Source organism: Nocardiopsis sp. MG754419, from assembly GCF_018207095.1.
In the GTDB taxonomy this organism is placed as follows: domain Bacteria; phylum Actinomycetota; class Actinomycetes; order Streptosporangiales; family Streptosporangiaceae; genus Nocardiopsis.
Genome location: NZ_QOCZ01000082.1, coordinates 1 through 50,737, shown reverse-complemented (window position 1 = coordinate 50,737; position 50,737 = coordinate 1). Strand labels below are relative to the sequence as shown.

Annotated in this window: 23 protein-coding genes; 3 read left to right on the top strand and 20 right to left on the bottom strand. The window is 70.5% G+C overall.

Features of this window, described 5'->3' with window-relative positions; all coding sequences use genetic code 11:
- Window positions 1–652: 652 nt before the first annotated feature.
- The 13 genes from DSY14_RS16795 to eccD form a co-directional block, all read right to left on the bottom strand.
- Window positions 653–3,994 (bottom strand): right-handed parallel beta-helix repeat-containing protein, encoded by a 3,342-nt coding sequence (locus DSY14_RS16795; protein ID WP_211717520.1) that lies wholly within the window; start codon window positions 3,992–3,994, stop codon window positions 653–655.
- Between the two features lie 93 nt (window positions 3,995–4,087).
- A complete protein-coding gene (locus tag DSY14_RS16790) occupies window positions 4,088–6,031 on the bottom strand; it encodes a hypothetical protein (RefSeq protein WP_211717519.1) in 1,944 nt (647 codons plus the stop codon).
- 160 nt (window positions 6,032–6,191) lie between these two features.
- A complete protein-coding gene (locus DSY14_RS16785; RefSeq protein WP_211717518.1) occupies window positions 6,192–23,750 on the bottom strand; it encodes a hypothetical protein in 17,559 nt (5,852 codons plus the stop codon).
- A gap of 812 nt (window positions 23,751–24,562) precedes the next feature.
- Window positions 24,563–26,680 (bottom strand): hypothetical protein, encoded by a 2,118-nt coding sequence (locus DSY14_RS16780; protein ID WP_211717517.1) that lies wholly within the window; start codon window positions 26,678–26,680, stop codon window positions 24,563–24,565.
- Between the two features lie 29 nt (window positions 26,681–26,709).
- A complete protein-coding gene (locus tag DSY14_RS16775) occupies window positions 26,710–27,060 on the bottom strand; it encodes a hypothetical protein (protein ID WP_211717516.1) in 351 nt (116 codons plus the stop codon).
- Window positions 27,061–27,172: 112 nt separating this feature from the next.
- Window positions 27,173–27,499 carry a YbaB/EbfC family nucleoid-associated protein gene (locus DSY14_RS16770; protein WP_283091641.1) on the bottom strand — a complete coding sequence of 109 codons (327 nt, stop codon included), beginning with the start codon at window positions 27,497–27,499 and terminating at the stop codon, window positions 27,173–27,175.
- Window positions 27,441–28,127, bottom strand: coding sequence for a hypothetical protein (locus tag DSY14_RS29250; RefSeq protein ID WP_283091642.1), 687 nt, complete (start codon window positions 28,125–28,127; stop codon window positions 27,441–27,443). The genes DSY14_RS16770 and DSY14_RS29250 overlap by 59 nt, the downstream gene beginning before the upstream one ends.
- Window positions 28,124–30,517 carry a hypothetical protein gene (locus tag DSY14_RS29245; protein ID WP_211717514.1) on the bottom strand — a complete coding sequence of 798 codons (2,394 nt, stop codon included), beginning with the start codon at window positions 30,515–30,517 and terminating at the stop codon, window positions 28,124–28,126. The genes DSY14_RS29250 and DSY14_RS29245 overlap by 4 nt, the downstream gene beginning before the upstream one ends.
- 130 nt (window positions 30,518–30,647) lie before the next feature.
- Complete coding sequence (locus DSY14_RS16760; protein WP_211717513.1) at window positions 30,648–31,028, bottom strand: hypothetical protein; 381 nt, start codon at window positions 31,026–31,028, stop codon at window positions 30,648–30,650.
- A gap of 86 nt (window positions 31,029–31,114) precedes the next feature.
- On the bottom strand, window positions 31,115–31,414 hold the full coding sequence (locus DSY14_RS16755; protein ID WP_211717512.1) for a WXG100 family type VII secretion target: 300 nt from the start codon (window positions 31,412–31,414) through the stop codon (window positions 31,115–31,117).
- A gap of 73 nt (window positions 31,415–31,487) precedes the next feature.
- Window positions 31,488–31,811, bottom strand: a complete 324-nt coding sequence (locus DSY14_RS16750; protein WP_211717511.1) for a hypothetical protein — start codon at window positions 31,809–31,811, stop codon at window positions 31,488–31,490.
- A 57-nt stretch (window positions 31,812–31,868) separates the two neighbouring features.
- Complete coding sequence (gene eccB, locus DSY14_RS16745; protein WP_211717510.1) at window positions 31,869–33,332, bottom strand: type VII secretion protein EccB; 1,464 nt, start codon at window positions 33,330–33,332, stop codon at window positions 31,869–31,871.
- Between the two features lie 3 nt (window positions 33,333–33,335).
- Window positions 33,336–34,736 carry a type VII secretion integral membrane protein EccD gene (gene eccD, locus DSY14_RS16740; protein WP_211717509.1) on the bottom strand — a complete coding sequence of 467 codons (1,401 nt, stop codon included), beginning with the start codon at window positions 34,734–34,736 and terminating at the stop codon, window positions 33,336–33,338.
- 344 nt (window positions 34,737–35,080) lie between these two features.
- Between eccD and eccCa the strand changes: the two genes are divergently transcribed.
- From eccCa to DSY14_RS16725, 3 genes are all read left to right on the top strand, one after another.
- On the top strand, window positions 35,081–39,067 hold the full coding sequence (gene eccCa / locus DSY14_RS16735) for a type VII secretion protein EccCa (protein WP_211717508.1): 3,987 nt from the start codon (window positions 35,081–35,083) through the stop codon (window positions 39,065–39,067).
- Window positions 39,068–39,247: 180 nt separating this feature from the next.
- Complete coding sequence (locus DSY14_RS16730) at window positions 39,248–40,534, top strand: S8 family serine peptidase (RefSeq protein WP_211717507.1); 1,287 nt, start codon at window positions 39,248–39,250, stop codon at window positions 40,532–40,534.
- Between the two features lie 446 nt (window positions 40,535–40,980).
- On the top strand, window positions 40,981–44,298 hold the full coding sequence (locus DSY14_RS16725) for a right-handed parallel beta-helix repeat-containing protein (protein WP_211717506.1): 3,318 nt from the start codon (window positions 40,981–40,983) through the stop codon (window positions 44,296–44,298).
- Window positions 44,299–44,979: 681 nt separating this feature from the next.
- On the opposite strand, the gene DSY14_RS16720 is transcribed toward DSY14_RS16725, so the two are convergent.
- From DSY14_RS16720 to DSY14_RS16690, 7 genes are all read right to left on the bottom strand, one after another.
- Window positions 44,980–45,351 carry a hypothetical protein gene (locus tag DSY14_RS16720; RefSeq protein ID WP_211717505.1) on the bottom strand — a complete coding sequence of 124 codons (372 nt, stop codon included), beginning with the start codon at window positions 45,349–45,351 and terminating at the stop codon, window positions 44,980–44,982.
- A gap of 147 nt (window positions 45,352–45,498) precedes the next feature.
- Window positions 45,499–46,932, bottom strand: coding sequence for a gluconate:H+ symporter (locus tag DSY14_RS16715; protein ID WP_211717504.1), 1,434 nt, complete (start codon window positions 46,930–46,932; stop codon window positions 45,499–45,501).
- Between the two features lie 166 nt (window positions 46,933–47,098).
- A complete protein-coding gene (locus DSY14_RS16710; RefSeq protein ID WP_211717503.1) occupies window positions 47,099–47,956 on the bottom strand; it encodes a phosphogluconate dehydrogenase C-terminal domain-containing protein in 858 nt (285 codons plus the stop codon).
- Window positions 47,953–48,747 carry a sugar phosphate isomerase/epimerase gene (locus DSY14_RS16705; RefSeq protein WP_211717502.1) on the bottom strand — a complete coding sequence of 265 codons (795 nt, stop codon included), beginning with the start codon at window positions 48,745–48,747 and terminating at the stop codon, window positions 47,953–47,955. Before DSY14_RS16705 ends, DSY14_RS16710 begins: the two co-directional genes overlap by 4 nt.
- A complete protein-coding gene (locus DSY14_RS16700) occupies window positions 48,744–49,517 on the bottom strand; it encodes a triose-phosphate isomerase family protein (RefSeq protein ID WP_211717501.1) in 774 nt (257 codons plus the stop codon). The genes DSY14_RS16705 and DSY14_RS16700 overlap by 4 nt, the downstream gene beginning before the upstream one ends.
- A complete protein-coding gene (locus tag DSY14_RS16695) occupies window positions 49,514–49,993 on the bottom strand; it encodes a ribose-5-phosphate isomerase (RefSeq protein ID WP_211717500.1) in 480 nt (159 codons plus the stop codon). The genes DSY14_RS16700 and DSY14_RS16695 overlap by 4 nt, the downstream gene beginning before the upstream one ends.
- Window positions 49,990–50,737: DAK2 domain-containing protein (locus DSY14_RS16690; protein ID WP_211717499.1), on the bottom strand; the 748-nt coding region annotated here is incomplete at its 5' end. The genes DSY14_RS16690 and DSY14_RS16695, both read right to left, overlap by 4 nt.

Here is a 50,737-nt window from a genome sequence, read left to right as displayed (position 1 = left end):
GAGCGGGGGACGACCAGGCACCGTGCCCGGGTCGCGACCTGCCGCGAGTTACGTGGTCGGGATGCCACGGAGGCGTCGCACCAAGACCGACCGAAACTACGTGGTTTTGGGTGTGTTTTTACCTGCCATCGAGTGACTCTATAGAGTGATCCGTCGCCATAACAACCCCGGGGGGCCGCTTTGTCCGTGATCACGTGAAACGCGGATCACCGGCCGCGCAGGGGAGACCGACACGGCGCCCCGGCGGCGAGTGAGAGCACGGGAACGGGCACGGTGAGCGTGAAGGAGCGGAGGAGCGGAGGAGTCGGGTGACGCCGCGAGACCTTGAGGCCCGCGTCCGCGAGGGCGCCGGGCCGGCCTGGACCGCAGCAGGTCCGGCGCAAGGATTCTACACTCCCTATTGGCCGAATATCACCTAAGAAAGAGATTTAACCACAGATTCGTACAACCTTATTATAACGCGGTAAAACGAGCGGGAATTCACACTCCCGCGCCCCCTTCACGGCCCCGCGCCGTCGCCAACGCGCCGATTCCCAGGTGAAGCCACATCCAACGCACGGAGCGGCACCCGCTCCCTCCCCCGGTCCGGCCCGACCCGGCCGGAGCAGGGCGCCCACGGGGGGCGGTCGGGAGAAGGCGCACGCGATATGCGTCACACCGCCTGCGGTGCGGGCACGTCCTCGGGAACGAGGGTGGTCAGGTCCTCGCGGGTGGCCGCGGGCAGGTGCACCAGCCGACCGGCCTGCCGGGTCATCATGCGCTCCAGGGTCTGCCGGGCGTAGCGGGCGTTGCCGAACGACGCCGTCCGCGGCACCGACGCGAAGTGCTCGTGCAGGAGCTCCACGGTGGCCGGAACGCAGGCGTAGCCGTTGGACTCGGCCATCCGCCTGATGATGGTGACCAGTTCGCCGTCCGAGTAGTCCGTGAACTCCACCTGGTGGTTGAACCGGGAGGCCAGGCCGGGGTTGGACGCCAGGAACCCGTTCATCTCGGCGCTGTATCCGGCGACGATGACCACCACCTCGTCGCGGTGGTCCTCCATCAGCTTCACCAGGGTGTCCACCGCCTCCTGGCCGAAGTCCCCGCCCGAGCCCCCTTGGGGGGTCAGGGCGTAGGCCTCGTCGATGAACAGGACACCGCCCCGCGCGCTTTCGAAGACCTCCGTCGTGAGCTGTGCGGTGTGGCCGATGTAGCGGCCGACGAGGTCGGAGCGGGCGGCCTCCACGATCCGCGGGGTGGGCAGCACTCCCAATGCGTTGAGGAGTTCCCCGTAGAGCCGGGCCACGGTGGTCTTGCCGGTTCCGGGCGGCCCCGCGAAGACCAGGTGGTGGCTCATGACCGGCACCGGCAGCCCCAACCGGCGGCGTTGGCGACCGGTCTCGATCAGGTTGGCCAGGTCGGTCACCGTGGACTTGACCTCGGCCAGCCCCACCATCGCGTCCAGCTCCGCGCGCAGACGCGTGAGCCTTTCCCCGGCCTCCGCGCCGCCGTCCGGCCCGTCCGTCCCGTCCGGCGTCTCACCGAGGTCCTCGGGCCGCAGCCGCGACATCTCCCCCGGGTCGCCGGGGACCGAGGAGCCGAGCCGGAACGCCTGCCGGTCGACCATCTCCTCGAAGGTCTTGCGGGCCGTGCGACCGTTGCCGAACGTGGCGCCCTTGGTCATGCGGTCGAAGTGCCCGCGCAGAGCCTCTTCGGTGTCCTCCGGCAGCTCGTAGTGGGAAGCCGCGCACATCAGCTGGACGATGTCGACCAGTTCGTCAGTCGTGTAGTTGGGGAACTCGACGTTGCGGCTGAACCTCGACGCCATACCGGGGTTGGCCTCCAGGAACCGCGCCATCTCCTCCGTGTAGCCTGCGGCGATGACCACCACGTCGTCGCGGTGGTCCTCCATCAGCTTCACCAGGGTGTCGATCGCCTCACGGCCGAAGTCCCGGACGCCGCCGTCCTGCTGGGCGACGAGAGTGTAGGCCTCGTCGATGAACAGCACGCCGCCGCGCGCCTGGTCGAACACCTCGGTGGTCTTGATCGCGGTACCACCCACGTACTGCGACACCAGGTCGGCGCGGGCCACCTCCACGACGTGGCCCCGGCGCAGCACGCCGAGGTCGGCGAGGATACGGCCGTACAGCCGGGCCACGGTGGTCTTGCCGGTCCCCGGCGGTCCGCCGAACACCAGGTGGCGGCTGGTGGGCGGGGTGGGCAACCCCATCTCGGCCCGCCGCTGGGCCATCTCGTTGCGGTTGACGAGGGTGGTGACCTCCTGCTTGACGTTCTCCAGGCCCACCAGCGCCCGAAGCTCGTCGAGTGGACCGTCCGGCGCCGGCGGCCGGCCGTCGTCACCGGGGGCGCGCTGATCCCCGGCATCGGCCGGATTCAGCGGCGGAGCGGGGGTACCGGCCGACTCACCGTAGGCGTCGGGACTGCCGTTGTCGACGCTGACCAGCCCCTCCGCGCGCACGCGCTCGCTGCGGACCGTCTGGCGCAGACCGGACCGCCGGTTGTCGCGCACCGAACAGGTGTCCAGGGTCACGTCCTCGGAGCTGTGCACGAGGACGCCGTCGCCGCTGTTGCCGAAGACCTCGCAGTGGCGCAGCTCGGCTCGGGCGCCGGCGGCCACCATGGCCCCGTTGCGGCCGCCGTCGTGCACCCGCGAGCGCAGGGCGGTGATCTCCCCGCCCGGCTGGACGGAGATTCCGTCGCCGCCGGATTCGGCCAGGTCACAGTCGCGCAGGTCGGCCACCGCGCCCTCGGCGACAGCGACGCCGCTGTCCCGGGCCGCGCGCACCCGCACGCCGCTCAGCACCGGTCGCGACCCGGTCCCGGCCTGCACACCGGTGCGACCGACGCCCTCGATGTCGACGTCGTCGACGCGGCCCCGGCCCCCGTCGGCGAAGTGCACGCCGTGCCCCCGGGCCCCGCTGATGGACACCCCGCGAAGGAACGGCTCGGCCGCCTCCACGGTGAAGCCCGCACCGGTGGTGTCCACGACCCGGCCGCGGTCGAACTCGGTGGTGCTGCCACCGCCGATTCGGACCCCGCCGCCGCCGTGCACCATCAGATCCACGAACACGGTGGAGGATCGGCCGTCGACGCGCACGGCGTCCTCCCCGGCCTCGTGTACCGCGCAGCCCGTCATCGTGCCGCGGGCCCCGCCCCAGGCGTAGATGCCCGCCGTGGCGGGGCGGGTGACGGTGACCCCGTTGATCTGCGGGTCGGCGCCGTCGTGCAGGGCGATGCCGCGACCCCCCGTGTCCTCGAACACGCAGTCCTCGACACGGGGCCGTCCGCTGCTGGACACGAGCAGCCCGTCCTGGTCGACGTCGTGGACGCGCACGCGGGCGATCACGGTGGCGGCGTCCGCTTCCAGGACGACCGCGGGCTTGGCGATGCCGGTGATCTCGCAGTCGACCACGGATCCCGCGGCGCGGTCGTTGGCGAGCACGCCGTTGCCACGCGCGTCACGGATGGTGCAGGAGCGCACGGTGGGACGGCCTTCGCCGCCGATGACCAAACCGGTGCTCCCGACGTTCTCGATGACGCTGTCCTCGATGACGGTGGGCTGCCCCGTCGTGATGACCATCCCGGCACCGCCGGGGTTGGTGACCCGGCAGTCCCGCATGGCCAGCGCACCCTCCCCGCGCACCACCAGCGCGACCCATGCGGAACCGTCCACCTCGCAGTCGGCCATTTCCAGCTGCCCGGCGGGGATGTCGACGGCGGGCCTGTCGCCGTCGCGACCGCGGACGACCAACCCGGTGATCTTGACGGCCTCCGCGATGGAGGCGACCGCGCAGCCGGAGTCGGCGATGACCTCGACACTGCCCCGCCCGTTCTCGGCGGCGAGGGTGACCACCTCGGTGATCATGAGGCTCTCCTCGTAGCGCCCGGGCGCGATGGAGATGAGGGAGCCGCTCCGGGCCGCGGCGAGGGCAGCGCGGATGGTCCTGTACGCGCCCCTGCCGTCGGGTGCGACCTTGAGGAGCTGTCGGGACATCGCCGGGTCCTTTCATCTGGTCGCGCCCGTGCGGGGAACGGGACCGTGGTGGTTCAGGGGGCGGGCCCGGCGCATCGGCCGGGCCCGCCGGGATCAGTTGCAGCGGGTGCGCACCGCCGACGCCACCACGTGGGCGTTGGTGTCGCGGCCGTCGACCTGGTCGGCTCCGCTGTTCTGGAGCTTCACGCTGATGGTGTCGCCGGGCGCGTCGTAGGAGCCCACGTACACCCAGCCGCCCTTGTCGGCCACCTGGTCGACGGTGAAGGACGCGAACGGCTCGCTGGTCGCCGGGTCCGCGGAGGGGTGCAGTTGGTACTGGGCGGGCTCGCCCCCGACCCAGCGGGGGCTCTCCGCGTCGGGGATGTGGACGTAGACGTCGCACGCGGCGTCGGTGAAACCGATGTTGAACGTCCAGAACGCGTACTTGCCGTTCGGTACGTCCGGATCCCCGGAGACCGGGATGGCGTGCCACCGGCCGTCGCAGTTCTCCGCGGTGAACCCGCCCTCGAACCCGAACGCCCAACTGTCGGTGCCGTCTCCGTGCCAGAACTCCCCGGCGGTGCCGTAGGCGATGCGCTCGTTCGGCGCACAGCCGACCCCGGCCACCTCGGCGTAGCGGAACTCCGGCGGTGGCGGGGGCCCCTCCGCGGGGACCTTCTCGACGGTGGGCCGGTACCCCTGTTCGAGGACTCCGGAGTCCTCGTCGGAGTCGGACCCTTCGCCGGACCTCGGGGTCAGGGGCTCCTTTTGCGTCTCCTCGCGGGGGTGGTGCGAGGGGGACTCCTGGGGAACGGCGTCGGCCAGGGGGATCCCGCCGTCCGTTCTCATGGGTTCGCTCAGCGCGTCGGTGTCCTCGGCCCGGGTCTCGGCGTCCGCGGAGCGGGTCTCCTTGTCGTCCGCCGGCTCCTCGCGCTGGGGATCGGGGTCGCCGTCCCCCTCATCGTCGGTGTCCTCCACCTCGGAGCCCTGGAACGCGGTCATGGACAACGGCCCGTCCGTGTTGCGGTCCGGCAGCGCGCCGACTCGCGAGTCGCCGTCACCTTCACCGTCCTCGCCTCCCTCGGAGTCCTCGGAGCCGCCGTCCTCGGGGTCCGAGTCCCGGTCGTCCTCGTCCTCGTCGCCACCCGCGCCGAAGTCCGGGGCCAGGTCCCCGCTCGACGATTCGGCGTCCTCGGTGTCGACCGGGTCACCCGGACCTCCCTCGCGGGGAGCGTCCGACGACGGCCCGGTGCCGTCGTCGTCCGGCTCCTCCGAAGGAGTGACGCCGGCCGGTACGGGGGGCTCCTGCGGCAGCACCTCGGGCACGTAACCGCTCTCCGAGCCGGGCTGTTCCAACGCCGCGGTCGCCGGTCCCGACGCCACGGCGGCCGACTGGGCCCGCTGATCGGTCAACGAGGCCGCGTCGGCGCCGGAGCCCGCGCCGGACAGGGCGAAGTAGCCGAACACACCCTGTTGGTCGACCAGGCCCATGGCGGTGCCGGGTAGGCGCTGGGAGGTCTCGTTGACCGCGAACGGGGTGGCCATGAGCACCACACCCGCGATCGCGGCGAAGGCGAGGGTCGGACGCCCCGGGCGCCCCAGCCGGTCCCGGAGCGCGACCTCGTCCGTGCTCGCGGCGGCCGCGGAGGCCGTCCCTTCCGCTGCCGCGTACGCGGCGGTGGCGTCGGCGGCGGCAGCGTCCGTGTTCTGGGCCGTCTCACCCTGGACCTGCGCGGTGCCTGTCGGCGCTTCGGCGACCGCCTGCTGCGGCTCCGGGCGCAGACTCATCGGGACCCCCGTCTGGGGCGGGGAGACCGGTTCCCCGGAACCCGCGGTCCGCTCGGTGAGCGGAGCGGCCGTGTCCGACCTCCCCAGGGTCACGTCCCTGGGAACGGAGAGTGCTCGGCCGTCCCCGGATCCCGGACCCGGGTCCCGGTCGGCGCCGACCGCCGGCGCGGCGGTGTGGGCGCCGGCCACCGCACCCTGTGTGGTGGAGGAGGCGGAGCCGTCACTCACGCGCGACGGCGGCTCGTCCCTTCCCGCGGCTTTCTCGCTCATGTGGCACTAGGTCCTTTCGGTCTTCCCTGGGGATGGTGGGAGGTCGGGGCGGCTGCCCCGGGTGTCCTCCGCGTCCTGGCTGGGACGTGGGGGGAGCGGTGGTGGATCGGGAGGGCATGCGGTGGAACGCTATCCCTCAGAGCGCCGGGCGGGGCCTGGATCACCTGTCGGATGGGGCTCCCTCGGGATTCGAGTCGTTCACGGCTGCTTGCTCCCCTCCGACCTCGGGCTCGGATTCCGACTCAGACTCAGACTCGGAATCCGACTCCGACTCCGACTCCGATTCCGGCTCGGGCCGAGGACGAAGCTGGGGCTCAGACCGGGGCCGTGGACGAGGCCGAGGACGAGGCTCAGCATCAGACTCCGGCTCCGGCTCGGGCCGAGGACGAAGCTGCGGATCAGACCGGGGCCGTGGACGAGGCCGAGGCTGGGGCCGGGGCTCGGATTCCGACTCAGACTCGGAATCCGACTCCGGCTCCGGACGAGTCCGGGGTTCAGGCCGGGGCCGGGGCCGCGGCTCAACATCAGACTCCGACTCAGACTCCGACTCCGGCTCAGGCCGAGGACGCGGCTGAGGCCGAGGTTCAGGCCGGGGCTGCGGCCGGGACTCGGGCTCAGACTCGGAATCCGACTCGGGTTCGGGCCGAGAACGCGGTTGGGGCCGGGGCTGAGGCCGGGGCTGGGGCCGGGGCTCAGCATCAGACTCAGACTCCGAATCGTCCTCTCGTCGTGGGCTCTCTGCTCCCCGGGACGCGCCGCCACTCGTGACAGTTGCGGGCACCGAGGGCGGCCGGACGTTCAGCGCGTCGAAGTAGACCTCCTGCATGGAGCGCCCGGAGGAATCGGACGGGATGGCCGTCCCGCCGAGGTTCTCGGTGGTGCCGCCCCGCCCGTCCGTGACCGTGGGCTCCGGTACCGGCGGCACGCCGGTCCGCTCCGTGGACCGTTCCGTGGGCGGGGGCTGGTTGCGGGTGTCGTCCCAGGCCAGGTAGGCCCGCTCGGCCTCCGTGCGCAGCTGGTCCACCTTCGCACGATGGGTGTCCAGGGCCGCCTGCGCGTTTCGGATCCGCCCCTGGTCCTTGCTACGGCGGGCGTCGTCGAGCGACCGCTCCAGCCCGGTCAGCCCCAGGGACTCGCGAGCCGCCGTGCGGGCGGAGTCCCAGACATCGAATCCCCTCATGAACAGCCCGTGGAGGCGGTCCGCGGTGGCCCGTTGGGCGGTGTGGGCGGCCCGCGCCTCGCGCAGGCGTTCGGCGTCACCGCTCCGGTGCGCTTCCTGGATCTCCCGGACCAGTTCGGGGAGTTCGCGGCGGGCTGCGAAGTAGGCCTTCTCGGCTTCGCCGAACGCCTCCTGGGCCGTGTAGAGACCGTCCCAGAGCGCCTTGTTCGCCTCCACACCACCCACGATGCCCAGGGCCAGCGCCTGGTCGTGGTCGACCCAGGCGAGGACCTCGGCCTCGACCTCGGACGCGCCGACCTGTTGGCGGGACGCACCCGCGCGGCGGGTCTGGGCCACCGGTGACTCCGCGGCGACCAGCCACGTCGTCGGAACGGCCACGAGGTAGGCCCGTTTGCTCGACACGGGGGGCCGACTCGGGTGGTCGGTTCGGGTGGTGTTGGACGTACCCTGGGCGGAAGAGACGGTGCTGGACTGGGTGTCGTTCGTGGAACCCATGTTCCGGTAGTTCTGGGGAAGGAATCCGCTGACGCCGCCGCCCACGCCTCCGGTGGTGGTGACCGAGCGCTCCACCGTCGTCTCATCCGACTTTTCGCCCTTCCGGGTACCGGCGTGCGCGGAGTCGACCGACACGTCGATCAACCGCGCGCCCTCCGCGCGCGGTACCGCGTGCAGGCTCCACTTCAGATCGGCGAAGGTGACGACCCTGTCGCGGAACAGGTCGGGCAGGGCGGAACCGGTATCGGCGGCGGGGGCGAAGTTCGCCGCGAGGGCCAGACCGGACAGGGCGGCGGGGATGCTGTCCGCGCGGGGTCCCATCTTGTCGACGAGGTACTCGCTCGCGGACTGGAAGTGAGCACGGGGGGACGCGTTCGCCGGCGGCTGCCATCCCGAGGCCCGCGCCGCGGCGATGTACCCGGCCGCGGTCACCGCCTTCCCGTCACCGGCCACCGACAGCGCCTCCAGTGGGGGGACCGTCGCCCGCGCGGCCGCGTGTCTGCGGGCGGTCCACTCCCGGACCGCCGTTTCGAGCGGCTGGGCGGGTGGGGGCAGCGTGCGCGGCCCGCTCGCACGCGGCGCCCTCGCCTCCGGCTCACCCTCGCGGACCAGGTAGGGAGCCGGGTACAGCTCGCTCATCCGTCCCGCCTTCTTCTCGGCGACGATGGTCTGGCCGGCGTCCGTCTCCAGGTACAGGCGCAGCGATGTGTCGGTGCCAAGAACCAGGTAGGGGCCGGTGATGGTGGTGTCGGCGGTCTCGGTGACCGAGTCCCCCGTACTGCGCGTGGTCGTCTCACCGCTCTGGCGCGAAGCCTCGCCCGTCAGGTTGAGCAGCGCTCCGGGCTGGCTGCCGGGGGCCAGGTCCGACTGGGAATCGACCCCCTCGCGCGGCATGAGATTGCTCGTTCCGAACCCGGCGCCGACGGTGGCGGCCTTCTGCTTGCCGTCCGACGAGCTGATATCGGCGGATCGGCTGCGCGAGTCGGTGAAGTCGGCTTTGGCCCCCAACCGGTCGACCTCGGTGTGCTGACGGATGACTTCGACGGTGATCTTGCCCGGGGACGAGGAGTGGACCGCGCTCGTGGAGCGGACGTTCACCTTGATCGGGACGGCCTCGGCGGTGGCATCGTCCAGTCCTCGGCTGATGTGCTCGCCGACCTGCTTGAACAGCTGCTCCCGGCTGGTTCCGGTCAGTTCCAGGTCCTGCTCGGCCAAACGGCGCATCAGGTCGTCCACGACCGGTCCGGCGTCGGGGCCGTGACGGCGGTGGCCCAGTCCGGTGAGTCCGTCGCGGGGTTCCCAGTCCGGCCGGGGTGCGTCGTGGTCCGCCAGTACGACGGCGACGGGGTTGCCCTCGGCGTCGGTTTCCACGGCGTCGCGGATCAGGTCGGCCGCGTAGGCCTCGGATTCGGCGATGTAGCCGAACTCGGCGCCGGGCACCTCGCTGTGCACGCCGTGGTGTGTGGCCGTCGAGGAGGTGCGGGGCACGCTCACACCGAGTTTCCAGTCGGTCTTGACCTCGGCCGCCTGGTCGAAGGACAGGTCCGCGGTGTAGGGGAAGGAACCGCCCTGCGGGGCCACCGTGGTGGCGCGGGAGACGGTGAGTGACGCGGCCGAGCTCAGCGTGGTCGAACGCGAATACGGCGTCACCGACCCCATCGGCATGGGGATGGGGGCGTAGCTCCCGGTCGGGGCGCTCCCCGACGTCTGCGCGGCGCCCTCGGGGACCTCGTCGTTGGGGTTGAGCCAGAGCCGGGAGGTGAACGCCAGCGAGCGGGAGTGGCCGCCGTGGGTGCTGGTCGTGCCGATGCTCACCTCCCCGGTGGAGGAGATCTCCACCGTGGTGTCGGGCATGATCTCGTGCAACCGGAAACCGCCGCGGCCGGCCCGGACGACGAGGGTCGGCAGCCCGCGCCAGAGCCAGGAGGTATCCACCTGCAACCGGCCGCTGCGCAGACCGTACCGCGACAGCAGTTGCTGGACACCGCCACTCAGCGTGGGTGACAGCAGGAGCTGGCGCAGGTAGTCGTGGGCTCCCCGCGAGCGACGCAGGAAATCCTGGAACCCCGGGGTGGTGTCGGTCAGCAGTCGGTTGCCCAGGCGGTACAGATCGGGCGCGGTCACCGTGTCGGTCACGGTGGGCACCGAGTCCAGCGGGTGCGCCGCCGGGGCCGGCGTCGTCCCCAGTACGACCGCACGGGCCTCGGCACTGGTCAGTCGGCGCTGAGCCGGGGCGGGTCCGGTTCCCGTGGCGGTGGAGCGGGCCGCGGGCGAGCGACCGTCAGCGGGTCCCGTGTCCCGACCCGCCGGAGCCTCGACCTCGAGCCGGGCACGCGGGCCCTGGATGGTGACGGCGTACCCGTCGTACTCGACCCCGTCCCTGGTCCTGGCGTCGGCGGCGCCGTCCTCGTCGATCACGGCCAGGTCGTCGGCCTTGCGGAACTTCCCGATCTTCGCTGTGAGGTCGAGGTCGTAGCGCCAGACGTCGGTGTCGCCCGTGGTCTTCACCGTGCCCTCGGCCGCCCCCTTGACCTTGTACTCCTGGGCGCGCCCGCGCGGCTGCGAGGCCTCGGCCGTCACGTCGAACATCCCGATGTTCTTGAGCATGCCCTGCCCGTCCACCGCCAGGTCTCGGCCGTGGACGCCGACGCTGAGCTGCTGGGTCGAGGTGTGGGTGCGCTCGTGTCCTTCGGTCTGCTCGACCGATCCCCCCACCGTGGTCTTGGTGCCCACCGTCGAGGTTCCCCCGAACGTGCGCCCGGTGGCGTCCGCGTGCAACCGCACCGTCACGAACGGCGGCCGGAAGAGTCCGCCCCGGTGGGCCAGCTTGGGGTCGACGTTCGCGGTCTCGATCAGGTGCAGGTCGATCCCCGGCCCCGTCCACTCGCCCAGGCGTCCTCCGCTCTCCAGGTTGTGCGGGGTGATCGCGTCCAGCACCAGGATGGTGTTGGCGAGGGCCTGCTGGTAGTCACGGCGGAGTCCGGGGAACTCGCGCGGCGTGCGGGACTGCTCCGGGGCCGCGCCCGGACGGCGCGCGTAGGTCTCCTTGGAGATGGAGGCCAGGTCGGTCACGACCAGCCCCGGGAACTCACTGGCGATCCCGGCCAGCACCGCGCGCGCGTAGTCCTCGTAGACGCTGGTGGGCCTGGGCTCCGGCGGCGGGTTACCGTCCTCGGGCGTCGCGGGCCGCGGAGCGGAGCGGTAACGACTGCCATCCTGGTGGAGCACCTCTCTGGGCACCGTGCCGCCCCAGTGCGCCGGACGGTCCGTGGCCAGGTGTTCGAAGCGCGGGACGCGCCGGGACCGCGCCTCCGGCGTCGGCTCGTCCAGGCCCGCCATGCGCCGGGCGTCGGTCACCGTGATCTGCTCGACCGACCTGCCCAGCGTGCTCATGAGCGTGGCGTCGCCGGAGAGGGTGGCGTAGAACACCCGCTGGACCTCGTAGGTCTCGACCTTGTCCGAGTGCGCCGTGTCCTTGCGATCGCCGCTGGTGGCGATCGCCCGGTTCGAGGCGCCCTCGGCCTTGTAGGACGCGTGGAAGAGCGGCGCGTTGAGGCGGAGGGCGCCCTGGACCAGGCTCAGGACCGCGCCGAACCCGGCGCCGATCTTGAGGTTGGTCGAACGCTTCGCCGCCAGGCCCGCCTTCTTGTCGACCTTGTTGCCGCGGCTGAGGGTGGCCTTCTCCGGCGCGTCCTCGACTCGCGTCAGTTCCCGGGGGACCGACCACATGGTGAGGACACGCGGCACGCCCCGGCTGTCGGCGACCACCGCCACCGGGGTGGGCCCGCGGTCCAGCGCCCAGAGGATGTCCCGGATGGCTCCTGGTGCGGTCGCTTCGCGCAGTTCGCCGTTGGAGGGGTGGTCCGGGCCGATGCCGAGCAGTTGGCGGAGCTGTCCGCCCAGACCGTGGATGGGGTCGACGATGAGCGGGTGGCCGTTGCCCACCCGGCTGCCCTGCCGGTCCGGCGTGCGCGACGCGGGCGACAGGGTGTCGAAGGGGTCGGGCAGGAAGAAGTGCGCGGGGGCGCCGGTGGCGGGGTCGGCGTCGACGCTCCGGTTCTTGAGACCGCCGGGAACCGACAGGAACAGCCCTCTCGGCTCGACCAGGCTCACGACCACCGGGCGCTGGGTGAGTTCCGTGTCGGTGTCGTGCTGGCCGTTCCGGTCCCGGCGGTTGCCTTCGGGTGCCGCGGAGGGCGGCGGGGAGACCGTGAGCTCCGCCCGGAGCGGGCTGGTGAACCGCTCCGGGGTTCCCTTCAGCGACACCTCGCTCGCGCTGGTGGCGCCGTCACTGACGGTGTAGGCGGTGGAGCGCTGGTTGCGGGTCCCGCCGAGCGAGAAGCTGAAGACGGGACCGGCAAGGGCCGAGTCGTCCGGTACCACCCCGTAGACGGTGGCGCTGAACGTCAGCCCGGCCGCGGCGGTGGAGGTCGCCGCACCCTTTCTCGTGCCCTTCGTCTTCTGCTCCGCCGTGTTCTTGGTCTCGACGCTGGGCGCGCTGTCCGGCCCCTTCTCCTTCGCGGCGGGACCGGGCTCGGGCGCGGACGTCCAGGCGTCGCCCTCGGGGGACAGCTTCAGGGTGACGGACCGCTCGCCACCACGGCCGGCAATGGTGAAGGTGTGGCCCGCGGAGCCGAAGTAGGGGCGGGAGTCGCGCTCGAAGTCGGCGCGCACGCGCCGCTCGATGGCGTCGATCTCGCCTCTGGAGAGCCGACCGTCGAGATCGGTCCGCAGACGGGCGACGAGCCGGTCGGCCGCGGGGCCGACGAGCGGGGCGTCGATCTGCCCGCTCGTCAGCAGGTAGTTCAGCCTTCGGGTGGCGGCGGGGTCCGTGCTCGTGGTGGTGGTCTCGGAGCCCGTGGCGGTGGTCGTCGCGGGGCTGGTGGTCGCGGTGGTCGCGGTCGTTACCGGGTTGGTGACCGGAGCCGTCCCGGGGTTGGTGCTCGGGGTGGTCGTCGCGGGATTGGTGGCCGGAGCCGGGTTGGTGGTCGTCGTAGTGGTCGTCGCCGGGTGGGACGTCGACGCCTCGACCGGAATCACCTTCGGGTCCGGGATTCGGTCCGTGGTGGTCTCCCGGTCGTTCGGGGTTCGCGAGGTCCCGGCGTTGTCGACCTGCCGCTCGGGCGCAGGGAACGGCTCACTGCGCCGCAGGCGCGGACGCGCCGGCACGGCGGGCGGCTCCGAAGCGCGTACAGTATCGTCCCCCTCCGGCCTGGAAACGGTCGTTTCCGGCGCCTTCGGGGCGGTTTCCGCAAGCGCGGCGACCTCGGCCGCGGGTGTCTCGCGGTGCCGGGGCGGGGGGTCACCCTGGTCAGAGCCCTGCCGGGAGGTCCCTCGAGCCGGATCGCCGCTGGGAGACTCCGTGACCGCGGGGCGCTCGACGATCGGCGCGTCCAGCTCGCGGTCGGCGGCCCGCTCCGCGGCTTCGGCGCGCAGCCGCGCCTCACGGGCCCGTTCCTCCGAGATCATGGCCAGGATCTCGGCCTGTTCCGCCCTCTCTTGGCGGGTATCGGCCTCGGCGGCCGTGTCATCGACGCGCGACGAGGTGGTGGCCTGGGCGTCGGCCCCGGTGGCCGCCGCTGCCCGGACCGTCGCCTCGTTGGCGAGGTGGCGCTCCGTCTCGGCCTGCAACCGAGCCTGTTCGGCTCTCGACTCCATGTTCGAGGCCTCGGCACGATCAACGGCGGCCGGGTCAGGCTGCTTGCCCCGACGGGCACGGGCGAGTTCGCGCTCGTGCTCGGCGGTGTTCCGTTCCGTACCGGGGTCGACCACCACGGACGGGGTGTCCTCGGCGGGCGGCGTAGCGGCCTGCTCTGCGAAGTCCCGCACCTGGACGGCCGCCATGGCGGGCTCCGGGTTCAACACGTCCACCCATGATTGCGCCAGGACCCGCTCCGACGTGACGGCGTCCGATGCGACGGGAGTGTCCGTCCGCGGCCGCGTCCCGGCCCCCTCACCCGAATCGCGGTCGGGGGCAGCCTCCTCCGCACGGCTCCGGGAATCCGTGGCGGGTTCGCCCGTGGGCACGACGGGCTCCCGTCGCGCGTTCTCCCGTGCCTGTTCTCCCCGCACCGGCTCGGAGCCTGGCGGCTTGAGTGCCTTCGGGGTACCCGACTCCCCCGGCCCATCACCGGTCTCCGAACCACTACCGGAATCGGTGTCGACACGCTTGACGTAGTCCGCGCTGTCCTCGGTGACCCACGCGACCCCCGACAAATAATCGGCGTAACGCGGGTCGACCGTCCAGTTCCCCTTCCGGAACTCACCGAATCCCTGAGTCTCCCCGGACGCGAGCCGTTCCTGACCGGCGATGTAGGAAATCAGCTTGGTACGCATCATTCCCGGACCCGTGAACTGCGCGGCAGCACCCGCGGCCCGCTTCGCCGCTTCACCGGACAATTTCGACATCGCCTCGGGCGCGGCAGCCTCAACCTTGACCGTGTCCATTTCGGCAATGATCTCGTTCAGAAAACGAGAACCCGGCGGAGCGACGATCAGGTTGTTGTTGAAATCACCCATGCGCCACTGGTGCTGGGCGATCATGGCAGGGTCGGACACATCCATGCCCGTCAAGCGGCCCAGCTCCGCGACCTTGTCCTCAACCTTTTCCTGCTGCTCCTGATCACGCAACAACGGCGAGAACATGGGCACCGACTCGGGATCCATCGGAGGCAGCGCATCGTTCAGGTTGATCTCACCCGGGGCGATATCGGAGTCCACGTGCATTCCGCCGTGCTCCACCAGGGCGTGATAGCGGACGATGTCCGACTTCATCGGCCACAGTTCCCGGTCCGTGGCCAGCTCGTGCAATTCGAGCGCTTTGCCCTCCATCTCCAGGTCCCGAGACGGATTCGTCGAGATATCGACCACCGGCCCGGGCCCGGCCCCGACCGTGCTCGACAACTCCGCGAACAAAGCACTGTTGCGCCCCGCCGCCCGTTCATCGGTCCACAACCGCACCGACCAGTCTGCCTCAGCAGCGCGCAACACCCAGTCCCGCATGTTCTGCGCGCTGGCCTCCGGAACCCGGCCGTGGAACCAGCTCATGTGCAACACGCGAGGTACGTCGCGAGGGCTACTCCCCTCGCCACCCATCACCACCCGCTGTTCCGGCGGATCCACCGTGCGCAACTCCGCGGCGCGATTGGCGTCCCTACCCCCCGCCCGCTTCTCCGGATCCAGGACAACAGCGTTCAGATCATTGGCGAAGATACCGACGCGGTGCACATTCAGCGATTGCACCGACTCGGTATACGCACGCGAAACCTGATTCCCACGATCAGCAGCCGTGTCCGAAGAACCGGCACGGTTACCGAAACCCTGCACCTGCACGGCCGGCAACTGGACCACGGGCAACTGCCTATTGGACAACAACGCCCGATACGCCTCATCGGCCCGACGCTCAGCGAAGGCTTTCAGGGCCGCCGACTGCTCATCGCCCAACGCGGAATCACTCCTGGCGAACGACAAGGTGACCACGTCATTCAGGTCCACGCCAGGCGGCGCAGCGGAACGGCTTCCGGAACCACCAGCGGCCGGACCCAGGGTCTTCGGCACTCCCTCCTGCGTCGACCGCGATCGGAGGGGATCCGACGGAACGGACGAAGCGTCCTGGAAGGTCGGTTTGAGCAGCGGGACACGGAGTTTGGGAAGGAGCCGCAGGCCGTTGTCCAAGACGCCCTCGCGCCGCCATGCGTCCAGCTGCTGCCGCACCTGCTCAGCGGTGATCTGGAGCGGAGGGTGTCCGGGAACACGCACCGCGAGATCGCCCGGCTGTCGGTTGTGGACGAGTCGGTCGTAGCCCGCACCGAGGAGATCGAGCGCCAGCTGCTCCACCACCGGCCGAGGCATGCCGTCCAGGCCGTCGAGCCCCGCGAGACCGGGAAAGTGATCGCGGGGGCGCACGGAGTCGGACGGCAGCAGGTGCTGGAGAACCCTGTCCCGGCTCATGTCGGGCATCGCGGCCAGCCACTCGCGGCCGCTCACCGTCACACCGCTGTCGTGGAGTACGCGCAAAGCGGCGGCCAGATCACCGAACTCGCGCCAACGCTCCCACCGTTCCCGGATCTCGGTGACGTCGGGACGCGCTCCCGTGGCGGGATCATCGGCGAGCGGACCACGCCCGTTCACCAGCTCCCGCCCCGCGGTGAAGGCGGCCCGCGCGTCCGCGACGTCCGCGGCGGAATCGGCCAGCACACCGCCCAGACGGTCACGCGCCGAATCGGAGAGCTGGGAGACCACGCTCTCGGCGGATACGCTCAGCCCGTGGCGGTCGGCGACGTCGAGCGCCCGTGCCAGGCGCCCATCCGACCTCCAGCTCGAGACCTCCGCGTCCAGGGCCTCGTACGCCCTGGACGCGCGGTCGTCCGCACCAGAGTCGGCCGCACGCCGGCGCGCCTCATCAGCGCGCGCGTCAGCCGCACGCGCCAACTGATCCAACCGGGACCCGCGAGCCTCGGCGGCATCGGCCACACCGTCCTCGCCCTCAGCACGCGCGACATCCGCGCGTGCCCTCTCCACACCCGCCGCCGCACGCGCGTCGGCGGCCACACCCACATCCTCACGCACCGCACCACGCAACGCCGCATCACTGGGCGAGACCAACTGATCAGCGACCCGATCCACGTCCCAGCCACGCAACAGCTGATCCGTCACCAACGCGAAACGATCGAAGACCCCCACCGGGCTCTCACCGACGGCCGTCGTGGCTGGGAGCAGGATGCGAGCGATGTCGTCCTGGACGTGTCCGGGAAGATCGGCCGCGCGCACCGCGGGGGTGCCCCGCGTGGAACCATGCGCCCTGACCGAGTCGATGGTGTCCAGGTACCCGTCCTTGATGGCGGGTTTCATGTAGGAGGGCGAGGTGGAATCGAGCCAGGCGTTGTCCATCAGGCCGCCGGAGTCCACGACATTGGAATCCCTGGACGCACGGAACACCGAGTCCGTGTCCAGGTACGTGTCGTTCAACCCGAAGTAGTGCCCCGACTCGTGGGCCCCGGCCTTCGGTGGGAGCCCGAGGCTCCAGACCTTCATGTTCATGACCGGCGACGACCGGGCCGGGTCATGGGTGCGCAGGACCGGGGAGGCGTGCACCAGGTGGTCCGGCGTGGTGTCGTCGGCGAGTTCCAGGCGAACGTGGAGCTGGTCGCCCGTCCCCCGCCCGCGGTCACCGCCGGGCACCGTGACCTCGCGACCCCCCAGGTCCTTCGGATCCGGGATACCGTCCCTGCCGAACAGGGTCTCCATCATTCGGGAGTCCAGCCGGTGCACCACCGCGCCGTCCTGCGGACGCACGACACTGCCGTCGCCACGCATCCGGAACTGACCGTTCCACAGGGCTTCCATCTCATCGCGGTACTGGCGCATGTAGGCGTCGTAGCCGGCCTGCGTCACTCCCTCGCCGGGCCGTACCCGCACCCGGAAGATGATCTCGAAGACATGGGAGGGGCCGTCCTCGGTGCGCAAGTGCGGCGGAATCTCCACCCGCTTCCACTCGAACCGACGCTCACCGGTCCACTTACGGCTCATGTCCGCGGGCACACGCCGCTGCCGCCCATCGGGCGACTCCTCCACGCGCGCGGGCCGGGCGTCCCTGCGGATCTCGTCCAGCCCCGCGCTCACGTGCTGACCACCGACCTGGTTCACCGGTGCGGCCGTGCGCGCGGCCTCCCACGCGGCCCGGTCCTGTCCCGACCACGCCGACGGGTCGACCAGGTTCGGGTGGATCCGCGCGGGTTGCGCACGCTGGAGGTCCGACGAGCGGTGATCGGTCCGCGGCTCGACCATCGTGGCGATCCGCTCCAACGTCCGCCGCGCCACATACGGATCCCGCGCGCCCCGCTCCGGATCGCCGTCCAGGAGCCCCAACCGGCGCAGGAACTCACCGACGCCCCGTCCGGAATCGTGCCCCGCAGCAGGAAGAGCTCCGCCATCGGTGCCAGAGGAGACCGGTGACCACTGCACCGTCGCGTGCACGCGCTCAGGCGGATCCGAAGGCTGCGCCGGCACCACGCTGACGTTCAACTGCCGCCCGTCAGGCAACACGTACTGGTCGTTGAGCACCACCCCGACCTGATGCCTCAGCTCCCGCGAGGCCTCGACCATGGCCCGCTGGTCCACACCGTCCTGAGCCGGGATCCTGATCCGCACCTTCACGTCGACGACCGTCGACGGACCCCCCTGCCCCTCCGCGCCACGAATCTCCCGCTGCGTCGACTCGAAGAACAGGTTGTCGATTCTTACCTCGGCCCGCATCGGACCCCTGGCCGTACCCACCTCCACCACCAACGGCGGACCATCAGCCGACACCTTCAGAACATCCGCGAACAGACCCGAGACCTGCCGCACCCGCGGCCCCCGCTCCGGACCCCACGAACCCGAATCCGGCAATCCCGCCACACGCGGCGCACGATCACCCAACCGGCCATCGCCGGACAGCCCCGAAACCGGAGCGCCGGGTGTCTCCACGGCCGTGGTCGCGGCGGGGCCGGTGGTCGGCGGCTGAGTCCCACGGTGTGCCGGTCCGGTGGGGTCCACCATCTGGGCGGGCTTCAGGGCCTTCGGGGTGCTCGATTCCCCCGGTCCACCGGCCGCGTCCGAACCACCACCGGAAGCGGTACTAACGTGCTTGGCGAAGTCCCTGCTGTCCTCGGTGACCCACGTGACCCCCGAAAGATAATCGGCGTAACGCGAATCGACCGTCCAGTTCCCCTTCCGGAACTCCCCGAACTTCTGCGTCTGCCAGGGATCGCGCCGCTCCTGGTCGGCGATGTAGGAAATCAGCTTGGTACGCATCATCCCCGGACCCGTGAACTGCGCGGCGGCACCCGCGGCGCGCTTCGCGGCTTCACCGGACAATTTCGACATCGCCTCGGGCGCGGCAGCCTCAACCTTGACCGGGTCCATTTCAGAAATGATCTCGTTCAGAAAACGAGAATTCGGCGGAGCGACGATCAGGTTGTTGTTGAAATCACCCATGCGCCACTGGAACCGCGCAGGCGAGGGCAGCGCCGACGCATCCGCACCGGCCCGTCGACCCAGTTCCGCCACCTTCTGCTCAACGCTCTCCTGCTGATCCTGATCACGCAACAGAGGCGAGAACATGGGCACCGAATCGGGATCCATCGGAGGCAGCGCATCGTTCAGGTTGATCTCACCCGGGGCGATATCGGAGTCCACGTGCATTCCGCCATGCTTCACCAGGGCGTGGTAGCGGACGATGTCCGACTTCATCGGCCACAGTTCTCGCTCCGTGGCCAGCTCGTGCAGATTGCGCGCTCCCCCCTTCATGTCCAGATCCTCGGACAGATTCCGCGAGATATCGACTACCGAGCGATCCCCGGACTTACCCATGTTCGACAGGTCCGCGAACAAACCGCTGTTACGCTCCGCCGCCTGTTCGTCGGTCCACACACGCACCGACCAACCAGCGTCAACGGCGCTCCGCACCCATTCCCGCATGTTCTGCGCACTGGCCTCAGGCACCTGGCCGTGGAACCAACTCATGTGCAGCACACGGGGCACCTCGCTGGGGTTGTTTCCCTGACCGCCCATCACCACCCGCTGATCCGGCGGATCCACCGTGCGCAACTCCGCGGCGCGATTGGCGTCCCTACCCCCCGGCCGCTTCTCCGGATCCAGGACCACGGGATTCAGATCACTGGTGGAGATACCGACGTGATGCACACCCAGCGATTGCACCGACTCGGTGTACGCCTCCTCGACCGCCTTACCCCGGTCACGCGCCGTATCCGAAGAATCGGCCCGACTACCGAAACCCTGCACCTCCACAGCGGGCAGCTGGAACACGGGGAACTGGGTATTGGACAACAGCGCCTGGTACACCTCCTCAGCTCGGCTCTCCGTGAAGGACCGCACCTTCGCCTTCTCGTCGCCGGTCAGCTGGGAACTGCTCCTGTCGAACGACACGGAGACCACGTCGTTGCGGTCCGCACGGGAGTCGCCCCGCCGGGACGGATTCGTCTCCCCCTGAACTGGGGCACCGGGTGTCCCCGGTGCCGTGGTCGGAGCGGGGCCGGTGGTCGGCGGCTGAGTCCCGCGGTGCGTCGGAACGGCGGGTTCCGGCGGTTTGAGGGCCTTCGGGGTGCTCGATTCCCCCGGACCATCGCCGGTGTCCGAACCACTACCGGAATCGGTGTCCACCCGCTTGACGTAGTCCGCGCTGTCCTCGGTGACCCACGTGACCCCCGAAAGATAATCGGCGTAACGCGAATCGACCGTCCAGTTCCCCTTCCGGAACTCACCGAATCCCCGCGTCTCCCAGGACTCGAGACGCTCCTGACCAGAGATATAGGAAATCAGCTTGGTACGCATCATCCCCGGACCCGTGAACTGCGCGGCAGCACCAGCGGCCCGCTTCGCCGCTTCACCCGACAATTTCGACATCGCCTCGGGCACAGCAGCCCTGACCTTGACCGGGTCCAGTTCGGAAATAATCTCGTTCAGAAAACGAGAATCCGGCGGAGCGACGATCAGGTTGTTGTTGAAATCACCCATGCGCCACTGGTGCTGGGCGATCATGGCAGGATCTGACACATCCATGCCCGTCAAGCGGCCCAGCTCCGCGACCTTCTCCTGAACCTTTTCCTGCTGCTCCTGATCACGCAACAACGGCGAGAACAAAGGCACCGACTCAGGATCCATCGGAGGCAGCGAATCCTTCAGGTTCACCGAACCCGGAGCGATGTCGGAGTCCACATGCATTCCACCATGCTCCACCAGAGCGTGATAGCGGACGATGTCCGACTTCATCGGCCACAGTTCCCGGTCCGTGGCCAGCGCGTGCAGATCGAGCGCTTTGCCCTCCATACCCAGGTCCCGAGACGGATTCGTCGAGATATCGACCACCGGCCCAGACCCAGAGCCGACCGTGCTCGACAGTTCCGCGAACAAACCACTGTTACGCGCCGCCGCCCGGTCATCGGTCCACAACCGCACCGACCAACCCGCCTCAGCAGCACGCGCCACCCAGTCCCGCATGTTCTGCGCACTGGCCTGCGGCACCCGACCGTGGAACCAACTCATGTGCAACACACGCGGCACCGCACGAGGATCACTCCCCGCACCACCCATCACCACCCGCTGCTCCGACGGAGCCACACTACGCAACTCCGCGGCGCGATTGGCGTCCCTACCCCCCGACCCCTTCGCCGGATCCAGGACCACGGCGTTCAGATCATTGGCGAAGATACCGACGCGGTGCACATTCAGCGATTGCACCGACTCGATATAGGCATCCACGACCGCCTTCCCACGCTCACCAGCCGTGCCCGAAGAACCGGCCCGATTACCGAAACCCTGCACCTGCACGGCCGGCAACTGGACCACCGGCAACTGCGCATTGGACAACAACGCCCGATACGCCTCATCGACCCGACGCCGAGCGAACGCCTCCACAGCCGCTGACTGCTCATCGCCCAACCCGGAATCACTCCGGGCGAACGACAGCGAAACCACGTCATTCAGGTCCACGCCAGGCGGCGCAGCGGAACGGCTTCCGGAACCACCAGCCGCCGGACCCAGAGGCTTGGAGCCATCCTCTGGAGCCAGAGGCAGCGAACCGCCCTGATCTCCACGGGAGCCGCCCCGCCGGAAGGGGTTGGTGTCTCCCGGAACGGGACCGCCCGAAGACGACACCGAATCACCAGCACCACGCCGGAACGGATTCTTGTCCCCCGGAACAGGACCACCCGAAGACGACATCGGCGCCTGGGTCATGGGCACACCCAGCGAGGGCATGCGACCCAACGCATCGGTCAGCACACCCTGGCGGTGCCACTCTGCTACCTGGTCGCGCACCTGGTCCGCGCTGAGCCGGACCTCGGTGTGCCCGGGAACGACCACCGCCACATCCTTGGGCGATTCGTTGCGGAACATCTGGTCGTGGGCCGCCCCGATGATCTCCAAGGCGAGGCGGTCGACCACCGGCCGCGGCATCGCACCCAGCGAGTCCAGGACCGAACCCGGCTGGGGACGACCGGAGGGCAGCAGGTCGCCGATGAGGAGTTGACGGTTCGATTCGGTCAGGGCCCCGACCCACTCGCCGCCGGTCACCCGCACCCCGTTGGTGTGGCGCTCACGCAACCGGTCCGCGAGCCGATTCCGCTCGGAATCGGGTAGCGCGTCCCGGACCGCCTGGGCCGGAACGGGCAACCCGTGCCGGTCGGCGGTATGCAGCGCGCGAGCGAGCAAACCGTCGCTACGCAGTTGATCCGTACCAGCGGTGAGCACGTCTCGGAGCCTGGCGGCGCGGTCGTCGGCTCCGGAGTCGGCCGCCCGTTGACGCGCCTCGTCGGCACGCACGTCAGCGGCACGCGCGACCTCGTCCAACCGGGAGGCCCGAGCATCGGCCGCCTCGGCCACACCCTCCTCACCCACGGCACGCGCCGCCTCCGCACGCACCCTCTCGACCCCGGCCCCCGCACGCGCGTCAGCAGCCACACGCACATGCTCGCGCACCGCACCACGCACCGCCGCGTCCCCCGGCGACAACAACTGATCAGCGACCCGATCCACATCCCAACCGCGAAGGACATGGTCGGTGACCAGCGCGAACCGGTCGAAGACCTGGGACGCTCGCGGATCGGACGCCGGCAGGTCCGGTTTGAGGATCCGGGTGATCTCCGCCTTCGCCTGGTCCGACAGGTCGGCGGCCCGTCGCGGCGGTGAGTGGTCAGCCGTACCGTGATCCATGACGGAGGCGATGGTGTCCGCGTACGCGGTCCGTACGAAGGGTTCCTGCGTCTTGCGGAAACGTCCTCCGGAGAACTCCATCCAGGTGTTCGTCATGAGCGCGTGGTCGACACGTACGGCCGCGGAGTCACCTCGCGAGCGGAAGACCGACTTCGGGTCCCAGTACTCGTCGTTCAGCCCGAGCCAGTGCGCCGTCTCATGGACCGCAGCCTCCACCGGGAGCCCGTCGTGCCACAGCGTCATGTCCATGCCGGGTATGTCCTCGGGCCCGGCCGCGTCGTCGTGGTGGCGCACGAGGGGGGTGGCGTGCACCAGGTGTTCCGGTGTGGTGTCGTCGGCGAGTTCCAGGCGGATGTGGAGCTGGTCTCCGGTTCCGGGACCGCGGTCACCGCCGGCCACCGTGGCCTCGCGCCCTCCCAGGTCCTTCGGGTCCGGGAGGCTGTCCTCGCCGAACAGCGTCCTCAGTTCCTTCTCGCCGAGGCGGTGGACCACCGCACCGTCGCCGTTGACGACGCTGCCGTCACCGCGCAACCGGAACTTGCCGTTCCACATGGTGTCGAGCGTCCGGCCGTAGTCCCTGAGGTAGGCGTCGAACTGCGGCACCGTCATTCCGGTGTCCCGGACGGGCCGGACACGGAAGGTGACCTCGCGGACATGGGTCGGGCCGTCCTCGGTGCGCAGCTGCGGCGGAATCTCCACCCGCTTCCACTCGAACCGCCGCTCACCGGTCCACTTGGGGCTCATGTCCGCGGGAACACGCCGCTGCCCGCCTCCGGGCAGCTCCTCCAGCCGCGCTCCTCGGGCGTCCTTCTTGATCTCGTCGAGCCCGGCGCTCACATGCGGACCACCGACCTGGTGCACCGGTGCCTGCGCCCGCGCGGTCTCCCACGCGGCCCGGTCCTCACCCGACCACTCCGAGGGGTGCCTCACGCCCCTGTGCTCGTGGTCGGAGAGCGGTACCTCGTTCTCGGGGTCGGACCGCAGCCGCTCGGTCGGCGTGGCGGATTCCGTCGGCGGCGTGCTCGCGACCGGCGCGGAGCCGTTGGGCGGGCCGACCCGCGAAGACGGGGCCCCCTGGGACCCGTCAGAGGGCGCCGCGTCAGAGGGCGCCGCGTCCGAGGGCGGTGCGAACGCGCGGGAGACGATGCTCTGCGGTCCGGGGGCCAGAGGGGTTCCTCCCCCGATCGGTCCGAAGGGCACGGGCGATGAGGGCGCCTGGCCGAAGAACAGAGCCTCCAGCGCGTCGGCGCCGCCTCGCCAGAAGGGGTCGTCCCCGCCCATCAGCGGCTGGTCGCCGGTCGGCTTGAAGCCTGCCAGACCGCTCAGGTCCAACTCTCTCGGAGGGTTCCCCTGCCAGGGGTCTCGGGGGTCCGGGGGCCCGGACTCGCTACGGGGAGGGGTCGGCGGGTCGTCGTACAGGTCCCCGAAGTCGTCCTGGTCAGACCGCGGGGGCGACTGGCGGGAATCGTGCGCCGCGTTGCCCGGAGTCTCGTCGACGGTTCCGGGAGCAGCCCGCTCAGGGACGGGACCGGAGTCACGGTCCGAAGAAGCGGTATGCGGTTCGTCGCGAACTTCGGTCCTGCTCGCGTCGGAGGGTGCCTCGGCGTCGCTCACAGTGCGGACCGGAGCGGCGTCCGAGGGGCGGGGGGTCGTGTGCCCGTCCGCCGACGGGTCCTGTACCCGGGCTGCCTGATCTGCCGTGTGCCCGTCCGCCGACGGGTCCTGTGCCCGCACTGTCTGATCCGCCGTGTCACCGTCCGCCGACGGATCCTGGGTCCGTGAGGCCGGGGTTGAGGTGCCGTCCGCGCGCGGAGCCGCCCCGGGCCGGGACGTTCCCGAACCCTCGCCACCCTGCGACGAAGGCGGTGCCCCGGTCGCCGCGGGGGGAACCCCCATGAACCCGCCACCGGCGGCCGGAGCACCGGTCGGGTGGTCGATCTCCGTGATCGCGTCCTCGCCGACCCGCGTCGCGTCGTCGCCGGGCGGGGTGGCGGAGTGCGCGGGGCCGTCGAGGAAGCCGTCACCGGGTGTCGTGCCCGGCTCCTCGTCCGCGAGCCGGGACACGGAGGGGCCGTCCGTGTGCGGGGCACCGGTTCCCGAGAGGTCGGGGGCGTCCGGGGTCGGCGCGGTTCCGGGGCCGCGGTTCAACGCCTCCGGGACGGGGGTGACGGTGGTGTCCGTAGGTGTGTGGGGAAGCGACGGCGGTTCGAGGGCGCCGTCGGATGACCGGGGCGGTTCGACGGTGCTCTCCGCGCCCGGGAGGTGGGAGTCCTCGGGTCCACCGGGCCGCGGTACCGCAGCGTCGTCGGTGACCGGCGCCTGGGGGTGTGACGGCAGGTCGGCCGGCGGCGCTGGGCGTGCCCGCTCCTCGGTGTCGGTTCCCCGTCCGTGTTCGACGGAGCCCCGCCGTTGTCGGGCCCGCCGACGCGACCGGGACCGCCCGATCCCCCGCCGTTGCCGGAACCGCCGCTTCCGCCGGAGCCCCCCGCTCCACTGCTGTCGACCGGAACCTCGGTGCCGCCGGTGGCCGTCACGGAGTCCGACTCCACGACCGGCGGGGTGGGGGCGTCCACCGAGCCGTTGGACCTGAAGAGGTTCTCCAGGGCGTCGAGCCCCTTGATCCCGCCCAATACGCCGCCCATGGTCAGACCCGCGCTCGCCGCCCCTGCCACGGCCGACATGCCGTGCGCGGAGAACTCGTTGTCCTCGGAGAGGATCATGTTGCTGAACCCCTCACCCAGGTAGGCCGAAGCGGCCCCCTGGAAGACGTTGGAGCCCAGGTGCGCGGCGGTGCGCTGCCAGTTGTCGGCGAACTCGCTCAGGCTCCGCGCCGTACCGTCGGGCACGGTGCGGGTGAGGAAGTCATGGGTCTCCGGCGACAGCGGTCGGCTTCCGGGGCCGGTCGGTGCGTTGTCCAGCACCCGGGCGAGGGCGGAGCCGATGTCTCGTGTGCCCCAGTTGGCCGTGAAGGCGTCGGCGTAGTCACGGCCGAGCCTGTTGGCGGCGTCGCGGCCGAGCTGGTCGCCGAGGTTGTTCTCGAACACCCTTCCGACGTCGTCTCGGAACCGGGTCGTGGTCGCGACGTTGTCCCACGGGCTCGGGTTACGCCCCAAGGGTTGGATCAGGTCGGTGGAGTTACGGGAGAGCACGCCGGCCATGTCGTCGGACAGGCCGGGCGGCGGACTCGCCCGGCTCGGCACGGGCTCCGGCCGGGGAACATCGCGGGTCCCGGGGGAAGGCGGCGGAACCGTTGCGCCGGGGTTGGCTGCGGCCGGCGGCGCCCCATTGTGCTCCGCCGCGTTGGTGCGGGGTGGCGGTAGCGGGGCGTCGCCGCGCCCACCCGCGACCGGTTCCGGCGTCGGGTTACCGCGCCCCCCGGGGGTCGGGAGCGGGTTGTCGTCCCGGCCTGCCCCGGGCGTGGGCGCGCCGTCGGTGCGCTCGCCTCCCACGGTCCGCGGCGGCGGAGTGAGGTTGTCGGAAAGGTCGTTGGAGCCCACGCCCCGGCCCGTGCCGGGCGGTGGCGTGAGCTCCGGCGCGTTCCTGAAGTTGTTCCTCAGGAGGTCGCCGAAGTTGTCGGTGATCCAGTTGGCGAACTTCCCGCCGACGACGCTGAACCCCCACGAGAAGAGTCCGTCGAGGACACCGCCGACCCCCGCCGACGTGCTGAGGGTGTCGTCGTTGCCGCCCCTGTGCCCCCGGGAGATCTGGAGACGCTGGATCAGCTGGTCCATGATCATCGCGAAGGCGACGCTGACCACCAGGTGGGTCAACAGCGTGGTGATCAGGGAGTTCACCAGCCGTTGGATGGCGAGGCTGGCGATCCGCTTGAGGATGGGGATCATCGTCAGGCTCGCCCCGAAGGTCCACTTGGCCATGGCGATGGCCCATGCGATCTCCAGGGCGAGCTGGACCAGCTGCCCGATGATCATCCACTTCACGTACTCGACCTGGTTGGCCGCTTTACGGGTGAAGTCCCCGAGCTGGTGCGACGCCTCGGAGGCGGCCTTGACGTAGTCGGTGTTCCCCGAGGTGAACTTGTCGATCGATTCTTCGTAGTACTCGGCGGAGCGGCTGTCGAAGTTGGAGCGCACCCGGCGCTTGACGGAGACGATGAGCGGGGGGATGTCCCTCTCGATCCGGTCGCCCGTCCGGTCGAGGAGGTCACCGAGCACACGCAGCTTCGTCTCGTCAGCGGTGAACCACTGCGAGCCCGTCAGCCCGTAGAAGAGGTTGCGCAGCCCCTCCGGCAGCTCCATCCCCATACCCGGTGACCCCCTTGTCCCTTGTCCCTTTATCCCCGGCCGTAACGGCCACCGGGCAGGCCGCCGAGATCGCCGATGCCGCCGGGATCGCCGGGTGTGTCGGGCATGTTCCTGACGAGATCGAGGCCTATCTCCTCGCCGCCCAGATCCGCCCTGCGCAACGCCTCGGCGTTGTCGACGGTGTTGAGGCCCGTCTCCCGGAGCACCTCGGTGAGCACATCGAGGTACTCCTCCAACTTCTCCGCACCGGGGACGAACTTCTCCTCGAAGACCTTGGCGATGTCGTCCCCGTGCCCCCAGGGGCGCTCTCCCAGGGAATCCCTGCCTGACCGGTACTCCGCGAGGATCTCCTGGATCAGGTCCGCCGGCTCGTTCAGCATGGCTCCATACCTGGCCATCAGGTCGGGGCCAACGAAAAGGTGATCACCGGACACGGTGCGGCTCCTTTCGGTCTACGGGTGACGGCGGGCGCGGAACGCCCGTCGCGAGGTCTCAGCGGCCGGGGCGTCCGAAGTCGGGGAAGTCGAGCTTGTCGATCCCCAGGTCGGCCATCATCTTGGCGGGGTCGAAACCGCCTTCCCGGGCGGCTTCCATGTCGATGCCCTCAGGTGCGAAAGGCGCGTAGGCCTCCATGACGCGCTGCTGCATGCGGCCCCGGGCACGCTTGATCACGTCCATGACCGCGTCCGAGAGTTCGGCCGGCGCCATGGACTTGTAGGAGTCGGTGCGAAACTTCAGTTCGACCAGCTCCCCCTCGGCATCAATCTTCACGCTGATCCCCCTGTCCTTGGAGACGGCCTCTTCGGTTGCCGATGCCAGGCTTGCGCTTGCCCGGGTGACCTTCTCCTGGTCCTCCCGTAGACGTGCGAGAGCCTGCTCCATCTGCTCCGGGTACGTACTCATGGGGACTTCCCTTCGTGTTGTCGCCGGGGGCCGGTCGTCCCAGCACCGAGAACCGGTCACCCTCGCTGGTGCCCCAGACGCGTTCGTCCTCGGAGAGCCAGGTCGAACGCGTACGGGATTCGTTCTGTCCGCCGCCCGCGCCTCCGGGAGGCATCATGGGCGGCATCATCGGCGGCATACCGCCGCCCATGCCACCCATACCGCCCATGCCCCCGCCCACGCCGCCGAAGTTCGCACCGCCGTTGCCGCCGCCGTTGCCGCCGACCGCGCCGTTGAACGCGTCATCGCCCCCGGAACCGGGGTCGCTGCTGAGGCTGCCGCCACCGGCCAGCAGGCCGTTGTGGTCCGGCTCGACGTGCGGGGTCATGGGGGTGAGCAGCTGGTCCTCGGCACCGGGGCTGCCCCAGCCGTCACCGATGGAGTAGGAGTTCTCCCGGGGCGCCCCCACGTCGAGATCGCGGCCCAGGGCGTCGCTGAGACCGCTACCGGGGCTTCCGCCCCCACCGCCGAGGCTTCCGCCTCCGCTGCCGGGGCCGGCGTTCATCCGTTCCTGGAGCTCGGCGCGCTGCTGCTCGTAGTACTCGTCGGCTCGGCGCGCTGCTGCTCGTAGTACTCGTCGAGCTGGTTCTGGTAGGCGTCCGAAGCCTCACTGCCCGCGGAGTCACCGCCGGAACCGCCGCCCAGGTTCCCTCCGCCGGAGTCCGGGCCCGCCACGAGGTCGTCCAGCTCCTGGCTGCGCTGGTCGTAGTAGTCCGACAGCTGCCGGCGCTGCTCCGCCAGCTCCGAAGCCGGGTTGCCGTTCTCGTCGGTGATCCCGTCGACCTCGGAGCGCAGCCGGTCCAGATCGGCCATCTCGGAGTCGCGGTACTCCTGGAGGCGCTCCTGGCGCTGCTCGGTCGTCAGGTCTGCGCCACCACCGTCGGGTCCGGACTGGAGGCTCTCCAGGTTGGCGGACTGCTCCTGGTGGTAGTCGTTCAGCAGTTGCTGGTACTCCTGCTGCGCGGGGGTGAGCGCACGGCCGTCGTCGGTACGGCCGTCGCCGTCCGGGTCGGGAGACTCCCTCATGAGGCGGTCGAGGTCACTGCTCTGCTCGTTGCGGTAGTCCTCGAGGCGCTGGTCGTAGTCCTCGGCCGTCAGGTCGGAGCCGCCACCGCCGAGACCGCCGCCGCCCGCGCCGGGACCGCTGTTCATCTGGCTTTCGAGGTCGGCGCGCTGCTGGTCGTAGAAGTCGTCGACCGTCTGGTTGAACCGGTCCTCCGACGGGCGGTTCCGGTTGCCGGAACCTCCGCTTCCCCCGCTTCCCCCGCTTCCTCCGCCTCCCAGGAAACCGCCGCCGCCCATGGGCGGAGGCGGCCCGTTCATCTCCTGCTCCAGACCGTCAGCCTGGTGGTTGAAGTAGTCGTCCAACGTCTGGTTGAAGCGGTCCTCGGACGCGGGACCGTTGCCCCCGGAGCCACCGCCGTCACCACCGAGACCGCCCCCACCACCACCGGGACCGCTGTTCAACTCGTCCGTGGCGTTCCGGTAGTACTCGTCGAGCGCATTGTCATAGGCGTCCGCGGACGGGGGACGTTCACCCCCCGAACCATCGTCGTCACCACCGAGACCGCCCCCACCACCGCTGGGCCCACTGTTCAACTCGTCCGTGGCGTTCCGGTAGTACTCGTCGAGCGCGTCCTCGTACGCCTGCTGGGCGTCGGACTTGTCGTCGCTGTCGCCGTCGCCGTCGTCATCGCCTCCGCCGCCGGGCGGGTTCTCGTTCAGCCACTCGGTCTGCGACTTGTACCACTCGTCGAGTGTCTCCTCGTACTCCAGCTGGGCGTCGGACTTCCCGTCGTCGTCGCCACCGCCGGGACCGCCGCCACCGTTGGGGCCGCCGCCCACGGGAGACCAGTCGAGCGGCATCGGCCTGGGGTCTTTGATCTCGTGCTCATCGAACACACGCTGATTGAGGTTGTAGTCGTGCACGATGCTGCCGACGCGTTCGGCCACGGCTGTCTCGAACGGCTCGAGGGTTTTGAGCCAGTTTGCCTTGATCTCGTCCTGGATCTTGTGCCAGGTACTCGCGGAGTTGACCGGACCGAAGCCCTCGATTTTACTGCTGTCGTCACCCTTGGTGAAGCTGATGAGATCCTGGTTTTCGTCGAACCACTTCTTGACCTGGGTTTCGGGGTGCCCTTCGCTATCGTTTTTTTCGATCCAATTTTCGAAGAACTCCCTGAACTCCTCGGCCGCGATGGGCTGAACCGTCGCCCGCGTATTCAGCAGGGCATCAGGGTAGACGGCGACGTTCTGTTCCAGCCTGAAGAAGCGGAGTCCCAGGTTGTCGAGGTGCTGGGCGAAGACGTCGGCCGTCGCCCCTTCGAGCTGGTCCCTGGCGGTGCTGGCCAGGTCCCGCATTTCCTCAGTGGCATTCTCCAGCATTCCGTGCAGGTCCCGCAGGGTTTCGGCCAGACCGTTGAACCCGGGCGCGTCATAGGACGTGCTTCTCTCCGCCGTGGTGCCCAGCGGTTTATAGAGGATACCCTTCATGTTGTCGATGAAGTTCTGCCAGGCGGGCATTCCCCTGAAGGATCCGGCGAAGCTGATTCCGGAGTAGTACGTCGTCGTCGTATCCGGTGTTTTCCCGCCGCCATCTCCCTGAAAGCTCGCAGTCCTCGTCCCTTTCTTGAAGACATCCGTTGACAGCCAGTAATCAAGGCCGTCCGGGCTCTTCTGGTCGGATTTGAAGCTGTCGAACCAATCGGCCTGGGTGACCGTCAAGGCCGGGATCATCCGAGGGACGTCCCCGTCGCTCTCCTTGTCGGCGAAGATGTTCAGCACGTCGTGGAGCGTCTTGGACTTCGCCGCACCGTCCTCGGGCTCAGACGGTAGCTCCTCTCCCTCATCGTCGTTCTCCGGATCGTAAATGCCATCTTCATTCGGATCGGGCATACCGCCTCCTCACTCTCTCTGCGCAACCACGTCTCACATCGGTGACGGGACACCCGTATGCTCCACGGGCTCGACCACCGACGCGCGGCACCGACGGGCGAAGCCGTGACGGCGACGCCGGCACCGTCGTTCAGGGCCGGATCGCCCCGGCGCTCTCGGGATCGATCAGCTGCGCCAGGTCCCGAGCCGTGAGCGCGGCGTCCTCCTCGACACCGGCGAAGCGGAATTCGGCTTCCTCCAAGCGCTCCCTCATCTCCTCGAACTGATCGATGATGGCTTGTATCTGCTTGCGCATGGAAACCACCGAGTTGTTGATGGTGTCCTCGATCTTTCCGGCTTCACCCAGGAAGAGGCGGTTTCCGGCACGGATGGATTTTCTCGGTGTGTCCTTCTCGTCGATGAACTGGTCGAGGTTGTCCCGCTGGTCCCGAAGTTTGCGCAGAAGTCCGTCAATGTGATCGGCGCGGAACTCGCGCATGTACGCGAGCGTGATCTCGGTTTTCTCCGCCATGTTCCGTTCTCCTCACTCCGTGACGACCTGTCCGGGGCCGATCGGCCCCGGACAGGTCGGAACCGCACCCCTTCGCCGGATACCGGCTACATGTTCTGCGAGACCCATTCGAGGGACAGCTTGTTGTCGGTGTTCTGGTAGTTGTCACGGATCAGGATCAGGGCCTGCTCGGCCTTGGTGAGCAGGAACTCCATGTCCTGTACGTTGAGCCGCCACTGCGCCATGCGCGCGTCGTAGTTCTCGGCCGTGGCACCGTCGAGCTCACCGCGCACCGCGGCCATCTTCGTGGCCAGCTCGTCGAGGGAGTTGCGAATGTCCTGAGTGCGCGCGCGCAGATCGAACGCGGAGTCGTCCATGCCCGAGTAGCGGACGGAAAAATCGCTCATCGGCTGCTGCCTACTTTCGTTTCCGCGACCACCCGCGCGGGCGGCCGGCTCGGGAGAGGGGTGAAGAACCCGGTCAGGAGGACTGGTTGGGGTTGAGCTGGTTGTCCCAGGACGTGGAGAGCACCAGGTTCTCGTCCTCCACGTTCTGCATGCCGCGCGTGGTGCCGCCGAAGGTGCCGATCATGTTGTTCATCCCGTTGACGATCAGCCGCAGCTCCTCCAGCCACTTCACCAGCGCGGTCTCGTATCCCTGCTCGGCGCCGCCGACCCAGGTGGTCCTGAGGGAGTCACGCAGGAAGTCGACCTTGGTGTACACGGCGTTGCACTCGCTGTGGGCCGTCTCCATCGCCATCCGGCCGGTGCTCATGCCGTATTCGGTACTGGTGGTCTGAACCATGTCCACCTCTCCTTTCGGTTGCCGGGGCACGGTGCCCCTGGTTGCGTGGTAGTGCGGTCAGGTCTGTCCCCGCTCCCCGCATCCGACCGCCGAGGGCCGGTCGACCGTCGCCGGGACCGGTTGGCCCGCGGCCTCGGACGACAGCTGCGGCCCGGTGGGCAGCAGGCGCAGCAGCGCGATGGGCACGAGCGCGGCGGAATCGGCCGAATAGCCGAGTTCGCCAGCGGTGTCGGCGGAGGTGAGCGGGTACTTGGTGACGGTGTCGGTCACCAGGTGGTACGTGGGTTCGGGCGCGGTCCCCCCGGCGGGAGCGGCCTGGACGACCGCGCCGCCCCCCGCGGGGATGCCGATGAGGTCGGCGGTGGGGCAGCCGTGGGCGGTGTACGGCCGGTCCTGGACGGGCCAGGCGTTCACGGCGTCCAGCGGGTGCACGATCAGCTGGGCGTCGCCGTCGGCGTCGATGCGCATGCACGGTGCCTGCCCGTCGACCGTCGCCAGTTCGGGCGGCGTGGCCGGAAGCCCGTTGTCGGCCACCGCCGCGTCCGCGGCCAGGTTGCGCTGGACCTCCCCCGCGCTGAGCGCGATGGGCTCGGGGGAGGCATCGCCGTAGGCGTCGTCGGTGACGCGCGCGTCGGCCAGTGCCAGCCGTGACTGGACGGCGCTGACCGGAACCAGGCCGTCGTCGCCGAGCAGGTAGTACTGGTCGCGCTCCTCGTCATCGCGCACCACGAAGACCTGGCCGGTGGTGCGTCCTTCTCCGCCGATCGGTGCGCTCTGCGCCCCCGCCCCGCCGGGGACCTCGGGAGCGGCGAGGTCGCTGCCCGCGGGCACGACGTCGAGGAAGGCGCGGCTGACGCCCAGGGCGGGGCTGGTGCCGTAGCCGAGGGCCTGGAGGGCGCCGTGCTCCTCGTCCAGGCGCAGCCGGGTGCCGTTCCAGAGCAGGTGGTGGTCGGCGTCCGGGCCCTGGACCAGCACCGCGAACTCCACGGGCAGGGCTCCGCCGTCGGGGGTCGAGTCGACGGTCAGTGCGGTGCGCGGGTCACCGTCCCGGTTCGCCGGAGGGACCGCGCACACGCGCCACAGGGCCGAGGAGGCGGCGTCGGGGTCGGGCAGGGAGTCCGGGGCACCCGGGATGCCGACGGGGCCGCCCTTGGGGACTCCGGCCAGCGAATCGGCGCTCACCGAGCGCACGTTGATCTGGTTCCCCTGGACGAGGCGGGCGGAGGCGTAGTTGGCGACGGGGCGAAGGACCCCGTCGGAGTACAGGTAGGTGGCGCCGCTCTCGCGCTCCAGGACGAGCGAGCCCTCGTTGCGCCAGGCGGTGTTGCCCCCGGGGAAGAGCAGCCCGAAGACCAGGAACCCCACGCACAGCAGGACGGAGATGGCCAGCCCGATGTAGGTCCCGTTCCGGGTGCGCTGCATGGGGGCGTCGATGGCGTCGGGGTTGGCCTCCAGCATGGCGGTGCCCAGTCGGCCCACCATGAAGTTGTGCGCGACCACCTGGTCTCGGCGCGTCTGCATCGCTCAGCCCCCGATCCCGCGGAGCATGCCGTAGAGGCCGAGGTTGCCGAAGACCAGGCAGACCATGGCGATGGCCGCGAGGAGCTGGATGATCTCGGCGGCGCGGCCCCAGTGGGGCACTCCGCGCCTGCCCGGCATCGACCACGCGAGGGCGGTGAGGGTCGCGGCGGCGGCGAGGACGCCGAGGAGGGCCAGCAGCCGCCCCAGGGTGCCGGCGTCGGCCGCGGCGGCCAGGACGGTGAAGACCAGACCGCCGTAGGCGGGGACCGTCAGGCAGAGCTTCTGCCCGGCGTTGGCCAGTCCGCGGCTCTGGAACAGCAGCACCAGGGAGATCACCACACCGAGGGTGATCGGCAGCCAACCGGGTCCCGGGGCGAGGATGAACAGGGCTATCGCGTGGATCGCGCCGGTGGCCGCGAGCACGGCCCCCTGGTAGCCGTCGGCCAGTGTGGTGCGGTCGAGGACGTCGCGCGCGGGGTGGGGGTCGATGGCCTCTTGGAGCTGCTCGGTGTTGGAGGGCAGCGGGGGCAGCCGCAGACCCGCGATCCGAAACCCCAGGACGGGGGCGAAGGTGCCGATCAGGATCGCGAGCGCGCTGGCGGCTCCGGCGATCCCGGTCATGGTGAGGCCGGGCGCCAGCATCAGCGCCACGGCGGAGAGCACACCGAAGACCTCGAAGACGATGAGCCCGGCGAAGAACGGGACGGACCCGGCGACCGCGGCCAGACCCAGCACGGTGGCGCCCGCGGCGGCCATGCAGGCCGCGAGAACGCGGGCCCCCAGGAGCGGTATCCCGGGGTCGCCGGTGGGGATGGCGGCCCCGGCCAGGCCCATGTAGAGCACCGCGGCGGCGGCCAGAGCGGTGGCGGCGGTCAGGTCGCCCATCGCGCGCGACGCGGCCCACGCGCCCAGGAGCAGGATGACGGCGGCACCGCCCGCGATCAGGGCGGTGAGCCCGTTCATACCGCCCATCGCCAGGATGACGAAACCGGCGAAGAGGGTGGACACGCTCAGCCCGTGCAGGAGCCGGCGGGTGTAGGTCGGGCGCCAGGAGTAGCGGCGCTCGGCCATGCCGTTGGCCACGCCGTCGATCAGGTCGTCGAAGTGGATGGGGGGCAACTGATCCCGGCGCGGGCGCAGGTAGAGCGTCTCTCCGTCGAACAGTCCCAGGGCCAGGACGCTGCCGTCCTCCTCCAGGGCGGGCGAGCCGAGTTGCTGGAGGACCCAGCCGTCGTGTTCGAGGCCGGACTCGTCGAGGTCGTCGCCGCTGTCGCCCTCGGCGTAGAGGACGATCGTGGGCAGCAGTTCGGACAGGGGGACGTCGGTGGGGACCGCGATCTCGAAGGTTCGGTCGGGGGCACGCACGACGAGTCGGCACAGACCGGGGGCGGGAGAGTCGCTCATCTGGTTCTTTACTACTCGTTACGGAGGAGGAGGCAACCGGCGGCGCAGTTGTCCTGCCCCCCGGGGGAGAGGAGAGAGACAGCTGCCGAACGTTCCTATGCTCACGCTCGATGGCTGGAGGAGCAGCCTCGTGATTCGACGACCGTCGCAACGGTAGCACCGGTATCACCGGAATTGGTATCATGAAAGGACGAAATTGGCTTTCGTTTGGCTTTCCGTGTGATTACGGGGCATAATCCTGGCCCCCGCCAGGAGGAATGCGTCACCCGCTCATACGAGCGCACCTCTCCCGGCCTCCGCACCGTCGGCCCCACCCCCTCAATCGCCAGGAGGCGATCGCCGCTGTGAGCACGATCCTCGTCCGCAGGCCGCCCCGCCGCCCCGGGCCGGACATGCCCGACGGAGAGTTCCAGCTCCAGGAACCGCCCGTGCTCCCCGAGGAGAAATCGAGCATGTCGGCGGTGTTCAACTACCTGCCGATGGCGATGACCTCCATGGCGATGATCCTGCTGTTCCTGCGGCCCGGAAGCCAGGGCAGCGCCGTCAACACCTTCATGCCCTACATCGCCGGCGGGATGATGCTGCTGGGCGCCGTCGCGATGCTGGTGGGCCAGTACGTGCGCGCCCGCAGCGAGCGCAAACGCCAGATCAACGGCGACCGGCGCGACTACCTGCGCTACCTCACCCAGAGCCGCACCAAGGCGCGCGAGGTCGTCACCGCCCAGCGCGACGCCATGCTGTGGCGCGCCCCCGACCCCGACGCGCTGTGGGCGTTGGTGCGCACGTCGCGGCTGTGGGAACGGCGCTCCTCCCACGACGACTTCGCCGAGGTCCGGTTGGCCGTGGGCGAGCAGGCGATGCGCAGGCGCATCGCCCCGTTGTCCACCAAGCCTGTCGAAGACCTCGAACCGCTCAGCTCCCACGCGCTGCGCCGGTTCATCCGCGCCTACGCCACCGTCGAGGACCAGCCCGTCGCCGTCTACCTGCGCGGGTACTCGCGGGTGTCGTTGGAGGGCGACGCCCAGGCCGCCCGGGCCATGGTGCGAGCGATGGTCGGCCAGCTCGCCGTGTTCCACGCGCACGACGAACTGCGCATCGCCGTGTGCGCCGCCGACAAGCACCGCGCCGCCTGGGAATGGATCAAGTGGCTCCCCCACTCGATGCACCCCGCCGACCGCGACGGCGCCGGCCCCGTCCGGCTGTTCGGCGGCGACGCCGCCGAACTCGAGCAGGTGATCGGCCCGGACCTGGCCGACCGCTCTCGCTTCGAGCCCGGCGCCTCACCCTCCCGCGAGGAGCCCTTCACCGTCATCGTGGTGGACGACGAGCAGGTGCAGGGCTCCACCCGGTTCGACTCCGGCGGCTACCGCAACGCCGTCATCGTGCACATCGACGACCCGCTGCCCTGGGACGGCGCCCCCTTCACCCTGGCGCTGAGGGTCGATTCCGACGCTCTGGAAGTCGTCGGCCAAGACCACAGTGGCCGGCGCACGCTCACCCCGCTGGGCCGCCCCGACGCGCTCAGCCCCACCCGCGCCGGTTCACTGGCGCGGCTGCTGGCCCCCTACCGTATGAGCTTGGCCACAGAGGTGGACGAACCCCTGGTCTCGGACTTCGAGCTGACGACGCTGCTGGGCATCTCCGACCTGCACGCGCACGACTCCGAGCAGATGTGGAGCGAGCTGCACCCGACCGCGCGGCTGGCGGTGCCCATCGGCATCGAGGAGAACGGCGCCCCGCTCGAACTGAACCTCAGGGAGTCGGCTCTGGGCGGGATGGGCCCGCACGGCATGCTCATCGGCGCCACCGGCTCCGGCAAGAGCGAACTCCTGCGCACCCTCGTGCTGTCGCTGGCGCTCACCCACTCCCCCGAGACGCTGAACTTCGTCCTCGTCGACTTCAAGGGCGGGGCGACCTTCATCGGCCTGGACAAACTCCGCCACACCTCGGCACTGATCACCAACCTCGCCGACGAGGTCACCCTCGTGGAGCGCATGCAGGACGCCCTGCACGGCGAACTGATCCGCCGCCAGGAGCAGCTGCGCTCCGCGGGCAACTTCAGCTCCATTCACGAGTACGAGAAGGCCCGCCAGACCGACCCGTCGATCGAACCCATGCCGACCCTGTTCGTCGTGGTCGACGAGTTCAGCGAACTCCTGGCCGCCCACCGCGACTTCATGGAGCTGTTCGTGATGATCGGGCGCCTGGGACGCAGCCTCGGGGTGCACCTGCTCCTGGCCTCCCAGCGTCTGGACGAGGGGCGCATCCACCAGCTGGAGAGCCACCTGTCCTACCGGATCGCGCTGCGCACGTTCTCCGCGATCGAGAGTCGCAGCGTCCTGGGCGTGCCGGACGCCCACCAGCTGCCCCCCGCGCCCGGCAGCGGGTACCTCAAGACCGGCACCGACCAGCTGACCCGGTTCAAGGCCGCCTACGTCTCCGGCGCGTACCGGACACGCAAGCGCAGCGGACCCCAGTCCGCCGCGGCGGCCGAGATCGTCCCCTTCCTGTCGCGCTACGTCGCCGACCGGACCCCCGCCCCGATCCCCGAACCGGAGGCCCGGCCGGAGGAGGACGAGGACACCGAGAGCCTGCTCAACGTCGCCCTGGATCGCCTGCACAACGTGGGGCCCCCGGCGCGGCGGGTCTGGCTGCCGCCGCTGGACGTGCCGCCGACCCTGGACGAACTGCTCACCATGATGGGTCGGCCGCTCCCGGGCACCGGCCCCGCGTGGTCGTCCGAACCGGTGCTGGAGGTCCCGCTCGGCGTCATCGACCGGCCCTTCGAGCAGCTGCGGCTGCCCCTGAAGGCCGAATTGGTCGGCGCGGGCGGAAACGTGGGCATCGCGGGCGGGCCGCAGAGCGGCAAGAGCACCATGCTGGTCACCCTGGTCTGCGCCCTGGCCCTGACCAACACCCCCGCCCAGGTACAGTTCTACGCGCTCGACTTCGGCGGTGGCGCCCTGCAGTCGCTGACCGGCCTGCCCCACGTGGGCAGCGTGGTCGGGCGGATGGACACCGACCGCATCAACCGGACGGTGTCGGAGATGATGGAGATCATCGTCCACCGCGAGCGGTTCTTCGCCGAGCACGGCGTGGACTCGATGGCCACCTACCGGCGGCGGCGCGCCGCCGGGGAGTTCGCCGACGAACCCCACGGTGACGTGTTCCTGGTGATCGACGGCTGGTCCACGATCCGCCAGGACTTCATGGACCTGGTCACCCCGCTCACCCAGCTCGCCCAGCGCGGGCTCAGCTACGGCGTCCACCTCGTCATCGCCTCGCCCCGCTGGGCGGACATCCACTCCGGGGTGCGCGACCTGCTGGGCACCCGCTTCGAGCTGCGCCTCGGTGACGCGGTGGACTCCACCGTGAGCATGCGCAAGGCCCAGACCGTGCCGCGGATCACGGGGCGCGGCCTCACCCTCGACCAGTTCCACTTCCTGTCCGGCCTTCCGCGCGCCGACGGCGTCGGCGACCCGATCTCGCTCTCGGAGGGCCTCACCGAACTGGTCAGCCGGGTGGACCAGGCATGGGACGGCCCCAGCGCACCCGCCGTTCGCACCCTGCCGGTGCGGCTGCTGGCCGCCGAGCTGCCGTCCGCCGAACTCACCGAACTCGGCGGCCTGCGGGTCCCGCTCGGTCTGGAGGGGCGGGGCATGCGGCCGTTCTGGCACGACTTCTCCGCCACCCCGCACCTTCTGGTCGTGGGCGACACCGAGACCGGCAAGACCACCCTGCTGCGCCACATCACCAACGCCATCCGCTCCCAGTACGACAGCACGAGCGCGCGGGTGGTGCTGATGGACCAGCGCCGTCAGCTCTTCGACGCCATCCCCAAGGAACAGCAGCTCGGCTACGCGGTGTCGTCGGAGAGCATGCGCGAGATGATGGGCGCCGCCGCGGGCGCGATGAAGGCGCGGCTGCCCGGGCCCGACATCACCCCCGAACAGCTGCGCCTGCGCGACTGGTGGACCGGACCGGAGCTGTTCATCGTGATCGACGACTACGACCTGGCCTCCGGCGGAAGCGGGGGCAACCTGCTCGCGCCGATCATGGAGATGCTGCCGCAGGCCGCCGACATCGGCATGCACCTCATCCTGGCGCGTGCCGCGGGCGGCTTCAGCCGGGCCGCCTCCGAACCGGCCATCCGGTCGCTCATCGACAGCAACACCCCCAGCATCATGCTGTCGAGCCCGCCATCGGAGGGCGTGCTCTTCGGCAGCGTGCGCGCCCAGCGAATGTCGCCGGGCCGGGCCCTGTGGATCTCACGCCGCGATCCGATCCCGGTCCAGCTCGCGATCGCCGAGGGCATGGAAGACGAGGACTGACGCCGTGGCGCCGACAGCTCACGCCGCGCCCCGGCCCGACGGGTCGGGGTCCGCCGTCCCGGTGCCGTACGGTGCACGGGGGCACCACACCGCGGTCGGGCGCCGTGCGGTCCGGGGCCGTGAGCTCCGGGGACGTGCGCGCACCCGACCCGGCCACCCGACCACCTACGGAGTTCGCCCATGACCGCGTGGAACTGCGTGGCACTGGCGGCTCGGCGCGCGACCGCCGCCGCGCTGTCGGCCGCCTGCGTCGGGCTGACGGCCCTCGCCGCCCCGCCCGCCCTCGCGGACGGCGCCCAGCCCTCACCGGAGGCCGCGCCGGAGGGGTCCGCCGAACAGGATCCGCTGCCCGCGATCGGCACCGCGCCCGACGGCGGGTGCACGCCCGCTTCCTCCACGGTGGTGGCCGAGCGGCCGTGGACCACACCGCTGCTCGACCTGCCCGGCGCCTGGGACCTGTCGGAGGGCGACGGCGTCACCATCGCCGTCCTCAGCACCGGTATCGACGCGGAGACCGCGGCGGTCGGACCGGCCCTGTCCGGCCAGGGCAGCGAGGACTGCCTGGGATACGGCACCTTCTTGGCCGGGCTGGTCGCCGGTCGCCCCCAGAGCGACAGCGGACTGACGGGAGTCGCCCCCGGCGCGCGCGTGATCGACGTGCCCGTGACCGAGGCCCTGGGCGCCTCCGACGCGTCCAGCATCGCCGACGGCATCGAGACCGCCGTCGACGAAGGCGCCGAGGTCGTACTGGTGGGCACGGCCATCGCCGAGTCCAGCCTCGAGCTCGTCACGGCGATGGACGCGGCCGCCGAGGCCGACGTGCTGGTCGTGGCACCCGCGACGGTCGCCGTCAACCGCGTCTTCGTCCCCGCCTCGCCCGGGGACCACGCGGCGGCCGTCAGTGTGGCCGCCGTGGGCGTGGACGGCTCCCCCGTCGCCGATTTCGCGGCCCTGGACTCCGACGGCACGGCGGCGCGCGTGGACCTGACCGCACCGGGCGACCTGATCGTCAGCGTCGGCCCCGGCGGAGACGGCCACTTCGTGGGCGCCGGGGACGTGGTCGCGGCCGGGTTCGTCGCGGGCACGGCGGCCCTGCTGCTCTCGTACGAACCCGACCTGTCGGCGTCCGACGTCCGTGAGCGGCTGCTCGCCACCGCCTACCCCTCTCCGGACGGACCGGGGGACGCTCTGCGCGGCAGCGGGCGCGTGGACCCGGTCGGCGCGCTCAGCGCCGCTCCCGGGGCATCCGCCGGGAACGCCTATCCGGGCGCCGGTTTCGTACCCGACCCGGGGCCGGGGGACGTGTCCCCACCCTCCGTGTTGGTGGTGGTGGGCATCGCGGCGGCGCTCATCCTCACCACCGTCGCCGCGGGCGTGCTCATCCCACGGGGACGCGGTCGCGCCTGGCGGGCCGCCCTTCCGGGAGAGCGCCGGGCCCGGGACCCGGCGCCGAGGCGCCCCTATTGACCCGACCCCGTGACCCCCGAACCGTGCGGTATCGCACCGGTTGCCGGAGCCGGTCCGGCGGTCCGCCCCGAGCGGGGGCGCCGGGCCGGTGCCGAGGGACCGCTACCCGCGTCGGCGGGCCCGGCGGGTACGCTCGGGAGTGGGGGCCGCTCCACCACCCGGGCCCGCATCGCGGTAACGGCGCGAGCCACTCGCACCGCCGGGTTTCCCGCCCCGAGTGGCGCGAGACCAACGAGGAGCGCCTCCGGACGGTCCCCCGCGACGGATCTCGCACCGGTTCCCCGCAAGGGGGACGACCGGGGCGGTCCACGGACCTCCACCGGGCGGCGCTCCGGTCCGGCGGGGCACGGGGCTTCGGGCACGCCCTCGCGGGCGAGGAGTCCACCGTCCAGCCCACCGGCGCGGAGCCGTCCCGCCGCCCTCTCCCCCGATCTAGGAAGACACCGATGACCAGGCAGCTCCTCACCGTCGACGCCGACGCCCAGGACGCACACGCGACCATCGCCGAGGCCGTCGCGGCGGCCGGCAGCGGCTCCCTCATCACCATCGCCCCCGGCCGCTACGAGGAGACGCTGATCCTGAACGGTGTGGTCACCCTGACGGCGCGGGACGGCCCGGGCAGCGTGGAGATCACCGGCGTCTCCGGCAGCGCGGTGGTCTCGGCGGCCGAGGCGGTCAAACTTTCGGGGCTGGTCCTGCGCGGCCGTCACACCGAGCACCCCGCGGTGGATATCCCCATCGGACAGGTGGAGATGGTCGACTGCGAGGTGGCGGGCGCCGCGTGGACCGCGGTGGCGGTGCGCGGTGGCGGTGCGCTCTCCATGCGCGACAGCCGTGTGACGTGCTCGACGGGCGCGGGCGTGGTGATCACCTCCAAGGGTCCGAGCATCATCGAGGACTGCCTGTTCGAGGAGGTCGAGACCAGCGCTGTGGTCATCGGCGAGCAGGCGAGCCCGACCATCCGCTCCTGCGTACTGCGCGACACCGGGGGCAACGGCGTCTTCGCCAGCGGACAGTCCGGGGGAACGATCCGCGACTGCGAGATCTCCGGGACCGGCAAACCCGCGGTGGCGCTGGAGGAGGGCGCCACCACCTCGGTGCTGGACACACGTGTGCGCGGAACCGAGTCCGACGGACTGGTCGTGGCCAGCAGGGCCCGCCCGATCGTGCGGGACTGCGTGTTCGAGGACGTGGGCGGACGCGGCGTCGCCGTGCACAACGAGTCCGACCCCCAACTGGCACGGGTGCGCGTGGTGCGCCCCAAGGGCGTGGGCCTGCACCTGTCCGGCCGGGCGCGCGGCACCTTCACCGACTGCGAGGTCGAGGATTCTGACGGGGAGGCCGTGCACGCCGATGAGCGCGCCTCGACCTCCTTCCTCGGTCTGGTCGTGCGCGGCGGGCGGGGACTGCGGCTGACCGGAGGCAGCAGCACGGAGTTCGACCGCGGGACGATCAGCGACACGGTCGGCCCCGGAGTGGTGATCGAGGCGTGCGCGCCTTTCCTGCGCGCGACCGCGATCACCGGGACCCGGGGCCAGGGCGTGGTGTTCGGCAAGGGCGGCCGCGGACGCCTGGAGGAGGTGACGCTGGAGCGCAACGGTAAGGCCGCGGTGTCGGTCGAGGAGGGCGGCGCTCCGCTGCTGACCGGTGTGCGGATCACCGGGAGCCGCGACGCCGGGATCTCGGTGGGCGCGGGCGGAACGGCCGACGTGCGCGACTGCGACGTCTCCGAGTGCTCGGGCGACGGCATCTCCGTTCGCTCCGGCTCCGGCGGCGCCACGGTGCTGCGCACCCGGGTGTACAAGGGGCGCCGCAACGGGGTCCTCGTGGCTGCCAAGGCCGGTGCGACGCTGCGCCGGTGTGAGGTGTTCGACAACGGAGCCGACGGCATCCTGATCCACTCCACCGAGGACGTGGCGGTGGAACACTGCTCGGTGCGCTCCAACGGCCGCTCCGGGCTGCGCCAGACCGTCGCCAGCGAGCGCATGTACACCGAGGAGCTGCTCAGCAGTGACAACGGTGCCCCGGACGCGTTCGGCGACCTGGCGGGCACCCCCGTGCCCCTGCCGGACATCCCGGCCCTGGACGACGAGGAACTGGGCGAGGAGGAGCTCGGGCCCCTGGCGGAATTGGACGCCCTCGTGGGTCTGGCCGGGGTCAAACACGAGGTCAAGACGCTCATCAACCGCAACCAGATGGCCCAGCGCCGGGCGGAGATGGGGCTGCCCAGCCCGCCCATGAGCCGCCACCTGGTGTTCGGCGGGGCCCCCGGAACGGGTAAGACGACCGTGGCCCGGCTGTACGGGCAGATCCTCGCGGAGCTGGACGTACTGCGCTACGGCCACGTGGTGGAGGTGGCCCGCGCCGACATGGTGTCGCAGTACGTCGGCGGCACGGCGATCAAGACCACCGAGGTGTTCGAACGCGCCAAGGGCGGGGTGCTGTTCGTGGACGAGGCCTACACCCTGGCCGGCGAAGGCGAGGGCGGCGGGGGCGGCGGTGCCGACTTCGGCCGGGAGGCGATCGACACCCTGGTCAAGCTCATGGAGGACCACCGCGACGACGTCGTGGTCATCGTCGCCGGATACACCGAGAACATGGACGCGTTCCTCGAGACCAACCCCGGGCTCGCTTCCAGGTTCAGCCGGACCATCGAGTTCACCAACTACGAGCCGGAGGAGCTGACCGAGATCGTACGGAAGATGTGCGTCGCGCACAGCTACCGCATGACGGAGGGGACCGAGGACGCGCTGCGCGCCCACTTCACGCGGCTGCCCAAGGGACCGATGTTCGGTAACGGACGCGAGGCCCGCAAGGTCTTCGAGGAGATGATCGACCGCCAGGCCTACCGACTGGGCGGGACGATCCCCGACAGCCCGGACTCGCTCACCCTCCTGCTGCCCGAGGACCTGGGAGAGGCGGCCGTTGAGGAGCGGACGGGCGGAACCCCCGAGGGAATCGCGGCCCTGCGCGAGGAGCTGGACGCGATGGTGGGCCTGGAAAGCGTGAAGGAGACCGTCAACGACCTGGCCAACCTGCTCCTGATGTCCCAACAGCGCCGCGCGATGGGGCTTCCGGTGGCGGCGATGAGCCACCACCTGGTCTTCGCCGGGCCTCCCGGTACCGGTAAGACGACCGTGGCCCGGCTGTACGGCAAGCTCCTGCACGCCCTGGGCGTGCTGCGCGGCGACCACGTCGTGGAGTCGGCCCGCGCCGACCTGGTCGGACGCTACATCGGCCACACCGCGCAGCTGACCGCCGAGGTGTTCGAGCAGGCCAAGGGCGGGGTGCTGTTCGTGGACGAGGCCTACACCCTGGCCCCGCGCGGTGACGCGGGCAACGACTTCGGCCAGGAGGCCATCGACACCCTGGTCAAGCTCATGGAGGACCACCGCGACGACGTCGTGGTCATCGTCGCCGGATACACCCACGAGATGCGGCGCTTCCTCGACTCCAACCCGGGTCTGGCCTCACGCTTCAACCACCAGGTGGAGTTCCCGGACTACAGCGACGACGAACTGGTCACCATCATCGAGCGGATGGCGGCGGCCTCCGACTACACCTGCGGTCGCGAGACGACGGAGGCGCTGCGCGAGCACTTCTCCGGCGTGCCCAGGGACGAGAACTTCGGCAACGCCCGCTACGCGCGCCAGGTGCTGGAGCGGATGATCACCCGGCAGGCGGGGCGCCTGGTCAAGGGCGTCGAGAACGCCACCAGGGAGGACTTCACCACCCTGGTGCCGGAGGACATCCCGCCGCGCTGACTCCGCGCCCGGCCCGCCACGCGGCGGGCCGGGCGGAGCCCGGGGACGTTGTTCCTCACACGATTCAGCTGGAGGAGCCGAATCAGCGCGTACCCGCTCGGTGCGGAGCACCTGTGAGGCCGCACCAGGCGGGCCTGGGCCGTGGTGCATCCGGAGGGTGCACGGCGCCCGGTGGAACGCGGGGCTACCCGCCACGACCGGGCGACCACCTCCCCTTTGGCCTGCGGATTCTCGCATCACCGCAGGTCACACCACTCCCCCATCAGCGTTCAAGTCCCGTCGCTCACCCCAGAGACTCAAGCCCCTGACCAGCGACAACGTCGCAAGGTCAGGGGCTTTTGCGTTGCCGGGGGTGCACCAGAGGGTGCACAGGGCCGGAAACCCGGGCCGGTGAGTGCGCACCACCCATCCCGTCACTCACCGATGTGGTGAGGGTGCACGTCCGTGCACCCCCGCCCCGGACCCGCCCTGATACGGCCCATACCCGCCACCAGTAGGCACTTGCGGATCGACCGGACACCCGTCCTGGCCTGTGGAAAGATGGTCGAGAACCTCCACCCGCCCCTTCTCCACGAGCATCCGAGCGGGTCCGTTGATCCCCTGGACCGGAGACCCGATCGTCCCGTCGCCGAAGCCGGTCAGAGTACCCCGCATCCTCGGGGGCGAGATCGAGATGCTCGGTTACGCCCCCGAGACCACGGTGGCCGAGAAAGGAGTGACGATCCTGGAACGCGGCATCGCCAGCACCCGCAGGCCGGGGGCCAGGCGGGCGCGTTCCAGCATGAGGGTCTGCACCCACATCGCCGAGACCGAGCTGGTGGTGGTGCCGTCCGCGTCATGGCGGGTGGTCAGCACCTTGTCAGGGGCGTAGACCTCGTCCAGGTCGAACTCGGGGGCGAACGTGTGGCGCGGCACCGCCCGTACCGCCCGCTCCACCTCCGGTGAGCACAGGGCGTTGATGGCCCGCAAGCGGCTGACGGCCGATGCGAGCAGGTCGGCGATGGTGGACGGTTCGTGGGCCCCGGGCGTGTCCGAGGCGTCGGGGGTCCTCACCCGGGCAGGGTAACCGCTCATCTACCGGCCACGGGCGGATTCGCCACGGCCCGTGTGCTCACCGCGGACCTTCGTCGGTCGCCTCGCCCGGGCCCGGACCCCGCACCGCTCCTTTGACGGTGTTCGGGGTCCGGGCGTCCGTTCGGGTCAGGTGGCGACCACCCAGAGCCCCCCGATGATGGCCATGCCGACCCAGCCGATCACGGTGGTGAGGAGTGTCCACGTCCGCAGTCCGTCGGCCACCGAGAGGCCGAGGAACTTGCTGGCGATCCAGAAGCCCGAGTCGTTGATGTGCGACAACGCGGTGGAACCGCACCCGATGGCCAGGACGATCAGCGTGACCTGCAGGGAGGAGAAGTCTCCCTGGGCGATGGTGGACTGCAGGAGTCCGGCGGCCGCCAGGGTCGCCACCGTGCCCGAACCCTGCGCGACCTTGAAGATCGTCGCGAGGAGGAAGGCCATGAGGACGATGGGGACGCCCGTCCGCAGCAGGAGCCCGGAGATGGTCTCGCCGATCCCGCTCTCGGTGAGGACCTGGGCGAAGACGCCACCTGCTCCGGTCACGAACACCACGATCGCGGCCGGGGCGAGGGAGGCGTTCATGATGTCGCCCATCTCCTCCATGCCCCACCCGTGCCGCTTCCCGAGCAGGTAGAGGGAGAGGGACACGACGACCATCAGGGCGAACGCGGGCTGTCCGATCAGGGAGACCACCCTCGCGGTGGTGGACCCCTCCGTGAGGAGGAGGTCCCCGACGGTCCCGGTGGCGATCATCATGATCGGCAGCAGGATCATCAGGGCGACGGTGCCCGCTCCCGGTTCGGTCCTGACCCTGAGTGGGGGTGCGACGGTGGTGTCGGTCCCCCCGCCGGAACCGTCCGCGGGAGCGGAGGACGCCGGTGCGCCCTCGTCGCGGTCGACGGTCCCGTCGAACCGTTCCCGGACGTCCCGGTCGATCGGGAACTCCCAGTGGGAGGTGATGAGCTTCCCGCCGTAGTGCGCGAGGAACCCGATCGGGACGATCAGCAGGACACCGACGATGGTCACCAGGCCGATGTCCGCTCCCAGGAGCGTGCTGCTCCCGGTCACCCCCGGGTGGGGCGGGACCGTGTTGTGGATGTAGACCATGAGCCCCGCGATGGGAACGCCGACGAAGACCGGCGATCGGTGTCCCGCCACCTTGGCGAAGCTGAACATGATCGGCAGCAGGATGATGAACCCGACGTCGAAGAAGATCGGGATGGCGAAGATCGCCGAGGCGATCAACAGTGCCGGGCCCACCCGTTCCTTACCGAGCGCGCGTGTGAACTTCGCGGCGAGCACCTCGGCCCCACCGGTCTTCTCGATGATGGCGCCCAGCATGGCTCCGAGGCCGACCAGAAGCGCCACACTGCCGAGGGTCCCGCCCATGCCCTCGATCACGGTGGGTATCACCTCATCGAAGGGGATCCCACTCGCGAGCGCCGTGCCGACGGCCACGAGCAGCAGTGCGATGAAGGCCGGCAGCTTGAATTTCATGACCAGGATCAGCAATACCGCGATCGAGGCCACGGCGATGCCGAGGAGAACGGGTGCGTTCATGGGGAGTTCCTTACCGCCCGTTCGCGAACAGAGCGATGTGCCGAGGGGAGTTCAGGGTGATCGCCACCGAAACGCGTGGGGATCATGCGTCCGCTGAGGAGAGCGGGCGCGGAGTCCGGCGGCGGGCGCGGGCACACCCGGATGTGCCCGACCGCGCGTGTGCCGATCAGCGCTTGATCGCGTCGATCTTCAGCATCTTGGTGATCGTCTCGTCGAGGACCGCGTCGTCGAAGACCCGCTTCCAGTCGTCCTTGACGATGAGTTCGCGACCGTGGCCCATGGCGATGTGGCACGCGTCGGAGAACGGGTGGTCCCCCCGCAGGGCGTTCACCAGGGCGACCTGGATGTGGCCGTGGAACAGGGCCTCGGCCGCGGCGCGGGGAACACCGGCGGTGTTGACGGTCTCCTCCAGTGCCTCGTGGAGGAGTTCTCCGATCATGCAGGCGATCGTCTCGACCAGGGTCGGTTCGAGGATCGCGAGCTGCTTGACGCTCACCCAGTGCACGTCGATCACGGGCGCGTACATGGTGCGGATGACCGTTTCGGCGATGGCGCGGACGTCCTCCTTGCCCGACTCCACCGCCGCCACCGCGTGCTGGGGGGCCGCGACGCCACCGAAGGTGTCGGCGTACTCCTCCTTGGTGGTGCGCTGCAGGAAGATCGACGGGTGCGCCGGATGCGCGCACACGTACTCGATCCCTTCCCTTTGGTGCAGGAGTCCGGCGTAGGCGGCGGCCGGGTCGAGGGTCACCACGATGGACCCGTGGTCGAGCAGGGGCACGACCTCCTCGCTCACCGCGCCGAGGACGATGTCGGGGACGGCGAGGATCACGACGTCGGCGCCGGTGACGGCCTCCGCGGTGGGGGTGACCTCCAGCCCCAGGCCCTCGACGCGCTCCCGGCCGGCCGGGGAGTTCTCCGCGTACCGGACGGTCGCGTCGGTGCGCTTGAGGTTGTTGGAGACGCGTTGGCCCATCTTGCCGCCGGCGCCGACGACGGCGATGGTCAGGGTGTCGATGCTCATGAGTTCGTGCTCCTCAGTCGGTCGAGGTTGTGGCGTGTCCATTGACGTTCGATACGTGTGGTCTCGGTGGCGTCACCGGCCCAGGGAAGCCAGTGCTCGATGACCTGGTTGATGCCGCGTCGCTCCGGGCGGACCCGGTCGAGGACGAGGTCGTGGTCCAGGAGTCCTTCGCCGAGGGGGCAACCCGTGAGGGTGAATCCGACCCACCCTTCGCTTCGGCCGAAGACGAAGTCCTTGACGTGCAGGTTGTTCACGTGGGGCGCGGTCATCTCCACGACGTCGGAGGGGTGCTCCAGCCGGGCGACGCAGTTGGCGGGATCCAGGACGATGCCGAGCGCGGGGTCGTCGACGCTTTCGACGATGTCCACCAGGGCGCGGGTGGACAGCTGCTCGTAGGTCTCCAGCCCCAGCTCGACGCCCCTCTCCGCGTACTCGGGGAGGACGTCGGTGAGCATCGCCGGTACGCCTGCCTCGGAGTGCAGGTCCTGCGGGGTGATCATCGACCGGACGAAGGTCGCGCCCAGGTGCGCGGCGATGTCCAGGAATCGGCGCAGGTGGTCGGGGGCGACACCGCGGGTGCCGACTTCGAGGATCAGGCCGAGGTCGCGGGCGGTCGCGCGGATCCGGGCGAATTCGCCCTCGTCCATGGCCTCCAGCGGGGGGTAGTCGCAGATCTGGAAGACGTCCGCCCCCAGGGACGCCGTGTCGTGGAGCATGTCGGTCAGGGACAGAGGCTCGGGGTTGCGCTCCGACCACTGCCAGAAGTAGGCGTAGGTGCTCAGACCGATCACGAGGACCCCTCCTTCAGAGCCAGGGTTTCGTCGAGGACGCGGGTGAGGGCGTCGGGATCGTGGGCGAACCGGCCCAGGAAGAGGCCCTGGACCGCGTCGCCGAGTTCGGTGAGCAGTCCCGGTCCGGCGCTGCCGCCGTACAGCACCCTGCTCTCCGGCGGGTGGCCGTCCTCGGTGAGGGTGCTCCTCAGGTGCCGGCACACCGTGGAGATGTGCTCGGTGGGGGCGGCTTCGCTGCGCCCGATGGCCCAGTGCGGTTCGTAGGCGACGACGACACGGCCGATCTGCCCGCGCGCCCGGGAGGGGGCCAGGACCCGTCGCAGTTCGTCGGCGACCACGGTCGCCGCGGTCCGGGGGTCGGCGCGTTCGGCCTCACCGACGCACACCAGCGGGACCAGGCCGTGGCGCAGGGCTGAGGAGACCTTCTCCCCCACGATGGCGTCGGTCTCGCCCATCCGGCGCCGTTCGGCGTGCCCGATCTCGGCGAAGGTACAGCCGACCTCGGCCAGCTCACCGCCGCCGACCTCGCCCGTGTGGGGGCCTGCGTCGGTGGCCGCCACGTCCTGTGCGCCGAGGGCGATCGACGGCCCCAGGAGGGGACGACTCGGTACGAGTGCGGGGAAGGTGGGGAGGGCGACGAGTTCGGTCGCACCGGTGCGGATCGCCGGATGCGCGGCCGCCAGAGCACCGACCCGGCGGCACCACTCCAGGGTGCGCGCGTGGGAGAAGTACATCTTGAGGCTGACGCCGATGACGAAGTCGTGGCTCATGAGGTCCGGTTCTGACGCTGTGCCTCGTACTCGGTCAGCACGCGCACCTTCTCGGCGGAGGCGCTCTCCGGGTCGAACCGGTAGGTGAGCCATTCACGGCAGAGCCTGCGGGCGAGTTCGATCCCGACGACGCGTTGGCCCAGAGTGAGCACCTGGGCGTTGTTACTCAGGACCGAGCGTTCCACCGAGAAGCTGTCGTGGGCGGTGGCCGCGCGCACCCCGGGGACCTTGTTGGCCGCGATCGCCACTCCGAGTCCGGTGCCGCAGATCAGGAGGGCCCGGTCGGCCTCGCCGGCCGCGACCAGCTCCGCCGCCCGGGTCGCGATGGTCGGGTAGGCGGTGTGCCCCTGCGCGTCCACCCCGACGTCGGTGACCGTCGCCACCAGCTCGTGGTTCTCCAGGTCCTGCCGGAGCGTTTCCTTGTAGGTGAATCCGGCGTCGTCGGATCCGACGACGATCCGCAGTGTGTTCGTCAAGATGACTCCTCATCGCTGGAACGGGTCTGGTCGGCGAACAGGGCCGCGCCCACGGCTTCGGTGATCAGGGCGAAGGAGACGGCACCGGCGTCGGGTGTGCCGAGCCCGGCCTCGGTGTGGTTGCGGGCCCGCCCCAGGCGTGGACGGAACCCGGCCGTCGCGTCGGCGCTCTCGCGTGCGACGCGCGACGCCTCGCGCCAGGCCACCGGAAGCGTGTCGCCTTCACGCACCCTGTGGTCCAGGGACTGAGCGAAGGGAGAGAGCGCGTCGACCATGGTCTTGTCACCGACCCGGGCTCCACCCAGTTCACGGACCTTGCGGTCGGCCTCGTTCACGCCCTCCCGCACCCGGGCTCGGTCCGGGGCGTTCACGTCTGCCCAGGTGTCGGCGATCGCGCGGAGCAGGACGCCCCACAGGGCTCCGGAGGTGCCGCCGGCACGGTCGGCCCAGGCGTCGGCGGCGTGGCCGAGTACCGTGCCCGCCCCCGCGCCCCGTGCGCACGCCTGCCGGGCCGCCTGCTCCGCCGCGGTCGCGCCGCGCCGCATGCCGATGCCGTGGTCGCCGTCGCCGGCGATCGCGTCCAGGCGGCCCAACTCGTCGCCGTGGGTGTCGAGGGTCCCGCGGATCGCGGTCAGCGCGGTCAGGACCCGTGGTGCCACGGCACGTGAGGCCTCGGAGGAAGGCGGAACCGCCGGGGTGTCGTCCTGGTCAGGCCCGGTCACGGGGGCGGGGGCCGGGCCTGAC

Coding starts and splice junctions, on each gene's coding strand:
- DSY14_RS16795 (WP_211717520.1), bottom strand. CDS start 3,994: ATGTCCCGACAGCTCCTCAAGGTCGCACCCGACGGCAGGGGCGCGTAC.
- DSY14_RS16790 (WP_211717519.1), bottom strand. CDS start 6,031: ATGAGCGAGAAAGCCGCGGGAAGGGACGAGCCGCCGTCGCGCGTGAGT.
- DSY14_RS16780 (WP_211717517.1), bottom strand. CDS start 26,680: ATGGGGATGGAGCTGCCGGAGGGGCTGCGCAACCTCTTCTACGGGCTG.
- DSY14_RS16775 (WP_211717516.1), bottom strand. CDS start 27,060: ATGCTGAACGAGCCGGCGGACCTGATCCAGGAGATCCTCGCGGAGTAC.
- DSY14_RS29250 (WP_283091642.1), bottom strand. CDS start 28,127: ATGAACGCCGGCCCCGGCAGCGGAGGCGGAAGCCTCGGCGGTGGGGGC.
- DSY14_RS29245 (WP_211717514.1), bottom strand. CDS start 30,517: ATGCCCGATCCGAATGAAGATGGCATTTACGATCCGGAGAACGACGAT.
- DSY14_RS16760 (WP_211717513.1), bottom strand. CDS start 31,028: ATGGCGGAGAAAACCGAGATCACGCTCGCGTACATGCGCGAGTTCCGC.
- DSY14_RS16755 (WP_211717512.1), bottom strand. CDS start 31,414: ATGAGCGATTTTTCCGTCCGCTACTCGGGCATGGACGACTCCGCGTTC.
- DSY14_RS16750 (WP_211717511.1), bottom strand. CDS start 31,811: ATGGTTCAGACCACCAGTACCGAATACGGCATGAGCACCGGCCGGATG.
- eccB (WP_211717510.1), bottom strand. CDS start 33,332: ATGCAGACGCGCCGAGACCAGGTGGTCGCGCACAACTTCATGGTGGGC.
- eccD (WP_211717509.1), bottom strand. CDS start 34,736: ATGAGCGACTCTCCCGCCCCCGGTCTGTGCCGACTCGTCGTGCGTGCC.
- DSY14_RS16730 (WP_211717507.1), top strand. CDS start 39,248: ATGACCGCGTGGAACTGCGTGGCACTGGCGGCTCGGCGCGCGACCGCC.
- DSY14_RS16725 (WP_211717506.1), top strand. CDS start 40,981: ATGACCAGGCAGCTCCTCACCGTCGACGCCGACGCCCAGGACGCACAC.
- DSY14_RS16715 (WP_211717504.1), bottom strand. CDS start 46,932: ATGAACGCACCCGTTCTCCTCGGCATCGCCGTGGCCTCGATCGCGGTA.
- DSY14_RS16710 (WP_211717503.1), bottom strand. CDS start 47,956: ATGAGCATCGACACCCTGACCATCGCCGTCGTCGGCGCCGGCGGCAAG.
- DSY14_RS16700 (WP_211717501.1), bottom strand. CDS start 49,517: ATGAGCCACGACTTCGTCATCGGCGTCAGCCTCAAGATGTACTTCTCC.